At 63.8% G+C, this 57028-nt stretch carries 50 protein-coding genes and 1 pseudogene (1 of these 51 cut by a window edge); 28 read left to right on the forward strand and 23 right to left on the reverse strand.

All coding sequences use genetic code 11. The features are described from left to right. Window positions 1–637 precede the first annotated feature (637 nt). The 5 genes from ACP7DD_RS03530 (at window position 638) to ACP7DD_RS03550 (ending at window position 6227) form a co-directional block, all read left to right on the forward strand. A complete protein-coding gene (locus ACP7DD_RS03530) occupies window positions 638–1633 on the forward strand; it encodes a BMP family lipoprotein (RefSeq protein ID WP_426173328.1) in 996 nt (331 codons plus the stop codon). A gap of 88 nt (window positions 1634–1721) precedes the next feature. Then, complete coding sequence (locus ACP7DD_RS03535) at window positions 1722–3251, forward strand: ABC transporter ATP-binding protein (protein WP_426173329.1); 1530 nt, start codon at window positions 1722–1724, stop codon at window positions 3249–3251. Then, entirely contained in the window at window positions 3248–4348 is a 1101-nt protein-coding gene (locus ACP7DD_RS03540) for an ABC transporter permease (protein WP_426173330.1), read from the forward strand. The genes ACP7DD_RS03535 and ACP7DD_RS03540 overlap by 4 nt, the downstream gene beginning before the upstream one ends. Window positions 4349–4351: 3 nt before the next feature. After that, complete coding sequence (locus ACP7DD_RS03545) at window positions 4352–5317, forward strand: ABC transporter permease (RefSeq protein ID WP_426173331.1); 966 nt, start codon at window positions 4352–4354, stop codon at window positions 5315–5317. A 46-nt stretch (window positions 5318–5363) separates the two neighbouring features. Beyond that, entirely contained in the window at window positions 5364–6227 is an 864-nt protein-coding gene (locus tag ACP7DD_RS03550) for a metallophosphoesterase (RefSeq protein WP_426173332.1), read from the forward strand. Between the two features lie 89 nt (window positions 6228–6316). Here ACP7DD_RS03550 and ACP7DD_RS03555 read toward each other — a convergent pair whose 3' ends face one another. From ACP7DD_RS03555 to ACP7DD_RS03575, 5 genes are all read right to left on the reverse strand, one after another. Then, window positions 6317–7147 carry a MipA/OmpV family protein gene (locus ACP7DD_RS03555; RefSeq protein WP_426173333.1) on the reverse strand — a complete coding sequence of 277 codons (831 nt, stop codon included), beginning with the start codon at window positions 7145–7147 and terminating at the stop codon, window positions 6317–6319. Next, window positions 7144–8193: a S1/P1 nuclease gene (locus ACP7DD_RS03560; protein WP_426173334.1), complete on the reverse strand. Its 1050-nt coding sequence runs from the start codon at window positions 8191–8193 to the stop codon at window positions 7144–7146. The genes ACP7DD_RS03555 and ACP7DD_RS03560 overlap by 4 nt, the downstream gene beginning before the upstream one ends. A gap of 54 nt (window positions 8194–8247) precedes the next feature. Then, the gene (locus ACP7DD_RS03565) at window positions 8248–9945 is read right to left on the reverse strand and encodes a bifunctional metallophosphatase/5'-nucleotidase (RefSeq protein WP_426173335.1); all 1698 of its coding nucleotides are present in this window, start codon (window positions 9943–9945) and stop codon (window positions 8248–8250) included. 126 nt (window positions 9946–10071) lie between these two features. Continuing rightward, complete coding sequence (locus ACP7DD_RS03570; protein ID WP_426173336.1) at window positions 10072–12465, reverse strand: TonB-dependent receptor; 2394 nt, start codon at window positions 12463–12465, stop codon at window positions 10072–10074. Between the two features lie 493 nt (window positions 12466–12958). Next, window positions 12959–14464, reverse strand: a complete 1506-nt coding sequence (locus ACP7DD_RS03575; protein ID WP_426173337.1) for an adenosine deaminase — start codon at window positions 14462–14464, stop codon at window positions 12959–12961. A 319-nt stretch (window positions 14465–14783) separates the two neighbouring features. On the opposite strand from ACP7DD_RS03575, the gene ACP7DD_RS03580 reads away from it, so the two are divergent. Both ACP7DD_RS03580 and ACP7DD_RS03585 read left to right on the forward strand, forming a co-directional pair. Next, window positions 14784–15107: a hypothetical protein gene (locus tag ACP7DD_RS03580; RefSeq protein WP_426173338.1), complete on the forward strand. Its 324-nt coding sequence runs from the start codon at window positions 14784–14786 to the stop codon at window positions 15105–15107. Window positions 15108–15115: 8 nt separating this feature from the next. Continuing rightward, window positions 15116–15481, forward strand: coding sequence for a response regulator (locus ACP7DD_RS03585; protein ID WP_426173339.1), 366 nt, complete (start codon window positions 15116–15118; stop codon window positions 15479–15481). Between the two features lie 146 nt (window positions 15482–15627). Here the strand turns inward: ACP7DD_RS03585 and guaD are convergent, their stop codons facing one another. The 5 genes from guaD to puuE form a co-directional block, all read right to left on the reverse strand. Beyond that, window positions 15628–16959, reverse strand: a complete 1332-nt coding sequence (gene guaD / locus ACP7DD_RS03590; protein ID WP_426173340.1) for a guanine deaminase — start codon at window positions 16957–16959, stop codon at window positions 15628–15630. A gap of 28 nt (window positions 16960–16987) precedes the next feature. Further along, entirely contained in the window at window positions 16988–17986 is a 999-nt protein-coding gene (gene xdhC, locus ACP7DD_RS03595) for a xanthine dehydrogenase accessory protein XdhC (protein WP_426173581.1), read from the reverse strand. Next, the gene (xdhB, locus tag ACP7DD_RS03600) at window positions 17986–20325 is read right to left on the reverse strand and encodes a xanthine dehydrogenase molybdopterin binding subunit (RefSeq protein WP_426173341.1); all 2340 of its coding nucleotides are present in this window, start codon (window positions 20323–20325) and stop codon (window positions 17986–17988) included. The genes xdhC and xdhB overlap by 1 nt, the downstream gene beginning before the upstream one ends. After that, window positions 20322–21815, reverse strand: a complete 1494-nt coding sequence (gene xdhA / locus ACP7DD_RS03605) for a xanthine dehydrogenase small subunit (protein ID WP_426173342.1) — start codon at window positions 21813–21815, stop codon at window positions 20322–20324. Before xdhA ends, xdhB begins: the two co-directional genes overlap by 4 nt. 76 nt (window positions 21816–21891) lie before the next feature. Continuing rightward, complete coding sequence (gene puuE / locus ACP7DD_RS03610) at window positions 21892–22842, reverse strand: allantoinase PuuE (protein ID WP_426173343.1); 951 nt, start codon at window positions 22840–22842, stop codon at window positions 21892–21894. 106 nt (window positions 22843–22948) lie between these two features. Here puuE and uraH point away from each other — a divergent pair, with 106 nt between their 5' ends. The 11 genes from uraH (at window position 22949) to ACP7DD_RS03665 (ending at window position 34239) form a co-directional block, all read left to right on the forward strand. Then, complete coding sequence (gene uraH / locus ACP7DD_RS03615; RefSeq protein ID WP_426173344.1) at window positions 22949–23302, forward strand: hydroxyisourate hydrolase; 354 nt, start codon at window positions 22949–22951, stop codon at window positions 23300–23302. A gap of 71 nt (window positions 23303–23373) precedes the next feature. Further along, a complete protein-coding gene (locus ACP7DD_RS03620; RefSeq protein ID WP_426173345.1) occupies window positions 23374–23934 on the forward strand; it encodes an ATP-dependent Clp protease proteolytic subunit in 561 nt (186 codons plus the stop codon). Window positions 23935–24157: 223 nt separating this feature from the next. After that, entirely contained in the window at window positions 24158–25411 is a 1254-nt protein-coding gene (locus ACP7DD_RS03625; RefSeq protein ID WP_426173346.1) for a hypothetical protein, read from the forward strand. A 20-nt stretch (window positions 25412–25431) separates the two neighbouring features. Further along, window positions 25432–25830: a hypothetical protein gene (locus tag ACP7DD_RS03630; protein ID WP_426173582.1), complete on the forward strand. Its 399-nt coding sequence runs from the start codon at window positions 25432–25434 to the stop codon at window positions 25828–25830. A gap of 88 nt (window positions 25831–25918) precedes the next feature. Continuing rightward, window positions 25919–27469, forward strand: coding sequence for a methyl-accepting chemotaxis protein (locus tag ACP7DD_RS03635; RefSeq protein ID WP_426173347.1), 1551 nt, complete (start codon window positions 25919–25921; stop codon window positions 27467–27469). 382 nt (window positions 27470–27851) lie between these two features. Continuing rightward, window positions 27852–29141: an HlyC/CorC family transporter gene (locus tag ACP7DD_RS03640; protein ID WP_426173348.1), complete on the forward strand. Its 1290-nt coding sequence runs from the start codon at window positions 27852–27854 to the stop codon at window positions 29139–29141. Window positions 29142–29362: 221 nt separating this feature from the next. After that, window positions 29363–31048 carry a type IV-A pilus assembly ATPase PilB gene (pilB, locus tag ACP7DD_RS03645; RefSeq protein WP_426173349.1) on the forward strand — a complete coding sequence of 562 codons (1686 nt, stop codon included), beginning with the start codon at window positions 29363–29365 and terminating at the stop codon, window positions 31046–31048. Window positions 31049–31059: 11 nt separating this feature from the next. After that, the gene (locus ACP7DD_RS03650) at window positions 31060–32289 is read left to right on the forward strand and encodes a type II secretion system F family protein (protein WP_426173350.1); all 1230 of its coding nucleotides are present in this window, start codon (window positions 31060–31062) and stop codon (window positions 32287–32289) included. Window positions 32290–32494: 205 nt separating this feature from the next. Then, window positions 32495–32893, forward strand: coding sequence for a VOC family protein (locus ACP7DD_RS03655; RefSeq protein ID WP_426173351.1), 399 nt, complete (start codon window positions 32495–32497; stop codon window positions 32891–32893). A 733-nt stretch (window positions 32894–33626) separates the two neighbouring features. After that, window positions 33627–33920 (forward strand): type II toxin-antitoxin system RelE/ParE family toxin, encoded by a 294-nt coding sequence (locus ACP7DD_RS03660; RefSeq protein ID WP_426173352.1) that lies wholly within the window; start codon window positions 33627–33629, stop codon window positions 33918–33920. A 4-nt stretch (window positions 33921–33924) separates the two neighbouring features. Then, complete coding sequence (locus ACP7DD_RS03665; RefSeq protein WP_426173353.1) at window positions 33925–34239, forward strand: addiction module antidote protein; 315 nt, start codon at window positions 33925–33927, stop codon at window positions 34237–34239. Window positions 34240–34265: 26 nt separating this feature from the next. On the opposite strand, the gene ACP7DD_RS03670 is transcribed toward ACP7DD_RS03665, so the two are convergent. Next, window positions 34266–34721, reverse strand: a complete 456-nt coding sequence (locus tag ACP7DD_RS03670) for a universal stress protein (protein WP_426173354.1) — start codon at window positions 34719–34721, stop codon at window positions 34266–34268. 11 nt (window positions 34722–34732) lie between these two features. Next, on the reverse strand, window positions 34733–35560 hold the full coding sequence (locus tag ACP7DD_RS03675) for a universal stress protein (RefSeq protein ID WP_426173355.1): 828 nt from the start codon (window positions 35558–35560) through the stop codon (window positions 34733–34735). A 240-nt stretch (window positions 35561–35800) separates the two neighbouring features. Here ACP7DD_RS03675 and ACP7DD_RS03680 point away from each other — a divergent pair, with 240 nt between their 5' ends. From ACP7DD_RS03680 to ACP7DD_RS03695, 4 genes are all read left to right on the forward strand, one after another. After that, window positions 35801–36670, forward strand: coding sequence for a prepilin peptidase (locus tag ACP7DD_RS03680; protein ID WP_426173356.1), 870 nt, complete (start codon window positions 35801–35803; stop codon window positions 36668–36670). A gap of 25 nt (window positions 36671–36695) precedes the next feature. Continuing rightward, window positions 36696–37343 (forward strand): dephospho-CoA kinase, encoded by a 648-nt coding sequence (gene coaE, locus ACP7DD_RS03685; RefSeq protein ID WP_426173357.1) that lies wholly within the window; start codon window positions 36696–36698, stop codon window positions 37341–37343. A 62-nt stretch (window positions 37344–37405) separates the two neighbouring features. Continuing rightward, window positions 37406–38161, forward strand: a complete 756-nt coding sequence (gene zapD / locus ACP7DD_RS03690; protein WP_426173358.1) for a cell division protein ZapD — start codon at window positions 37406–37408, stop codon at window positions 38159–38161. A 17-nt stretch (window positions 38162–38178) separates the two neighbouring features. Further along, a complete protein-coding gene (locus ACP7DD_RS03695) occupies window positions 38179–38361 on the forward strand; it encodes a DNA gyrase inhibitor YacG (protein ID WP_426173359.1) in 183 nt (60 codons plus the stop codon). Between the two features lie 15 nt (window positions 38362–38376). On the opposite strand, the gene ACP7DD_RS03700 is transcribed toward ACP7DD_RS03695, so the two are convergent. The 4 genes and pseudogenes from ACP7DD_RS03700 to argJ all read right to left on the reverse strand — a co-directional run bounded on the left by ACP7DD_RS03700 (window position 38377) and on the right by argJ (window position 42288). Continuing rightward, on the reverse strand, window positions 38377–39672 hold the full coding sequence (locus tag ACP7DD_RS03700) for a D-amino acid dehydrogenase (RefSeq protein ID WP_426173360.1): 1296 nt from the start codon (window positions 39670–39672) through the stop codon (window positions 38377–38379). Between the two features lie 106 nt (window positions 39673–39778). After that, window positions 39779–40180, reverse strand: a pseudogene (locus ACP7DD_RS03705) (NUDIX domain-containing protein); the annotation flags it as partial. Beyond that, window positions 40173–41045, reverse strand: a complete 873-nt coding sequence (locus ACP7DD_RS03710; RefSeq protein WP_426173361.1) for an ATP-binding protein — start codon at window positions 41043–41045, stop codon at window positions 40173–40175. The gene ACP7DD_RS03710 and the pseudogene ACP7DD_RS03705, both read right to left, overlap by 8 nt. 4 nt (window positions 41046–41049) lie before the next feature. Further along, a complete protein-coding gene (gene argJ, locus ACP7DD_RS03715) occupies window positions 41050–42288 on the reverse strand; it encodes a bifunctional glutamate N-acetyltransferase/amino-acid acetyltransferase ArgJ (RefSeq protein ID WP_426173362.1) in 1239 nt (412 codons plus the stop codon). 423 nt (window positions 42289–42711) lie between these two features. Here argJ and ACP7DD_RS03720 point away from each other — a divergent pair, with 423 nt between their 5' ends. Next, window positions 42712–43722: an acyltransferase gene (locus ACP7DD_RS03720; RefSeq protein ID WP_426173363.1), complete on the forward strand. Its 1011-nt coding sequence runs from the start codon at window positions 42712–42714 to the stop codon at window positions 43720–43722. Here ACP7DD_RS03720 and ACP7DD_RS03725 read toward each other — a convergent pair. Then, window positions 43649–44716, reverse strand: coding sequence for a hypothetical protein (locus tag ACP7DD_RS03725; RefSeq protein ID WP_426173364.1), 1068 nt, complete (start codon window positions 44714–44716; stop codon window positions 43649–43651). The genes ACP7DD_RS03720 and ACP7DD_RS03725 overlap by 74 nt on opposite strands. Window positions 44717–44847: 131 nt before the next feature. Next, entirely contained in the window at window positions 44848–47616 is a 2769-nt protein-coding gene (secA, locus tag ACP7DD_RS03730) for a preprotein translocase subunit SecA (RefSeq protein ID WP_426173365.1), read from the reverse strand. Between the two features lie 227 nt (window positions 47617–47843). Here secA and ACP7DD_RS03735 point away from each other — a divergent pair, with 227 nt between their 5' ends. Further along, window positions 47844–48338, forward strand: a complete 495-nt coding sequence (locus tag ACP7DD_RS03735) for a DciA family protein (RefSeq protein ID WP_426173366.1) — start codon at window positions 47844–47846, stop codon at window positions 48336–48338. A gap of 91 nt (window positions 48339–48429) precedes the next feature. On the opposite strand, the gene lpxC is transcribed toward ACP7DD_RS03735, so the two are convergent. From lpxC to ACP7DD_RS03755, 4 genes are all read right to left on the reverse strand, one after another. Next, a complete protein-coding gene (gene lpxC / locus ACP7DD_RS03740; RefSeq protein ID WP_426173367.1) occupies window positions 48430–49365 on the reverse strand; it encodes a UDP-3-O-acyl-N-acetylglucosamine deacetylase in 936 nt (311 codons plus the stop codon). Window positions 49366–49404: 39 nt separating this feature from the next. After that, a complete protein-coding gene (locus ACP7DD_RS03745) occupies window positions 49405–50298 on the reverse strand; it encodes a DMT family transporter (protein WP_426173368.1) in 894 nt (297 codons plus the stop codon). Between the two features lie 76 nt (window positions 50299–50374). After that, a complete protein-coding gene (locus ACP7DD_RS03750; protein WP_426173369.1) occupies window positions 50375–50878 on the reverse strand; it encodes a peroxiredoxin in 504 nt (167 codons plus the stop codon). 123 nt (window positions 50879–51001) lie between these two features. After that, entirely contained in the window at window positions 51002–51748 is a 747-nt protein-coding gene (locus ACP7DD_RS03755) for a GntR family transcriptional regulator (protein WP_426173370.1), read from the reverse strand. 231 nt (window positions 51749–51979) lie between these two features. On the opposite strand from ACP7DD_RS03755, the gene ACP7DD_RS03760 reads away from it, so the two are divergent. The 4 genes from ACP7DD_RS03760 to ACP7DD_RS03775 are packed head-to-tail and all read left to right on the forward strand — an operon-like array spanning window position 51980 to window position 55506. Continuing rightward, on the forward strand, window positions 51980–52261 hold the full coding sequence (locus ACP7DD_RS03760) for a flagellar biosynthesis protein FlgA (RefSeq protein WP_426173371.1): 282 nt from the start codon (window positions 51980–51982) through the stop codon (window positions 52259–52261). 48 nt (window positions 52262–52309) lie between these two features. Continuing rightward, window positions 52310–53479 (forward strand): UxaA family hydrolase, encoded by a 1170-nt coding sequence (locus tag ACP7DD_RS03765; protein WP_426173372.1) that lies wholly within the window; start codon window positions 52310–52312, stop codon window positions 53477–53479. A gap of 26 nt (window positions 53480–53505) precedes the next feature. After that, entirely contained in the window at window positions 53506–54441 is a 936-nt protein-coding gene (locus ACP7DD_RS03770; protein WP_426173373.1) for a hydroxyacid dehydrogenase, read from the forward strand. Window positions 54442–54501: 60 nt separating this feature from the next. Beyond that, window positions 54502–55506, forward strand: a complete 1005-nt coding sequence (locus ACP7DD_RS03775) for an Ldh family oxidoreductase (protein WP_426173374.1) — start codon at window positions 54502–54504, stop codon at window positions 55504–55506. Window positions 55507–55560: 54 nt separating this feature from the next. On the opposite strand, the gene glpD is transcribed toward ACP7DD_RS03775, so the two are convergent. Next, window positions 55561–57028, reverse strand: the 3' portion of a protein-coding gene (gene glpD, locus ACP7DD_RS03780; protein ID WP_426173375.1) for a glycerol-3-phosphate dehydrogenase. Its footprint extends 62 nt past the window's final position; the window shows 1468 of its 1530 coding nt (coding positions 63–1530); the start codon falls outside the window, past its right edge; it ends in the stop codon at window positions 55561–55563.

Genomic DNA, 57028 nt, shown 5'->3' on the forward strand with positions numbered 1-57028 from the left:
AAAATGGCCGAAATCGCCGGTCTGAATGCGTGAAAATGAAAATTTAGGTACCCAAATAACGCGGCCCTGTTAAGCGCATCGTTTGCACAGAAATCATCAATTGTTCAGCGCTTCCCTAGGTCTGGCCCCGATTTGCTTAGCAGAGTCACTTTTGGGGTCAGACCTATGTCTGGCCCGATTTGCTTACGATAGCAGAGTAAGGAAATGCCGATAGCACTTTTGGCACTTTTGGGGTCAGACCTAGGTCTGGCCCCGATTTGCTTGGTCTGGCCCCGATTTGCTTATATATACGGAAAATATATAAATCGGGAAGTTAAAACGTATTTGCTAGCACTTTTGGGGTCAGACCTAGGTCTGGCCCCGATTTGCTTATATATACGGGAAATATATAAATCGGGAAGTTAAAACGTATTTGCCATACATATTGTCGTTGATGCATAGTTCTGCAGCGGCAGCCTTGCTCCCCGAGAATCGATCTCGATACAATCGGTAACCACATGTTGTGACCAGACCTGACACTATGCGGCTGGGCATGCACGGAATTGCTGGCTTTGCCTGTTTAGTTACTATTAAGCTACACAGTCGTTCCCATCGCGGACGTTGCGCCGGGTACAATATCGATATTCCAGGAGCCTTCATGAAATTTAAGCAACTCAGCATCTCGATCGCGGCGCTGCTCGTCGCTGCCGGCGCATCGGCGGCCGACCCGAAACTGGGTATCGTGTACGACGCCGGCGGCAAGTTCGACAAGTCCTTCAACCAGTCCGCGTTCGAAGGCGCCAACCGCTTCAAGGCCGAGACCAAGATCGGCTACATCGAGGCGCAAGCGAGCAGCGATACCCAGGCCGAGCAAGTGCTGCGTGGCCTGGCGCGCAAGAAGCTCGACCTGATCGCGGCGATCGGCTTCTCGCAGACGCAGGCTGTGCAGAAGGTTGCGGCGGAATTCCCGAACGTGAAGTTCGTGCTGATCGATAGTGTCGCCAAGGGTAACAACGTCAACTCGATCCTGTTCAAGGAAGAAGAAGGCTCGTACCTGGTCGGCGTGGCCGCGTCGATGGCGTCGAAAACGAAGAAGCTCGGTTTTGTCGGCGGCATGGACATCCCGCTGATCCGCGCTTTCGCGTGCGGCTACAGCCAGGGCGCCAAAGCGAACAACGCCAAAGTCGAAGTGCTGCAGAATATGGTCGGCACCACCAGCGCGGCCTGGAACGATCCGGCCAAGGGCGGCGAACTGGCGCGCGCGCAGTTTGACCGCGGCGCCGACGTGGTGTTCGCCGTCGCCGGCGGCAGCGGCATGGGCACACTGCAAACGGCCAAGGAAAAAGGCAAGCTCGCGATTGGCGTCGACTCGAACCAGAACTACCTGCACCCGGGTACCATGCTTACCTCGATGGTCAAGCGGGTCGACGGCGCCGTGTACGACTCCTTCATGGCAGTCAAGAACGGCACCTGGAAATCGGGCGTGACCTATCGCGGCCTGAAAGAAGGCGGCGTCGATTGGGCGCTCGACAAGGACAACCGCAAGATCGTCTCGCCGGAGATGGAAAAGAAGGTCAATGAAGCGAAGGCCGGCATCATCAGCGGCAAAATCAAAGTCATCGACTACCGTGCCGGCAGCAGCTGCCCGGTCTGATTTTCACAGCACCACCTGAGAGCGCGCCGCACCGGTTTTTCCGGTCCGGCGCGCTTTTGAATGCATCCACCCTAACTACTGAATCGCTATGCAGCCAGCCGTAGAATTTCGCAATATATGCAAGGCCTTCGGCCCGGTGCAGGCGAACGCCGACGTCAGCTTCGCGATCGCCAAGGGCTCGATCCACGGCGTGATCGGCGAAAACGGCGCCGGCAAGTCGACCCTGATGAGCATCCTGTACGGCTACTACAAGGCCGACAGCGGCCAGCTGCTGCTCGACGGCCAGGCGCATGCGATCCGCACCAGCCACGAAGCGATCGCGCTCGGCATCGGCATGGTGCACCAGCACTTCATGCTGGTCGAGAACATGACGGTGCTCGACAACGTCATGCTCGGCACCGAAGGCGGCTTTCGCCTGGCCGCCAAGCGCGCGGACACGGAAGCGACGCTGCGCGAAATCTGCAAGCGCTACCGGCTCGATGTCGATCCGCTGGCGGTCGTCTCCACCCTGTCGGTCGGCGCCCAGCAGCGCGTCGAGATCCTCAAGCAGATCTACCGCAGTGCCAACATCCTCATTCTCGACGAGCCGACCGCGGTGCTGACGGCGCAGGAAACGGCGTCGCTGTTCGAAATCCTGCGCCTGTTCAAGGAGCAGGGAAAAACCATCATCCTGATCACCCACAAGCTGGGCGAGATCATGGAGATCACCGACCAGGTGACAGTGATGCGCGCCGGCCGCGTGGTCGGCGCGGTGGCCACCGCCGGCACGTCGAAAGAAGAACTGGCCAACATGATGGTCGGCCGCCCGATCCAGAGCGAGCTGCCGCGCGCACCGTTCAACCCGGGCGCACCGGTGCTGAAGGTCGAGCAGCTGCAGCTGAGCGACGCGGCCGGCGTGCGCCTGCTGGCCGACATCGGCTTCACATTGCGCGCCGGCGAGATCGTCGCGATCGCGGGAGTGTCGGGCAACGGCCAGAGCGAACTGCTGGAGATTTTGTCGGGCATGCGCCTGCCAAGCGCCGGCAAGGTCGAGATGATGGGCAAGGCGCTGCCGTTCGCCGGCCGCTCGGACGCCGACGGCCTGCCGGCCACGTTCCGCCAGCTGGGCATCGGCCACATCCCGGAAGACCGCCTGCGCGACGGCGTGATCAAGGATTTCTCGGTCATGCAGAACACCGTGTTCGGTTACCAGGACCGGGTCAAGAATCGCTGGGGCCTGTTCGACTTCGCGGCCATCGCCAAGCGCTGCGCACACCTGCTCACCGCATTCGACGTGCGCCCGTCCGACCCGGACATCCGCATTGGCCTGCTCTCGGGCGGCAACCAGCAGAAGGTGGTGATCGCGCGCGAAGTGTCGGCGGCGCCGAAGCTGATGCTGGTCGGGCAACCGACCCGCGGCGTCGACATCGGCACCATCGAAAGCATCCATACGCAGCTTCTGAAAATGCGCGACGAAGGCGTCGCGATCCTGCTGGTGTCGGTCGAACTGGAGGAAGTGCGGGCGCTGGCCGACCGTATCATCGTCATGTCGGGTGGACGCATCACCGGCGAATTGAACATCGAAGAATTTGACACCACCCGCATTGGCCTGCTGATGGGCGGGATGCACACATCATGAAAAAGACAGAACTGCCCCGCTGGGCCACCGCCGTGGTGCTGCCCCTCCTGAACCTGGTATCGGCGCTGCTGGCGGCCGCGCTGGTGATCCACCTGCTCGGCGAAAGCCCGGCCGAATCGATGGCGATCCTGATCAACAGCGCCATCATCAATCCGGAAGGCCTGTCGTACACGCTGTTCTACGCGTCGACGTTCATCTTCACCGGCCTGTCGGTGTCGATCGCAATGAAGGCGGGCCTGTTCAACATCGGCAGCGAAGGCCAGATGTACCTCGGCGGCCTGGGCCTGACGATGGCGATGCTGGCGTTCGATGCGACGCTGCCGGCGTGGCTCATGATCCCGGCGGCGATGATCGGCGCGGCGCTGTTCGGCGCGCTGTGGGCATTCATCCCCGGCTACCTGCAGGCCAAGCGCGGCAGCCACGTGGTGGTCACCACCATCATGTTCAACTTCATCGCCGCCAGCCTGATGAACTTCATCATCGTCAAATACCTGATCCCGGAAGGCCAGCAAAATCCGGCCAGCCGCGTGTTCGCGGCGGCCGGCGAAATGCCGCGCCTGAACCAGTGGTTCCCGATCCTCGGCGACACCCCGCTCAACGTCAGCTTCCTGGTGGCGATCGTGGCGCTGGCGATCTACGGCATCATGGTATGGCGCTCGTCGTGGGGCTACCAGCTGCGCGCAACTGGCCTGAACCAGCACGCGGCGCACTACGCCGGCGTATCGATCAGCCGCATGATCATCGTCGCGATGCTGATCTCCGGCGCGCTGGCTGGCCTGGCCGCGGTCAACTCGGTGATGGGCTCGACCCACTACCTGTCGCTCAACTTCCCTGCCGGCGCGGGCTTCGTCGGCATCGCGATCGCCTTGATGGGACGCCAGCACTCGGTCGGCATTTTCCTGTCGGCGGTGCTGTTCGGCGCGCTGATCCAGGGCGGCTTCGACCTGTCGCTGGAAAAACCGAACATCCCGCAAGAGACCTTCATCTTCATCCAGGGCCTGATCATCCTGTTCTGCGGCGCGATGGAAAATTTCTACGCTCCCGCGGTCCTCAAGTTGATCAACCTGCGCGCCACGCCAGTACCGGCAAAAGGATAAGCCATGGAAGAATTTAACTTGGCCAGCATCCTGGTGTCGACCATTCGCAATGCGCCCGTCCTGATGTTCGCCGCGATGGCCGGCCTGTTCGCCGAACGCAGCGGCGTCATCGACCTCGCACTGGAGGGCAAGATCCTGGCCAGCGCGTTCGCTTCGGCGGCGGTGGCGTACACCACGCAGAACCCGTGGTACGGCGTCTCGGCCGGTATCGCCGTGTCGGCCGCGCTGGCCCTGCTGCAGGGTTACGTCAGCATCACCCAGAAGGGCAACCAGCTGGTCGGCGGCATTGCTATCAACATCGCCATGAGCGGCCTGACGTTCGTGCTGGCGCAGTTTTTCTACCAGCAGGGCGGACGCACGCCGGACCTTGGCCAGGCGCGCCTGTTCGACATCGTCTTGCCAGGCACCGCGGCGCTGGAAGGCATCCCCTTCCTCGGCTGGTTCTACGGCCACGTGATCGGCGGCCATTCGGTATTGGTGTACCTGGCGTTCGCGCTGGTGCCGGTGGTGCACTGGGTGGTGTACCACAGCCGCTTCGGGCTGCGCCTGCGCGCCTGCGGCGAGAACCCGCATGCGGCCGATGCGGCCGGCGTCAACGTCGAGGCGACGCGCTACATGGCGATGCTGATCGCCGGCGTGCTGTGCTCCTTCTCGGGCGCCTACCTGGCGATCGTGCAGAGCGGCTTCTTCTTGCGTGACATGTCGGCCGGCGCCGGGTACCTGGCGCTGACCGCGCTGGTGTTCGGTAACTGGCGGCCGCTGTACACGGCGCTCGGCTGCATCATGTTCGGCTTCTTCTCGGCGGTGCAAATTCAGATGGAAGGCGTCGACCTGCCGCTGGTCGGGCGCATTCCTGGCTCGCTGATCCAGATGATTCCGTACGTCGTCACGGTGATCGTGCTGGCCGGCCTGATGGCCAAGTCGGTGGCGCCGAAGGCGATCGGCAAACCGTTTGTCAAGTCGCGCTAGGGTCTGACCCTATGGGGTCGGACCCAGGTGTTCCTCGGAGGACCCGATGACGCAGCACCGCGGCACTCACAACTATCGCTGGCGCCGCTTCAGCGAAGTGCTGCTCGCCACGCTGATGCGCGGCGGGCATCTGGCGCGCTTGAGCTACCGCTGCGGCCTGCACGGGCGCCTTGGGGTCACGCGCCATGACGTCACCCTGCCGGCATGCCGCGCGCTAGCGCGGCCGCTGCGCATCGCCTTCGCCTCCGATTTTCATGCCGGGCCGACTACCGACCCCGCCCTCTTCGCCCTGCTGTTCGACCAGATCGCGCACGAGCAGCCTGACGTGCTACTGCTGGGCGGCGACTTCGTCTCAGGACACGCGCGCAATGCCGAGGTGCTGGCCGACGGACTGGCACGCTGCAATCCGCCGCTGGGCAAGTTCGCGGTGATGGGCAACCACGACCTGTGGACCGACGACGGCCTGATACGCGAGGTGCTCACCGCGGCCGGGGTCGAGGTGCTGGTCAACCGCAACGTGGTGCTCGGCGCGCCATTCGAATCGATCTCGCTGTGCGGGATGGACGAGCCGTGGACCGGTCGGCCGGATGCGGCGCTGACCTTTGCCGGCGCTGGCGAAACGCGCATCCTGATGATCCATTCGCCGGACGGGCTGCTGCTCACCGGCGCCCATCGCTTCGACCTGGCGCTGGCCGGCCACACGCACGGCGGCCAAGTCGCGCTGCCGGGCGGACGGCCGATCATCGTGCCGAACGGGCCGCTGTGCCGGCAGTACTGGCACGGACGCTTCGATGTGAAAGACAACGCCGTGATGCTGGTCAGCCGAGGCATCGGCTGCAGCACGATCCCGGTGCGGCTCAACGCCAATCCCGAACTGGTCATCTGCACTGTGCTCTCTCACGTTGCATGATCATCGCCGCCCGCCGCTGACGGGTTGTCGCCGACGGTGAAGTCGCCTTGCACCGGGCCGGCCTCGTCGTCGCAGCGGCGCCCTGCTTCTTACTGCGCGCTGCGCGCGGCAGTCCTGGAGCGACCCAGCGTCCAGGAGAATCCGACGCCGGCCGATGCGTCGTTATCCTTCTTCATCAGCGGACTGTCGCGGTTGGCCGCGCCCGCGTAGCTCTCCAGGCGCACGAACCCGAACAGTCGCACGTCGTCGTTGAACTTGTACGACGTCGACAGGCCGAGTCGCACGAGCATCAGGCCGGCGTCGGCCTGGTATGCAGGCCGGGTCGCGGTCGCATACTGCGGCGCCACTTCATAGAAGTAGCGGTTGATGCGGCTGTCGCCGACAACGAGGCCGAGGTTGGCGTCGTAGCTCCATGGGCTGCCGGGCTGGCGCGTTTCGACCACCAGGCGCGGCTCGAAGGTGGTGCCCTGGCGGCGCACGCCATCGCGGAACTCCATCACGGCGCGCAGCGGCAGGTCCAGGCGCAGCCGGCTGGTCGGGGTCGGGTTGGTCAGGAAGACCTTCACGCGCGGACCGAACTCGCCAAGGAAGCCGAGGTTCGGCATGCCGGCACGGGCAGCGCCGGAGTCGGAACGGGCCGGCAGCGAAGCGGCAAAGCCGACGTCGAATTCGATGCGGTCGGTGCGCACGAGGCGCGCGCCGATGCCGGAACCATCGGCGCGCAGCACTTCGCCGCGGTAGATGAAGAACGGTACTGCCAGCACGCGACCGGAGCGGCTGTCGGCGCCGGGATAGGCAGGCGTCGAAGCGGCGACACCGCCGACGCCGGCTTCCCACAACGGCAGCGTGGTTTGCTGCGCGGCGGCCGGCAGCATGAACGCCAGCGCCAGCGCGCCGGGTATCACCTTGCGCGCACTCATGGGAAGATCGCCTGCAGCAGCGACGCCAGGTTGTAGCCTCCCTTGATCAGCTGGGTCTTGGCGATAGCGGAACTGGGCACCGGATAATTGGCCGGCACTTCGAGGTTCCAGTTGTAGTAGATCTCGCCCTTCTTGCTGGTCTGCTGGATGCCGGGGCCGAACGTGACGTCGGCGTAGGCCAGCTTGGCGGCCACCAGCGAATCATCGGCCCACTGGTACGGCCAGGTGACAGGGTCGCCGACGTTCTTGGCCAGGACCGGCTTGGTGTCGATGACGGCCTGGGCGAATTGTTCCGGGGTGCGGGTGCTGATGCGGCGCATCGCGTAGTCGACCGTGGTGCTGTCCCAGTACGAGTGGAACGGCTTGGTCAGCGCCTTCGGCACGCCTTCGCGTTCCGGCTTGTTCTGGCCCGGAATCTGGCTGGCACCCATGGCGGCGACCTTGTCGTCGTTCATCAGCAGGTTATTGCCGCCGCGCGAATCGAAGATGCTGACGGTGTCGATATCCGAGTGCTTGTTCGGCACGACGAATTTGCCATCCTTGCCGATGAAGGCGGCGCCGACGTGCAGCGGCTGGTGGATGTCGCCGGTCATGTGGGTGATCAGCAGCAGCGCCTGGCGCCTGGAAAAGCCGTGCGGATTCAGCGCCGGATCGGTCTTGCCCTGCAAGACAGCGATGGCCTGCTTGAGGGTCTGGACGATATCGACGGGCGCGGTGCCGACGTCGTCGTCGTGGTAGTGGTCCTTCTGGAACGGCACGTCGGTGTAGTGGTACTCGCCGGCCTTCGGATTGGCGCTGACGTAGGTGACCATCTCCGGCTTCTGCGGCCCGCACCAGTTGCCCTTGACGCAGTCAGCCCACACCGAGATCGATTCGAGGCTCTCGCCAGGCAGCAGCAGCGCGGCGACCTGCTTTTCGGCGTTGCTGCCCTTGAGCAGTTTGTCGGCGATGGCGCCGACCGCGCGGTGGCCGTCGTTGCCCCACGCGAGTGCTTCAGTCGACAGGAAGGCACCCGTCAACGCAAGTACGCAAGCTAGTTTTTTCATGTTTGGTTTTCCTTGGTGTGAACGTTATATGACGCCCTCAGGCGGCCGGGGATATCAGTCGATTCGGTCGATGCGCGGTGTTGGCGCGGCCGGCGCGGCCAGTGCGGCGCTGCCAGGCTGGTTGCGCGCGAGGTAGCCGACGAAGGCGTCGAGGTCGAGGATCTGGGTGTCGACCTTGTTGGCCGCCTGCTTGAATACCGGATAGCCGTCGCCGCCTTCGGCGAGGAAGTTGTTCGCCACCACCCGGTACGTTTTGGCGTCGTCGAGCGGGGCGCCGTCGATGCGGATACTGTTCGGCACCACGCGCTGGCCGTCCGGTTTGGCGTTGTCCCACTTGTAGTAGAACGAGCGCGATACCTGCAGCATCGAGCGCTCTCCCGAGGCGCGCATCCACTGGTTTTCGAGCAGCGCGCGCAGCTGGGCGCCGGTCATGTCCATCACCACCAGGGTGTTCGAGAACGGCAGCACGGCCTGGGCCTGGCCGAAGGTGGCGGTGAGGTTGTCGGCGACGTCGAAGTCGCTGCGCAAGCCGCCCATGTTCATGAAGCCGACCTGCACGCCCTGCGCGCGGGTCGCTTCGACGACGGCATCGGCGACCAGGCCGCCGAGCGCCGATTCGCCGGCCTCGTTCATCTTGCGCGCGGAACTGCGCTGAGCCACGCGGGCGATCGGACGGGCCAGCGCGGCCGCGCTTTGTTCCTTGACCCGGGCCAGGTAGCCGGCCACCTTCGGGTCGGCCGGGTATTCGCCCGGCTTGACGGCGACGTTGCGCACCACGACGTCGACGACGCCGCCGGTGGCCGGGTCGATCGACAGCTTGATGCGCGAGAGGACATGGCCGCCCATCTGCGCTTGGGTGATGGTGCGCCCGCCGGCCTTGCACTGAAAGCCGGTGTGCGAGTGGCCGCTGATGACGAGGCGGATGGCCGGGTCGAGCCGCTCGGCGATGCCGACCACGGGGCCTTTCAGGCTGGTGCAATCGGGCTGGTCGAACGGCTCGGTGGTGTTGCCGCCTTCGTGGATCAGCACGACGAAGGCGGTCGCACCTTGCGCGCGCGCCTGCGGCAGCGCCTTGTTGATGGCGTCGGCTTCGTCGGTGAAGGCGAGGCCGGCGATGCCGGATGCGAGCACCACCGACGGCGTGTTCTTCAGCACGGCGCCGATGAAGGCGACCTTGACGCCCTTGACCTGTTCGATGGCAAACGCCGGCAGCAGCGGCTGGCCGGTGACCTTGTCGACGACGTTGGCGGCCAGGTAGCTGAAGGCGGCGCCGCTAAAGTCGGGCGCGAATTTGCAGGCCTTGGTGCTCAAGGTCGGCTGGCAGCCGCCGCGCTGCTTGCGCAGCAGTTCGGCGCGGCCCTGGTCGAACTCGTGGTTGCCGACGGAGCTGAATTTCATGCCGAGCATGCTCAGCGCGACAATGCTGGGCTCGTCGCCCCACATCGACGACAGCGCCGGCGTGCCGCCGACCAGGTCGCCGGCGCCGACGAGCAGCAGGTCCTTGTCCTCGATGCGGTAGGCCTGCAGCGCGGCGGCGAGGTTGTCGATGCCGCCGGCCATCATGGTGTTTTCCTTGCCTTCGCGCGCGCTGGTGTAGACGAACTTGGTCGCTTCGAGGTGCCCGTGGAAGTCGTTCAGCGCGACCAGGTTGATGTCGATCAGCGCGGCGGGCGCCGGCGCGCGCGCGGCGCAGCCGGCCAGTGCCAGGGTCAGGCTCAGGACGGTCGGGACTAGAACGGGAGCAAATTTCATCGGTATCAGTATTCGGTGTAAGTACTACAGTGAGCGGACGTAAAAACAGGCCCGAGGGCCTGTTCGATTATGCACCTTTTCCGCTCCGCTGCAGGGTGTACTCTGCAACGGACCGGGTGGAACTATTTAGATGTCCATCGACAGCGTCAGCGAGACGAAGCGTGGTGCACCCAGGTAGTAGCGCAGCGTGCTCGTGGTCGTGACTGCACCAGGAATGGCGTTGCTGTTCGGGATCCCCGAACCTGGATTACGGTATTGCTTATTGGTCAGGTTGCTGGCGTTCAGGGTCAGCTTAGGACGCTTGAGCAGACCGTAGTTAGGGAACGTGTAGCCGGCGTCGAAACCAAACAGGGTGTAGCCTGGGCTTGGGATTTCTTCGTTAGCAAAGGTGCCCTGCTGGTCGCTGGTTGCCTTGACTTTCACGCGGGCCCAGAAGGCTTTTTGCGAGTACTCGAGCGACAGGCCAGCCTTCAGGCGCGGCGAACCTGGCAGTTCCTTGCCAGCCGTCGGCAGCACGCCGGTCAGCGTAGCGGTGGCCGGGCGAACGCGGATGTCGCTCTGGATTTCCGTCTTCAGGTAACCGAACGAACCGTACAGCGACCAGCCGTTGATCGGCATGTTGTTCATTTCGATCTCGAAGCCTTTCGACTTCACGTCGCCGACGTTGGTGTAGTAGTTGGCGCTGGCGACCGGGTCGAAGTAGCTGACCTGGCGGTTCTTGAAGTTGACGCCGAACGCGGTCACGGTGGCGATGAAACGGCTGTCCTGGTGACGGTAGCCGATATCGGTGTTCCACGACGTTTCAGCGACAACATCGTTGGCCAGGCTAGCCACACCGTTGACAATGCTGACGTTGGTGCCGATGTTCGAGAACACGAAGTTAGGCGGCGCCTTCATGTTCTTGGCCACGCTCATGAACACCTGGTCGTCGTTGGTGATCTTGTAGCGGGCGCCGAACTGCGGCAGCACTGCCGAGTAAGTACGGGCAATGTTGTACGTCGCGTTCTGGTTGCCTTCGCTGGACGTGTTGGTCAGGTCACGCTTGATGTGCGGCGTACGCAGACCGATGTTGACCAGTGCCTTGCTGTCGAGCAGGCTGATGGTGTCCTGCAAGAAGAACTGGTGGGCCGTCGAGATCGTGCGGTTGTCGCGGCTTTCGAATGGCTTGCCGTCCGGACGTACAATCTTGTCTTCCTGCAGCCAGACGTCGTAGCTACCGTCGGCATTGACCTTGACCATCGGGCCGGTCTGCTGGTGGGTTGCCTTCTCGTACCAGAAACCGCCGAGGATTTCGTGGTTGCCCAGGGTGTGGGTGACCGACGTGGTGACGCCAGGACGCTGGGTACGGGTGACCGAGGCGTTGGCGACGATGACGGTGTCGAGGGTGTCGCCGTCGCCGTTCAGGTCGACTGCCGCGGTGTTCTTGTTAGTGACGCTGTTCAGGAATGCGGTCTCCGACTGAGCGCGCTGCTGGATGCCGCCGTTACCGAAACCGTACCAGTAGTAAGGCACAATCTTGATGTCGGTGTTTTCGCCCAGACGGAACTTCGCGGTAGCCGAGAAGATGCCGTTCTTGAACGGGTTGTTGTACAGACCGTAGTACGGCGGGATGTTAACAGCTTCGGCCTGGCGTACGCCCTTGACTGCCGGCAGGTGGCCGACGAACGTCGGCGAAGTGTCGTAGTAGTAGCCGTTGTTGCGCAGTTCGGTCAGGGTGACGTTGTTGATGCTGTTGTTCTTCGCGTCATTCCACAGCAAGGTGGCGGCGATGTAGTTGAAGCGGTCCCACTCGTAGTTGAAGCCAGCGTCGATGTGCTCGCGATGCGCCTGGCCACGGCCTTTCCACTTGTTCGCTTCGGCGTTCGAGTACGAGATGAAGCCACGCGAACGGTTATCCGAGAGCAGACCGGTGTCGTAGCGCACGAACGTCTTGTGCGCCGACAGCTGGCCGATCGTCTGCATGATGCGCACGCGCTGCTTCTTTTCCGGTGCGCACGTGACGATACCGAAGTTACCGCCCGAGGCGCCTACTTGTGGCGAGTCGACGTCGGTCGAACCCTGGGTGACGAACTGCGAGCAGGTGTTTTCCTGGTCGACGTATTCTTGTGGGTAGACAGCGAAGTTACCCGAGTCGTTGACCGGCACGCCGTTGATGGTGGCGCCGATCTGGTCGCTGTTAAAGCCGCGCAGCGACAAGCCGCCGCCGAACAGGCCGGTAGCGTCGTAGTTGTAGCTGTTAACCGACGGCAGCATTTCGAGAGCTTCATATGCATTGCCCGTTGGGCGCTGCTTTTCCAATTCCTCAGCGGTGATGGTCGAACGCGCTTTTGGCGCATCTTCAGTGACCATCAGGCCCATACCGATTTTCTTGCCGGTAATGACAACTTCAGCTCGTGGCGCCGATGCAGCCACTTCCTGCGTCGTCTGCGCATTTGCCGACACGCTCAGGCACGCGAGCTGGCAGGCCAGAGCGATCAAGCTCAGGCGCAGCTTAGGTTGTTGATTAAAAGCGGATTGCATTGAGAACTCCCTAGATTGTTATTGTAAAAACGACATCTGCAGTTGACACACCTGCGGCAAAAAAGTTTGTCGAAACGTGAACCGGTCCGCACCGCGGCAGCTTAAAACATCCGCGTGACATTGACATGACATCAACCTGGTGTTGGAAAAAGTTGCCGGCAATACATAATAGGCAAGTTCTTGGTCAACTATGCATTAACGCTACATGGCTGACAAATACCATTTCGTTTCGGCATTTATACGATAAATATATATATGCGCGAAAGAAAACATGTGGAAGTCTTGTGCCATTCACCAAACGATGCTGCGTATCAAGGCGCGATTATAAAGGAGGCGTTGGAGGCAACATTCCTTTCGCGGGGAATTTTGATAAAGCCGAGTCGGATGGGGAAATTGTGTAGCGAGATGACCACAAAGATGATGAAAACGTCATTACGTTTGCCTGGTGCGGGCAATCTGGCGGCGTTGCGCCGCCAGGCATTGTTGCCTTGGTTTAAGGTGTTCGAACGGCCGGCTTGTGGGTGCCGAGCGCCGCGATGGCCGCCTCGAAACGGGCGAAGCGCTGGTCCAGCTGGCGCGTCAGCCGTTGTTTTTGCGCATCGGGCAAGAAAGCGTAGCGCACGCTGTTGTACGACACTTTTTTCACTTCGGCATAGTCGGGCTTGTAACGGCTGGCAAACAGGACGTACTCCTGGGCCAGGTTATGGCGGGTGACGCCGGCGTCGTCGGTCGAGATGACAAACGGCACGCCATGCTTGCGGTACAACGTGATCGGATGGTTCTCGCCGCGCACGCCGTTGATGAAATCGTTGCTGGTCAGGTTGATCTCGACCGGCACGTCGGCCTCGCGCATCTTTTTCATGATGGCGAAGACGTTGCTTTCGTGGGCCAGGTCGATGCCGTGACCGATGCGGTTGGCGCCGGCCACGTTGACCGCGTGGTCGATGTGGAACTTCAGCCCTTCCGGGGCAACGTCGCCGAGCGCCAGTTCGCCGGCGTGCAGCGCGACCTTGACGTTCGGATACTGCGTTTTCAGGAACTGGAACATCTTCATGTGCAGGGCGTAGTCGCGCATCGACACGGCCTGGCTCTCCTGGCCGACGATGTTGACGCCGACGATCAGGTCGCTCTGGCTGGCGGCCTTGAAGCCGGCCACCATCGACGAGAACACCTGCGACGGCGCCAGCAGCCGCAGCACGTAGGCCTGGTAGCGCATGGTGAAGTTGTCGTCGTCGATATTGGCGGCGGCGGCGTGGATCTTGGCGACGTAATCGGCGATGTTGCGGCCGAACGCGGCGTCCTGCTCCAGATTGGCCAACTGCCCGCGCATCAATTCGGTGAAGGCGGCGTCGTCCAGGCCGACCTGCGCTGCCCTTGTGTCGAAGCCGGCGTGCAGCGTAAATGGCGCCAGTTTGAACATCGTCTCTATATAGCTGACGTTTTCGGCGATGGCGCGCTGCTTGAGCGTTTGCAGGCCTTCGGCAAAGTTGGCGTTCGACACCGGCCCGAAATAGCCGAAGGTCTGGAAGAACTGGCGGTCCGGCGGCGGCTGGTTGGCGCCATGGTTGTGGAAATCCTTGCTCGACCAGCGCTGCAGCAGTTCGCGCCAGGTGAAGTCGTCGGCGAACAGCTCGCTGCCCGACAGGCAGGTGCGCTGGGCCGGCGGCAGCGCGCGCTCGGCGTCGATGACGGCCTTGTTCGTTTCGATGCGGTAAGTCAGCTTATTGGCGCAATAGCCCTGCTTGTCGAGGAACTCGACGTATTGCTCGGCGTACAGCGCGCCCGAATAGTGGTGGTGCAGATCGCCGCCCTTGGGCATTTGCGTGAAGAACATCGTCAGTTCGGCCAGGCGCGCATCGTGTCCACCAACCAGGCTGGCCAGATAGCGCGCGGTCGCCGCTTCGTTGCCTTTTGGCAGTGGCTCCTTGGCGCCGGCGCCGGCCGTGACGCCAGCGACGGCCACGGCCACGGCGATCATCAGGCTGATAGTCTTCTGCATGCGTGTTTCTCTCTTGTCGATTGTTGGGCGGCACGCGAGCATCCGCGGCGCCTTTTCCTGCGCGCTACTTTATAGGCTTCATGCCTCCTTTGCAATAACGTGGCGAAAGCGTCAAGCAGCCGCCTTTCGACTATTGCTTTTCGGCACTTTCATTACGCAGGCGGTTATAATGGTCGCTGATCCTGTCAAGAATGGGCGGTCGGAAATCGTCCAATCCTTGACCCCAACGGATTGACTATGGGCAACACATCATATTTACTGTGGAGTGCGCAGCACAGCGGCGCACTTTCTTTTTCGTCATTTGATCGGGGCTTTATTCATGCCGAAGGCCAAGTTCCTCAGTGCGGAGCTGTTCAACGCAGTCAAGCGCGATGTGTCCAAGCACATCAAGAAAAAGCTGCGCGGCATGGAAATCGACGTCACCGACATGGAGCTGCACAACTCGTCGCAAACGAAGACGTTGCGCGTGTATGTCACGCTCAGCCGCACGACCAATTTGAAGGCGCTGTACCTGGCCGAGTCGATGATCTGCAAGGAACTGCAGGACGAGTTCGACATGCAGCCGCACGCGTTTTACTGGCGCTACCTGCCCGAAGAAAAAGCGGCGGAAGAAGCCGCGCCGCTCCCGACACCTGACTGCTGAAATCCGCCATGCCTAGCCAAAAAATACTTGTAGTCGACGATTCGCTGTCGCAGCGGCTGGTTCTGAACGCCCTGCTGACCAAGGAAGGCCACACCGTCATCATGGCCAACGATGGCGAGGAAGCGGTCGCCAAGGCCAACAGTGAGCTGCCCGACCTGATCATCATGGACATCGTCATGCCCGGCCTGAACGGTTTCCAGGCCACCCGCGCGATCACGAACGACGAGACCACCTGGCACATCCCGGTAATCCTGCTTACCAGCAAGGACATGGATTCGGACCGCATCTGGGCGCTGCGCCAGGGCGCCACCGCCTTCCTCAACAAGCCGCTCGACCACGTCGCGCTCATTTCGCTGATCGAGACACTGGCCTGAGAATGCCGGGTTCAGGTCTGACATTTTCGGACATTTTGCTGGGGGTCAGGTCTGACAGAGGGGGATTGTCAGACCTGACCCCAGCGTTTCCCGGTTTGATTTACAGTCGAGCTCGTGTCCGAATGTCGGCACTGACCCCGCTGGGATTACGATTGGTTTCGCAGGTCAGTGCGCGCGTGTACCAGGCGACCGGCTGAGTAAGTAGCGCGGATGGCGCGGTCGTCGCCCAGCAGCGCCAGCGCAAACAACAACTCTTCCAGGCTGTTGCAGGCGCCGGTGCGGCGCGCCAGCAGCGGCGTCGCCTGCGGATCGAGCACGACGAAGTCGGCTTCTGCGCCGGGCACGAAACTGCCGATTGTCCTTTCCAGGCGCATGCTGCGCGCCGCCCCCAGCGTGGCCAGGTAGAACATGCGCAGCGCCGGCAGGTAGCTGCCCTTCATGCGCGCGACCTTGTACGCTTCGTTCATCGTGCCGAGCATGCAAAAGTCGGTGCCGGCGCCGACGTCGGACGCCAGCGACAGCGCCACGCCGGCGGCGTCGGCGCGCTCGAAGTCGAACAGCCCGCTGCCGAGGAACAGGTTGGAGGTCGGGCACACCGCGACCGCGGCGCCGCTTTCCGCCATGCGCGCGAAATCGCGATTGTCGCACCAGATGCAGTGGCCGAAGACGGCACGCGGGCGCACCAGGCCATGGCGGTCATACACGTCGAGGTAGCTGCGCGCGCCAGGAAACAGCGACTTGACCCACGCGCACTCTTCCGCGTTCTCGGACAAATGGGTCTGGATGAAGGTGTCGGGATGCGCGGCCGCCAGTTCGCCGGCCAGCTGCAGCTGCGCCTCGCTCGACGTCGGCGCAAAGCGCGGCGTGATGGCGTACAGGGCGCGGCCGCGCTTGTGCCAGCGGCCGATCAGCTCCTCGCTGTCGCGGGTGCCGCTTTCGGCGGTGTCGGCCAGGAAGTCCGGGCAGTTGCGGTCCATCAGCACTTTGCCGGCCACCATGCGCAGGCCGCGCGCTTCGCTTGCTTCAAAAAACGCGTCGACCGATTGCTTGTGCACGCTGCAGTAGACCATCGCGGTGGTGGTGCCGGCGCGCAGCAGCTCGCCGAGGAAGAAGTCGGCCACCTCGCGCGCGTGCGCGGGGTCGGCGAATTTGCTTTCGGTCGGGAAGGTGTAGCTGTCGAGCCACGGCAGCAGGCCGGGCGCCGGCGAGGCGATCATGTCGGTCTGCGGGAAATGGACGTGGGTGTCGATGAAGCCGGGCACGATCAGCTTGCCGCGGTAGTCGATGACGTCGACGCCGGCCGGCAGCGCGGGCGCCAGCTGCGCGTAGTCGCCGGCGGCGTGGATGCGCTCGCCGTCGACCAGCAGCAGGCCGTCCTCATGCCAGTAATAGGCATGGTCGGCAAACGCCGGATCGGCGTGGAAATGCAGCAAGCTGGCACGGTAGGCCCGCAGGTGTTCAGGTGTTGCTATGGACATCAGTTTCTTTCTGTCTTACTTGTTGCGCTCAGCAGGAGCCTACCAGCCTAATCGGGGGCGCGCCAGCGTCGGCGCGGGATGCCGCTTCCCACAGCGTCAACAGTTGCGCCGATACCGAGGCGGCAATCACCGCCGGCTCCTTGCCAGTGATTCCAGGCAAGCCGATCGGACATGCCATCGCGTCGATGCGGGCGGCGTCGAAGCCGCGCGCGCGCAGCCGGTGCTCGAACTGCTTGCGCTTGGTGTGGGAGCCGATCAGGCCAAACCAGCCGACCGCCGGCCGCGCCAGGATCGCGCAAGCGAGGCGCTGGTCGAGCGCATGGCTATGGGTCATGACGAGGTAGCTGGCGCCGTCGGGCGCACCGGCCACCAGGTCTTCGGGCGCGTCGGTCGCTTCGACGCGCACGTTGTCGGGCAGCGCCGGCGGGAACATGTCTTCGCGTTCGTCGACCCACGTCAGCGTGCATGGCAGGTGCGCCATCGCCCGCACAACCGCGGCGCCGACGTGGCCGGCGCCGAACAGCATCACGTGGGCGCGCGGCGCGGCCACCTGAGCGACGAGCCAGCGGCGCCCGTCCTGCTCCTGCATGACGTGGGTGCCGCGGCCGCGCGCGAATACCGGCGCGGGCGCGCCGTGCAGCTGGCTGCCGGCGGCGTCGAACAGCGCGCTGTCGGCGGCGCCGTCAAGCGCGGCCAGGCGCCAGCTGTCGGCGCCGCGACGCTCGGACAGCAGCGCAGCCTGCGCCGGCTCGACCAGCTCGAAAGCGAGGTGCACCACACCACCGCAGCATTGACCGAGGCTGGGCCCAAGCGCGAAGCGTTCGAAGTGGCGCGGCGCGGCATTGCGCAACATCGCGCGCGCCGTCTCGATGGCGCGCAGCTCGAGGTGGCCGCCGCCGATGGTGGCGACCACCTGCGCGGCCGTGACCAGCATGCGCGCGCCAGGCTCGCGCGGGACCGAGCCCTCGGCGATGGCGACCGTGACCAGCACCGCCGGCTCGCGCGAGGCGATGATCCATTCGTTCATCATGCGCCCTGCGCCACCGCCGCTTCGACGGCGGCGATGGCGTTGAGGATTTCTTCGCTGGTGGCCGGCGCGTTCAGCGGCGGGTTGACCTTGTGCTCGCCGACCGACGAGACGGCGTCGCGGATCGCGAAAAACACCGAAAACGGCAGCAGCAGCGGCGGCTCGCCGACAGCCTTGGAGCGGTGGATGCTGTCGGTGGCGTTGCTGTTGTTGTACAGCGCGACGCGGAAATCGTCCGGGCAGTCGGACACGCCGGGTATCTTGTAGGTCGACGGTGCATGCGTCATCAGCTTGCCTCCTTCGTTCCACCACAGTTCCTCGGTGGTCAGCCAGCCCATGCCCTGGATGAAGGCGCCTTCGACCTGGCCGATGTCGATGGCCGGGTTGAGCGAGCGGCCGGCGTCGTAAAGCACGTCGGCGCGCAGCAGCTTGAATTCGCCGGTGAGCGTATCGACCACCACTTCGGACACCGCCGCGCCATAGGCAAAGTACGAGAACGGATTGCCGCTCATGGTTTTGGGATCCCAGTGCAGGCCCGGGGTAGCGTAGTAACCGTCGGACCACAGCTGCACGCGGGCCAGGTAGGCTTTTTGCACCAGCTCCGGAAAGCGCACCTCGTGGCCATTGACGAACACCATGTCGGCAGCGAAGCGCACTGCCTCCACGTCGCCTCCATACAGTTCGACCGCATAGGCGGCCAGGCGTTCACGGATCTGGCGGGCGGCGTCCTGCGCGGCCTTGCCGTTCAGGTCCGCGCCGGTCGACGCGGCGGTGGCGGAGGTATTGGCGACCTTGCTGGTGTCGGTGGCGGTGGCGCGCACGTGCGCCATGTCGACGCCCAGTTCATGCGCGACGACCTGCATCACCTTGGTGTTGATGCCCTGCCCCATCTCGGTGCCGCCGTGGTTGACCAGGATCGAGCCGTCGACATATACGTGTACCAGCGCGCCCGCCTGATTCAGGTGGGTGACGTTGAAGGCGATGCCGAACTTGACCGGCGTGAGCGCCAGGCCTTTTTTGAGTACCGGGCTGGCGCGGTTGAAGGCGGCTACGCCTTCGCGGCGGGCGCGGTAGTCGCTGCTCGCTTCCAGTTCGGCCACCAGGTCGCCGATGACGTTGTCGATGACGACCTGGCCGTAGGGCGTGACGTTGCGGCCTTCGCCGCCATAGAAATTGAGGCGCCGGATGTCGAGCGGATCGCGGCCGAGGTTGCGGGCGATTTCGTCGATGACGTATTCGATGGCGATGGCGCCCTGCGGCCCGCCGAAGCCGCGAAACGCGGTGTTCGACTGCGTGTTGGTCTTGCCGCAGGCGGCCAGGATCTCGACGTCGGACAGGTAATAGGTATTGTCGAAGTGGCAGACGGCGCGCGTGGCGACGGGACCGGACAGGTCGGCCGAATAGCCGGCGCGGGTGACCATGTCGACGCGGGCGGCGGCGATCCTGCCGTCGCCGTCGTAGCCGACTTCGTAGTCGTAATGGAAGCAGTGGCGCTTGCCGGTGACGAGCATGTCGTCGTCGCGGTCGGCGCGCAGCTTGACCGGGCGCTTGAGATTGAAGGCGGCGATGGCCGCGGCCGCGCACCATAGCGCCGACTGCGATTCCTTGCCGCCGAAGCCGCCGCCCATGCGCCGGCATTCGACGACGATGTGGTGCGAGTGCAGTCCCAGCGCGTGGGCGACGACGTGCTGCATTTCGCTCGGGTGCTGGGTCGAGCACAGCACGAGCATGCCCTTGTCTTCCTTCGGCACCGCGTAGGCGATCTGGCCTTCGAGGTAGAACTGCTCCTGGCCGCCGACATACAGCTCGCCCCTGACCTTGTGCGGCGCCTGCTCGAACGCCTGCCTGAATTCGCCACGCGCCAAACGCATCGGCGGCAGCACGTACGACTGCGCGGCCTTGGCCGCCTGCGGGGTCAGGATGGCGGGCAGCTCTTCATACACGATGTCGGCCAGGCGCGCGGCGCGGCGGGCCTGGCCGTGCGTTTCGGCGACGACGATGAAGATCGGCTGGCCGACGTACATGACGACGCCGTCGGCGAAGACCGGGTCGTCGTGGATGATCGGGCCGCAGTCGTTCAGGCCGGGGATGTCGCCGACGGCGTACACCGCCAGCACGCCGGCGGCGGCGCGCACGCGGGCAAAATCGGTCGAGACAATGCGCGCATGCGCCTTGCTCGACAAGCCGAGCGCGCCATGCACGGTGCCCTGCACTTCCGGGATATCGTCGGTGTAGGTGGCCTGGCCGAGCACGTGCAGCGTGGCCGATTCATGCGCGCGCGGCACGCCGACGGCGCGCCATGCGGCTTCTTTCAGGACGGGGACGCCGGCGTCGTTCATGCTGATGCTCCTTCGATGCGCCTGGCAAAGGCGTTGACGTCGGCGGGCGCCAGTGGATTCTCGCCGCGCGTCTCGAACCAGAAGCGGCGCAGCAGGTTTTGCGCGGCCTTCATGCGGTAGCCGCTGGAGGCGCGCATGTCCGACAGCGGCGCATAGTCGACGGCCAGCATCGCCATCGCTTCACGCAGCGTCGCTTCGCTCCACTGGCGTCCTTGCAGCAGTGCTTCGGTGCGGGCGGCGCGCTGCGGGGTGGCGGCCATGCCGCCGAAGGCGATGCGGGCGTGGGCGACAACGCCGCCGTCGATGCGCAACGCAAAGGCGGCGCACACCGCCGAGATGTCCTGGTCGAAGCGCTTGGCCAGCTTGTAGGTGCGGAACTGGACGCCGGCCCGCGGCATCGGCACGCGCACCGCCTGGACGAATTCGCCGGCCCGCAGGTCCTTCTTCTGATAGCCGAGATAGAACGCTTCGAGCGGCATGGCGCGCACGCCGGCCGGGCCGCGCAGCACCAGTTCGGCGCCGAGCGCGATCAGCCACGGCATCGAGTCGCCGATCGGCGAGCCGTTGGCGACGTTGCCGCCCAAGGTGCCGGCATTGCGGATCGGCAGCGAGGCGAAGCGCTGCCACATTTCGGACAGCTGGTCGGGATAGTGCTTGCAGATGGCGCGGTAGGCGTCTTCCAGCGTGGCGCCGGCGCCGATGTCGATGAAGCCGCCGGCCTCGGTGACGGCCTTGAGCGCATCGACGTGGCCGAGGTAGATGATGTCGCCGATGTCGCGCAGCTGCTTGGTGACCCACAGGCCGATGTCGGTGGAGCCGGCCAGCAGCAGCGCGGCAGGGTGGGCGGCGCGCACCTCGGCCAGTTCGTCGAGCGTGCGCGGGGCGAAGAAGCTGGTGCCGCCGGCGCTGTAGGTGGCCAGCTGCTCGCGGCGCAGTTCGAGCAGCTGGGCGGCGAGCGCGGCGCGGTCGAAGGCGACCGGGGGCAGTTCGCCCATGCGGCGGGCCGCGTCGATGATCGGGCGGTAGCCGGTGCAGCGGCACAGGTTGCCCGAGAGCGCGTCGTCGACCTGGCAGCGGCTTGGCTGCGTGTTTTCCCGCATCAGATCCTGTTTCAGGTACATGCCCCACAGCGACATGACGAAGCCCGGCGTGCAGAAGCCGCACTGGGAGCCGTGGCATTCGACGATCGCCTGCTGGACCGGGTGGAGCGCGCCGTCGGGCTGCTGCAGGTCTTCGACCGAGAACAGCGCCTTGCCGTCGAGCGTGGCGGCGAACTGGATGCAGGAATTGACGGCCTTCAGCTCGAGCGCGCCGTTTTCCAGCGAGCCGATAACGACCGTGCAGGCGCCGCAGTCGCCTTCGGCGCAGCCTTCCTTGGTGCCGGTGCAATGCAGATCCTCGCGCAAATGCTGCAGCACGGTGCGGGTCGGCGCCACGCCGTCGAGCTGGCGGACCTTGCCTTGAAAATAGAAACGAATTGGATCTGACATGCTTGCCTCGGTTTTCTGCCAGCTTGCTAGGTTAACACCGCGCGCACCTCCAACTATATGCAAATACTGATGTCGCTTATATCGCCTCAGCAATACTGAACGGATGGGTGGCGCGCCAGTGCTCGGCAATGTCGATGCGGCGCGCGATCCATACCTTGTCGTGCTGCTGGACGTAATCGAGGAAGCGCGCCAGCGCCGCGGCGCGACCTGGACGGCCGACGATGCGGCAATGCAGGCCGATCGACAGCATCTTCGGCTGGTTCAGGCCGGCAGGGTCGGCTTCGGCGTACAGCGTGTCGAACGAGTCTTTCAGGTAGTCGAAGAACTGGGTGCCGGAATTGAAGCCCTGCATGGCGGCAAAGCGCATGTCGTTGCTGTCTAGCGTGTACGGCACGATCAGCTGCGGCTTGACGCCGGCGGCGGTGTCCACTTGCTGCCAGAACGGCAGGTCGTCGCCGTAATGGTCGGCATCGTAGGCGAAGCCGCCGTGCTCGACGACCAGCCTGCGCGTATTGGGCGAATCGCGCCCGGTGTACCAGCCGAGCGGCGCGGCGCCGGTCAGGTCGCGGATGATCTGCACCGCTTCGGCCATGTGCGCCCGTTCGGTCGCCTCGTCGATGTTCTGGTACGAAATCCACTTCAGGCCGTGGCAGGCGATCTCGTGGCCGAGCTCGGTGAAGGCGGCCACCGCTTCCGGATGGCGCTTGAGCGCCATCGCGACGCCGAACACGGTGAGCGGCATGCGGCGCTGCTCGAACAGGCGCAGCACGCGCCACAGGCCGGCGCGCGAACCGTATTCGTACAGCGACTCCATGCTCATGTGGCGCATCGGAAACGCTGCCGCGCCGATGATTTCGGACAGGAAGGTTTCGGATGCGGCGTCGCCGTGCAGCACATTGTTTTCGCCGCCCTCCTCGTAATTGAGGACGAATTGCAGCGCGATGCGCGCCTGCCCCGGCCAGGCCGGATGAGGCGGGTTGCGGCCGTAGCCGGCCAAGTCGCGCGGATAGTTGTCGTAGGTGCTCATTGGTGGCTTCGGCAAGGTCAGTATATTTGTCATCATATATTGATCGCAACAGTTGGGGTTATGATCTGCGCGACAAGCCAGATTAACTGACCGCATAGGAACCATGATGGGAAAACTTAGTACGCACGTGCTCGACACCACCCAGGGCAAGCCCGGCGCTGGCGTGCGCATCGCGCTGTACGCTGTCGGCGCGCACGGACGCACCTTGCTCAAGTCGGACGTCACCAACGCGGACGGGCGCTGCGGCGCGCCGCTGCTGGAGGGCGAGTCGATGCGCACGGGCCGCTACGAACTGGTGTTTGCCGCCGGCGACTATTTCGCCGCCCACGGCGTGGTGCTGGCGGAGCCGCGCTTCATCGACGAGGTGACGATTGCGTTCGGCATCGCCGACGCCGAGCAGAACTACCATGTGCCACTGGTGGTTACGCCGTGGTCGTATTCGACCTATCGCGGCAGCTAGCAGATTCGGAGAAACGCCGGCCGGGACGCAATGTTTGGTATTCTTGCTGTAACGAAGCGTCAGGAAAGCATATGGCCTTGCATATCGTTCACTTCATCGGCCCGATCAACCACAATGCGGTGTGTACTATCCGCAACTTGTGCCTGCAAGCGCTGCAAAACGGCGCCACCGAAATCGAGCTGCACATGTCGACCGAAGGCGGCAACATGACGGCCGGCTTCGCGCTGTACTTCTTCCTCAAGTCGCTGCCGATTCCCTTGTCGACCCACAACATCGGCAGCGTCGAATCGATCGGCGTCGTCATCTTCCTTGCCGGCGCCAAACGCTACGCCTGTCCGGGCACCCGCTTTCTGGTGCACCCGCTGCACTGGGGCTTTGGCAACCTGGTCGCGGCAGACCATTCGCGCGTCAGCGAATGGCGAGAATGCCTCGACTTCGATGCCGAGCGCTACGCGTCCATCTACGAGGAAGCCACCGCCGGCGCCGGCGAGCCGGACGACATCCGCACCCACCTGTTCGGCAACGCCCGCATCTTTGACGCCAACCAGGCGCGGGCGGCCGGCATCACGCACGAAACGCAGCAGACGCGCCTGCCGACGTCGGGCGAAACGTCGCACTGGTGGAACGGCTAGGCGCATTTCGAGGGATGCGCAACAGGCGCACGAACGTTCCAATTTCGCCACAAAAACTTAACTGAGGACAAGAATTTCCAAACGGCACAATAAATTGCTTGCGGTAACTTCGCGCAATTGAGTAAAATCAATCTTCAACTTCGCGCAACGGCCCAACAACTGCCGCCGCGCTTCTACCCCACCCCAGACATTCCCCTATGTTGCAGAAGCTACAGGCGCTCCTATGAACAAACGTTTTATCGCTACCCTTTTGGCCCTTCCACTGGCAGTGTCCAGCGCCTTTGCGCAGGATGCCGGCGCCTCCCCGACGGTCAAGATCAGCGGCTTCGGCACCGGTGCGCTGACCTGGACCAATTCCGATGACGCTGAATTTGCCCGGCCGAACCAGGCCAGCGGCGTGCGCAAGGATCCGCGCAGCGGCGTCGATTCGAACCTGGGCCTGCAGGCATCGGTCGAGATCAACAACTGGCTGTCCGGCACCGTGCAGGGCCTGGTGCGCAAGGATGCCGAAGAAGGCTACGGCGCCGACCTGTCGTGGGCGTTTGCCAAAATGAAGGTGTCGGACCGCTTCAGCGTGCGCGTCGGCCGCATGGGCCTGCCGGTGTTCATGATCTCGGACTACCGCAACGTCGGCTACGCCAACACGATGGTGCGTCCGCCGGCGGAAGTGTATTCGCAGGTGCCGTTCGACACCATCGACGGCATCGACGGCACGTTCCAGCACAGCATCGGCGACACTACCATCACGACCCAGCTGGCACTGGGCAAGACCAGGCCTGCGCTCGGTCCGGCATTGCATCTCGAAACCGACCTGCTGACGGCGCTGAACCTTGTGGCCGAGCACGGTCCGTTGACGGTACGCCTAGGCCACGCGCGCGCCAAGGTGTCGATCGACGACTCGGTCTCGCTGAACACGCTGCTGAGCAGCCTGCGCAGCGCCGGCGCCGGCTACCGTATCGCCCAGCTGGCGCCGCTGGCCGATGCGCTGTCGGTGAACAAGAAGCAAACTTCGTTCAGCTCGGCAGGCGCGATCCTCGACTGGAACAACGTGCTGGTGCAGACCGAGTACGCCAAGCGCAAGACCGACAGTTACATCAACGACACCAGCTCGTGGTACCTGATGGCCGGCTACCGCATCGGCAAATTCCTGCCGTACGCCAGCCACGCCAGCCTGAAACGCGATGGCATCGTCGCCAATACCGTGCCGGCTGCCTGCCCGGCCGGCTACCCGGCCGCGTGCACGCCAACGTTGCAGGCGCTGTCGGCCGGCGTGACGCGCCTGTCGACCACGGGCGCGCAGGGCCAGCAGCAGACCGACACCATCGGCGTGCGCTGGGACTTCCACCGCTCGGCCGCACTAAAAGTACAGATCGATCGCGTCAAGCCTCAGCATGGTCAGGGCCTGTTTCTCGTCCCTGCCGCCAGCTTTACCGGCCCGGTCACCGTCGGCGCCGTTGCCGTCGACTTCGTTTTCTAAGGATTTTTTCAATGCATTCCATGTTTAAAACCGCACTGGCCGCCGCACTCATTTCGGCTGCCGCTCCCTCGTTCGCCGAAGTGGTCGTCGTGGTTGGCGCCAAGAGCCCGGCCGCCACCATGACGAACGAGCAGGTCGCCCAGTTCTTCCTCGGCAAATCGTCGGCGATGACACCGATCGACCAGCCGGAAAGCTCGGCGATTCGCAACGAGTTCTACAAGAAAGTGGCCGACAAGGAAGCATCGCAGGCGAAGGCGCTGTGGTCGAAGCTGGTGTTTACCGGCAAGGCGACCTTGCCGAAGGAAGTTGCCGGCAGCGCCGACGTCAAGAAAGCCGCTGCCGCCGATCCGAAAGCGATCGGGTACATCGAAAAAAGCGCGGTTGACGCCACCGTCAAGGTTGTGCTGACGGCACCGTAATTTGGTTCAAGCCAGTTCCAGCTAGCAGTACCGGGCCTATCCCGCCGCGTTCGCGGCGCGACAGGCCTGTTCCAACTCAGGAAGCAAGATGAATATCAAGCGCAGGATTTGGGCATTACCGGTCATCTCGACCATCATTTTCGGCCTCGGCGTAGCCGCCAGCGCGACCATCGCGACGGGCGCGCTCGGGTCGATCCGCATGACAGAACAAGTCGATTATCCGGTGCTCGACGCTGCCAAGACTATCACGCTCGATGTCGGCGCCGTGGCCGATGCGCTGCGCGACGCCGTCACCGAAGGCGACAAGGCGCGGATCGCCCAGGTCGGCGAGCAGGCCGGCAAGCTGCGCGCCAAGATTGCCGCGTTCGGCAAGATCGACGGCCAGGCCGGCAACGGCGAACGGCTCACCAAGGAATTCGACGCCTATTACGCGCCGGCGCTGTCGGCCGCGAAGATCATGCTGGAAATGGAAGAAGGCGATCCGCAGGCGACCGTCGCGCGCATGCAGAGCACGCTGGCGACCCTGAACGCGGACCTGGCCAAGACCAACGCGGCGGCGCAGCAGCAATTCAAGGCCGGCATCGCCAACAGCGAAGCGAGCGTGCGCAAGGTTGTCAGCGCGATGGTGCTGACCGCGCTGGTGGTGGTGGCGAGCCTGGCGCTGGTGTCGTTTTTCGTCGTGCGCGCCATCTGGCAGCAGCTCGGCGGCGAGCCCGAATATGCGCGCCAGATCGCGCGCGCGGTGGCCGACGGCGACCTGTCGATGGAGATTGTGACCGATGCTGGCGACCGCAGCAGCCTGCTGGCGGCGCTGAAAGAAATGCGCACGCGGCTCGGCACGATGGTGGCCGAGATCAAGCTGTCGGCCGAGACGATCCAGACCGCCAGTGCGGAAATTGCCAGTGGCAACGCCGACCTGGCCAGCCGCACCGAATCGCAAGCGGGAAGCCTGGACCAGACGTCGCGGGCCATCGAAGCGCTGACCGGCACCGTGCGCCAGAATGCCGGCAACGCCAGCCAGGCCAACCAGCTGGTGATCGACGCTTCGAGCATCGCCACCCGCGGCGGCCAGGTCGTCAGCGGCGTGGTCACGACGATGGGCGACATCAATACATCGGCGAAAAAGATTGTCGACATCATTTCGGTGATCGACGGTATCGCGTTCCAGACCAACATCCTGGCGCTCAATGCCGCAGTCGAAGCGGCGCGGGCCGGCGAGCAGGGACGCGGCTTTGCGGTGGTGGCGGCGGAAGTGCGCAACCTGGCCCAGCGCAGTGCAGGCGCCGCCAAGGAAATCAAGGAGCTGATCGGCGACTCGGTCGCCAAGGTCAATGCCGGCAGCGCGCTGGTCGACGAGGCCGGCCTGACGATGGGGCAAATCGTGGAATCGGTGCGCAAGGTTGCCGACATCATGGTCGAGATCAGCGCGGCGAGCCAGGCACAAAGTGCCGGCATTGACGAGATTGGTCGCGCGGTTGTCAGCATGGACGAGATGACGCAGCAGAACTCTGCGCTGGTGGAGGAAGCGTCGGCCGCCGCCGAATCGCTGACGGACCAGACCAACCAGCTCAGCGTCGCGCTGAACGTATTCAAGCTGACCGGCGCCTCGGCGACAGTGCCGGCGCTGACGTACGGCTAATCTCACCCCGCGGCAACCTGGGGTCAGGTCTGACAATCGGACAAATCCACGGGGTCACTTGTGACAACGGACAAATCCGGCTGGTCCTGCTTCCGGCGTAGCATGTACATGCTACAAAACGGGCATTTTACGGACTGGAAGATCGCCCCGAAGCAAGCACCTTTATTACTGCTGGTTCTAGGAAGCTCCACTCTTATGGTGTTTGCTTAAGAGACCTGACCCCAGCGTCGGGGTGCGCGCTCGGACACTGGTCAAACTTGCAAGAGGCGCGCGAGTGCCTTAGAATCAAACGCTCTGCGGCCGCCACCTGGCGCCGGACTTTCTGGGCCTGGCCCGCTGCGATGTCCCCTGCGTTTTCATGCTGTTTTCCTGTCGGTGAGCCTTGAGTACCGTGCCCATCTGGGCGCTGGTCATCGCGCTCATCATCCTCATCCTGTGCTCGGGTTTTTTCGCCATGGCGGAAACGGCGTTGATGGCGGCCAACAAGTATCGGCTGCGCCACCTGGCCAAGCGCGGTCACCGCGGCGCCATCACGACCCTGTGGCTGCTGGAACGCACCGACAAGCTGTTGTCGGTGGTACTCATCGCCAATACCCTGATCAACGCCATGGCCACCGCGCTGGTGATCGCCATCGCCATCCTGCACTTCGGCCCCGGGGAAACCGTGCTCGTCATCGCTACCGCGGTGCTGGCCTTCCTGCTGATCGTGTTCGCCGAAGTGTCGCCGAAAGTGATCGGCGCCACCTATCCCGAGAAAATCGCGCTGGCCAGCAGCGTCGTGCTCAAGCCGCTGATGACGGCATTGCAGCCGGTGCTGTGGTTCGTCAACCTGTTCGTCACCATGGTTCTGAAGTTGTTGCGCATCAAGTCGGGCGGCAATGCCGACGAGCACCGCGTCTCGCCCGACGAGCTGCGCTCGATCGTGATGGAAGGCGGTAACTTCATTCCGCAGAAGCATAAAAGCATCCTGCTCAACCTGTTCGACCTGGAAACCATCTCGGTCGAGGACATCATGACCCCGCGCTCGCAGATCGAGGCACTGAACCTGGCGGTGCCGGTCGACGAGATCAAGCACCAGCTGACGACCTGCTATCACAACATGCTGCTGGTATACGAAGGCGAAATCAACCAGATCGTCGGCGTGCTGCACGTGCGCAAGGCGGTGGCGCTGCTGAACGAGGAGGACGAACTGACGGTCGAGCATTTCCGCGAACTGCTCAGCGCGCCCTATTACATCCCGCAAGACACCGGCGTGTTCACGCAGTTGCAGTATTTCCAGGAGAACAAGGAGCGGCTCGGCATCATCGTCGACGAATACGGCGAAGTGCAGGGCCTGGTCACGCTGGAAGACATCATCGAGGAAATGATCGGCGAGTTCACGACGTCGGTGCCGGGCGCGGCGCGCAGCGAATCGTTCAGCTGGGATGCGAATGGCGAATGCCTGCTGGAAGGATCGACCCCGCTGCGCGACATCAACAAGCGGCTCGACCTGGACTTCCCGGTAGACGGGCCGAAGACCCTCAACGGCCTGCTGCTGGAAGAGTTGCAGGAAATACCTGACGCCGCAATCAGTGTCAAAATCGGCAACTGTGTTATCGAAGTGATACAGGCGCAGAATCAGTCGATCAAGGTCGTCAAGCTGACGCGGCCGCCCGGCAAGCGTCCGGCCTGACCTGGCAACGCCGCGTCATCCGGCAGCATGCCATTTTGTCTACGTGGTATGCATGCCTCTTTCCTGCGACAAACCCTTTACAAAAATGATGCCCGGAGGCATGATCTGATGCAGTTTCGCCGAAACCGTCCGTCGTGGACCGGTGAATTTTTGTCCATCCTCCCTCCCAACCCCGCGCGCATATGGCAGCAGTGATCCCCAACACGGCTTCAGGCACTCCGATGTCGGGATTGGCGCGCGCGCTCACGCAAGCCGGTCGCCTCACCGCGGCGCAGGCCGATGCGCTGCAAAAGAAGGCGCTGGCCGACAAGGTGCTGTTCATCGACACCCTCGTTACCAGCGGCCTGATCGACTCGCGCGGGCTGGCGGCGTTCTGCGGCGAAACGTTCGGCTATCCGATCATGGACCTGGCCAGCTTCAACGTGTCGCTGCTGCCGCCGAAAGTGATCGACGACAAGCTGATGCAGGCGCAGCGGGTCATCGCGCTGGCCAAGCGCGGCAACAAGATGTCGGTGGCGATCTCGGACCCGACCAACCGCCAGGCACTCGACCAGATCAAGTTCCAGAGCGAAGCGTCGGTCGAACCGGTGATCGTGCCGCACGACGCTCTGCTGGCCTTGCTGGCGACGCTGGGCAAGAGCGCCGAGCAGAGCCTGCAGGACCTGGCCGGCGACGAGCAGGACATCGAGTTTGCCGACGACACCCCCGCCGCGGCTGTGCCCGAAGCGGGCAACGACATCGAAGACGCGCCGATCGTCAAGTTCCTCAACAAGATCCTGATGGACGCGATCAACCTGGGCGCGTCCGACATCCACTTCGAGCCGTTCGAAAAGTTCTACCGGATCCGCCTGCGCGTCGACGGCGTGCTGCGCGAACACGCCCAGCCGCCGATCACCATCCGCGACAAGCTGGTGTCGCGCATCAAGGTGCTCGCCAAGCTCGACATCTCCGAGAAGCGCGTGCCGCAGGACGGCCGCATGCGCCTGGTACTGTCGCCGGTGAAGACGATCGACTTCCGGGTCAGCACGCTGCCGACGCTGTTCGGTGAAAAAACCGTCATGCGTATTCTCGACGCCACGCAGGCCCAGATGGGCATCGACGCGCTCGGCTACGACCCGGACCAGAAAGAACTGCTGATGGAGGCGATCCAGCGGCCGTACGGCATGGTGCTGGTGACCGGCCCGACCGGTTCGGGCAAGACGGTGTCGCTGTACACCTGCCTGAACGTCATCAACAAGCCCGGCATCAACATCTCCACCGCGGAAGATCCGGCCGAGATCAACCTGCCGGGCGTGAACCAGGTCAACGTCAACGACCGCGCCGGCCTCACTTTCCCGGTCGCGCTCAAGTCGTTCCTGCGCCAGGATCCGGACATCATCATGGTCGGCGAGATCCGCGACCTCGAGACGGCCGACATCGCCATCAAGGCGGCGCAGACCGGCCACATGGTGTTTTCCACGCTGCACACCAACGACGCGCCGTCGACGTTGACGCGCCTGATGAACATGGGCGTGGCGCCGTTCAACATTGCCTCGTCCGTCATCATGATCACCGCGCAGCGCCTGACGCGCCGCCTGTGCACCTGCAAGCAGCCGGTCGAGACGAGCCGCGAGATCCTGCTGGCAGCGGGCTTTCGGCCGGAGGAACTCGAAGGCGGCTGGAAAGCGTATGGCCCGGTCGGCTGTGACCGCTGCCTCGGCGGTGGCTACAAGGGCCGCGTCGGCATCTACCAGATCATGCCGATCACGCCGGCCATCGAGCAAATTATTCTCGCCAATGGCAATTCGATGCAAATCGCGGCCCAGTCGGAACTGGAGGGCGTGAAGTCGCTGCGCCGTTCCGGCCTGATGAAAGTCAAGCAGGGGCTCACGAGCCTGGAAGAAGTGCTTGGCTGCACAAACGAATAGGAAAAATCATCATGGCAATCTCGACATCGAAAGCCGGCTCGGCACACATCAAGGAATCGGTCTACTCCTGGGAAGGCAAAGACAAGTCCGGCAAGACCGTGCGCGGCGAACTGCGCGCCGGCGGCGAGGCCATTGTCAACGTCACCTTGCGCCGCCAGGGCGTGATGGTCACCAAGATCAAGAAGAAGGTCTACCGCAGCGGCAAGAAAATCAGCGGCAAGGACATCGCGCTGTTCACCCGCCAGCTGGCAACGATGATGAAGGCCGGCGTTCCTCTGCTGCAATCGTTCGACATCGTCGGCAAGGGCCACGCCAATCCGTCGATGTCGAAGCTGATCATGGACCTGCGCTCGGACATCGAGACCGGCACCAGCCTGAACAACGCATTTCGCAAGTATCCGCTGTATTTCGACCCGCTGTTTTGCAACCTGGTCGGCGCCGGCGAGCAAGCCGGTATCCTGGAAGACCTGCTGACGCGCCTGGCCATCTACAAAGAGAAGACGCTGGCCATCAAGGCGAAGATCAAGTCGGCGCTGATGTATCCGGTGTCGATCCTGGCGATCGCGTTCGTGGTGACTGCCGTCATCATGATCTGGGTGGTGCCGGCGTTTAAATCGGTGTTTGCCAGCTTTGGCGCCAACCTGCCGGCGCCAACGCTGGTTGTGATGGGCATTTCCGAATTCTTCGTGCAATGGTGGTGGGCCATTTTCGGCATCATCGGCGGCACCATCTATTTCTTCTTCCAGGCCTGGCAGCGCTCGCTGAAGGTGCAGCGCTTCATGGACATCGCGCTGCTGAAGGCGCCGATTTTCGGCACCGTGATCCGCAAGGCGGCGATCGCGCGCTGGACGCGCACGCTGGCAACCATGTTTGCCGCCGGCGTGCCGCTGGTCGAAGCGCTCGACTCGGTCGGCGGCGCCGCCGGCAACGCGGTCTACCTCGACGCCACGCGCAAGATTCAAAATGAAGTTTCCACCGGCACCAGCCTGACGGTAGCGATGCAAAATGCCAACGTGTTCCCGAACCTGGTGACGCAGATGGTGGCGATCGGCGAAGAGTCGGGCGCGCTCGATTCCATGCTGAGCAAGGTCGCCGACTTCTTCGAGGAGGAAGTCGACGAAGCCGTCGCCGCGCTGTCGTCGCTGATGGAGCCGTTGATCATGGTCATTCTCGGCGTGCTGATCGGCGGCCTGGTGATTGCCATGTACCTGCCTATCTTCAAGCTCGGCTCGGTGGTTTAAAGCTTGTAAATCGCGTCGAACAAGCAAAAAACGCACCGCTATGGTGCGTTTTTCTTTTGCTGCGTGATCTTTCGCACCTTGCATATGCTCGTCACCACGACAATCAGTCTTGAGCAGACAGCCGCTGTCAGATGAGATAAAGTCGTGACGGGCCTTAGTCAGCCAGCAGCGGACATCTCAATTTGAAAGAATCCAAGGGGACGCCATGAACAAACAGATCATCCTCAACCTGCCCGTGAAGGACCTGGAAAAATCGAAGGCCTTCTTTTCCGCTCTCGGCTTTACCTTCGTTGCCCGATTTAGCGGAGAGAACGCAGCTTTCATGAACATCGTCGACGGCACCATCCAGGCCATGCTGACGTCCGAACCCTTCTTCCAGTCCCTGATCGACAAGCCCGTCGCGAATGCAAGAGAAGCGAATGAAGTCGTCATCTGCCTGAGTTGCGAAAGCCGGGAAGAGGTGGACAGCCTGATCGCCAAGGCCGTTGCCGCGGGTGGCCGCACCCCGCATCCTCCCGAAGACCACGGCTTTATGTATGACCAGGGCTTCGAGGATATCGATGGCCACCTGTGGAACCTGGTCTGGACGGCGTCAGAAGCTTGATACAACTTACGCACATGAGAAATCGGATTAATGTGCATGACCTGCCCGAGTTTGACCCGGCCCTTCATTTGGACAGTGCCGAATCGGCTTTGTCCCGAATAACGGCGGCAACCTTCAATCCACCGGCAACGCCGACCGGAACACTACCACCGGCACTTTTATGTATGCCAGCACCCTCTTGGTCGCCGCCCCCGCCGTGTTGAAGATGCTTGCGGTGCCCTCTAGCCTGTTTATCCTTCCATGCGTGGTCGCAAGGCGGTCGCACCAAAAAAATGTTCTTTAGAGGATAACCAGAGTCCGTACGTTTAGGCGGCAAAGTGAGGAACCCGATGAGGAAGATAAATGCTTGCCGAAAGCAATACGCCGCCTTCCTGCGGGTTGTCATGCTTCTCTCGATCACATCGTGCGCCGATCAGAGTTTGCGATTCAGTTTCAGCGAAGGATGATTGGTATCGAAACTTACGCCGGATGAACTGTCAAAAACAATAGCTGAGCTGGAAAATGTTGATGAGAAAAATCTCCCACCTGGCATGTCCGGAGGAGTGATGATACAGGGGCAATTGGCCGCCCGTTTGCCCAATGATAGGTTCGGGCAAACTGTTTGGCCGCGCACTACAGAATATTTACTGCCCAGCTTGATGGCCGCTTTTATATATGGAACGGGATGGTCATCAGCCTGCAACGCGCGTCAGTACACGATTGACTCCCTGTAATCGGTCGATTACACTACCTCATGCCTTCGGTCCGGCTCCTACCAGAGTTTTCAAACTGGCTCGACAACATTCAAGACACGCGCGTCCGAGATGCGGTGGTTGCCCGAATCAAACGACTGCAGCATGGTTTGTTGGGCGATATAGAACCTATTGGTGAGTCTGTATCGGAGATTCGCATCCACCTTGGGGCGGGCTGGCGTATTTATATTACTCAGCGGAGCGGGGAGGTTGTGGTATTGCTTGCGGGCGGCTCGAAGCGCACGCAGAAACGCGACATCATCCGCGCTAAAAAACTCGCTGCACTTCTGGAGTAAGGCTATGAGCAAAGCAGATCGACACATTAACGTAGCGGACCTTCCTGAGTTCGATGCCGCCTTGTACCTGGACAGCCCCGAGTCAATCGCCGCCTATCTGACGGACATCCTGGCGGCTGGAGACGCTTCCCTGCTGGCGTCTGCCTTGGGCGATATCACTCGCGCGCGTGGCATGACGGAGGTAGCGAAATCTGCCGGCATCACGCGCGAGGCGCTTTACAAGGCGTTGCGTCCTGAGAGCGCGCCTCGTTTCGACACAATCAATCGGGTGTGTACCGCGCTCGGAGTGCGCCTGGTCGCCGAGCCGCTTCCCAACTAACCGACCAGGCAGCGGCGGCCAGCGCCTCAATCCACCGGCAGCGCCGGGCGGAATACCACTACCGGCACCTTCGCATACGCCAGCACCTTCTGCGTCTGGCTGCCGGCGATCAGCTTGCTCAGCCCGCGCCGCCCGTGCGATGCCATGAAGATCGCGTCGCAGCCGTACTCCGCGGCGGCGCGGATAATTTCCTCGTACGGCAGGAACGACAGCGAGGTGTGCGTCTCGCACTTGACGCCGCCCGCCCGCGCAACACTGGCGACCGCATCGACCGTCTCCTGTGCCACCCGCTGCATCTCGGCGCTGTCGATCGCCGGATCGATCAGCATCGCGCCATCGACCGCCGGCAGCAGCGGATACGGCTGCGCCACCGAGAACGCCACCAGGGTCGCGCCGGCCACGCGGGCATAGTCGACTGCTTCGGCGATCGCCTTGCCGGCCAACTCCGAGCCGTCGGTCGGTACCAGGATTTTCTTCCACATGATTGTTGCTCCTAATGGGACATCAAGACCGGGATGGTCATCGCCGCCAGCACGGTCTGCGTCGCACCGCCCAGCAACACTTCGCGAAAACGGGTGTGGCCGTAGCCGCCCATCACCATCAGGTCGGCGCCAAGGTCGGCCGCCAGCGATAGCAGCGCGTTGCCGACATCGATGTCGGTCTCTCCGGCGCGTACCTCGACATTGACGCCGTGGCGCGCAAGATACAGCGCGATGTCGGCGCCGGCCAGGCGCGGCTCGTCGCCGGCGTTGAACACGGCCAGCGTCGTTGTGCAGGCACGCCGCAGCAACGGCAGGCTGTTCGCTACCGCACGGCTGGCCGGCAGGCTCTCGTCCCACGCCACCAGCGCATGCTCGCCGAAGGTCGCAGCGGCGTTGGCGTAGGGCACCACCAGCAGCGGGCAGGCGCTGTTGAGCATCACGTATGCGGGCAATCCGGAGTCGAGGCGAGCGACCGGATCGTCGCGATCGAACTGGCTTACCACTACCAGGTCGGCATAGCGCGCCTGCTGCACCAGCGCGCCGGCGGCGGCGTCGTCGACCAGACGCTGCTCGAACGACAGGCCGGCGCAGGTCCCGGCAATGGCGTCGAAGCGCGCCAGCGCGTCGTTGGCCTTGTCGACCAGCACGTCGACCTGGGCGGCGAGCACGGTGCGTGCCAGATCAACCGTGGCGCCATGATAAATAGAGCGCGAGATGCCGGTCATGGCCGCGCCGATCAGGTGAGCGTTGTTGTCGGCTGCAATCTTTGCGGCGAGGGCAATGCGGGCCGGGGCATGCACTGACTGGTCGACATGGACGAGGATAGTTTTGTACGACATGCGACTCCCTGTTGTTGGACGGGCAACCAGGTCCATTGCCAATACTTGCAGTTTGTCAGTTCGTCACCAAGATATCCTTGATGCACGTCAAGCCAATGCGGGCATTTTCGTAGGTGACTCAAAGCAAGAAGGTCCAAATTTCAGCGCTTTGATTTGCCAGACGACGGGGATCGCGTCTATGATAAGTTATTCCTGCGATGCAACATGCATCGCAGCGCTATGCCCCTATGTTGGAGTGTTATGCTTCCGGAAACTCTTTTGTTCGCAGCGCCCGGTTCGCTCGGAGCAGCCCTGGCCGCCGGCCTGTTCGGATTGCTCATCGGCAGCTTCCTGAATGTCGTCATCTACAGGATCCCGAAGATGATGCAGCGTGAATCGGACAACTACGTGGCGCACGAAAGCGGCAAGGAGTTGCCGTACCAGGACAAGTTCAACTTGATGGTGCCGCGCTCGGCCTGCCCGCATTGCGGCCACCAGATTACGGCACTTGAAAACATCCCGGTGATCAGCTACCTGGCGCTCGGCGGCAAGTGCAGTGCCTGCAAGGCGCCGATTTCGATGCGCTACCCGGCCATCGAACTGGTCGCCGGCCTGCTTTCTGCTTTGCTGGTATGGCAATTCGGCAGCGGCTGGACCGGCCTGGCCACGCTCGGCTTCGGTTACGCATTGCTGGCAATGACCGCGATCGACTTCGACACCCAGCTGCTGCCCGACGACCTGACCTTCCCGCTGCTGTGGGCCGGCCTGCTGATCAACCTGAACGGCACGTTTGCGCCGCTGCAAGACGCGGTCATCGGCGCCGCCGCCGGCTACCTGGTGCTGTGGGCAATCTACTGGCTGTTCAAACTGGCGACCGGCAAGGAAGGAATGGGCTATGGTGATTTCAAGCTGCTGGCCGCGCTCGGCGCGTGGCTCGGCTGGACCATGCTGCCGACCATCATCTTGATTTCGTCGGCGGTCGGCGCGGTGGTCGGCATCTGCCTGATCGTATTTACCAGGCATGGCCGCGAGAAGCCGATCCCGTTCGGGCCTTACCTGGCCGCGGCCGGCCTGATCGCGCTGCTGTACGGCACCCCGATCGCCGCCTACACCAACCGCCTCATCGGCTAAGGCGATGCCGGCCGGCGAGGAACACATGGACACACGGCACGCTCCCTTGTTGCACATCGGCCTGACCGGCGGCATCGGCTGCGGCAAGACCACCGTCGCCAACATGTTCGCCGCGCTCGGCGCCAGCATCGTCGACACCGACCTGATCGCCCATTCGATGACGGTGCCTGGCGGGCCGGCGATGGCCGCAATCGGCGCCGCATTTGGCGAGCGATACATCACGCCCGACGGCGCGCTCGACCGCGCTGCGATGCGCGCGCTGGTGTTCTCCGACCCTGCCGCCAAGGTGCGTTTGGAGGGCATCCTGCACCCGCTGATCCGCGCCGCCGCCGAGGCTGAAGCGGCCGCGGCGCGAGGCAGTTATGTGATCTTCGTCGTGCCGCTGTTAATCGAATCGGGCAGCTGGCAAGGCCGCGTGGCGCGCGTGCTGGCGATCGACTGCTCGGAGGCGACGCAAATATCGCGCGTGATGGCCCGCAATGGCTTGCAAGAAGCGCAAGTGAAGGCCATCATGGCGGCACAGTTCACGCGGCAGCAACGCCTGGCGGCCGCCGCCGACGTCATCGTCAACGACGACGGCATCGCCGCCCTCGCCCCCCAGGTAGAGGCCTTGCACCAGGTTTATATGGCAATTTCGGCCAGAATGGCCGGAATACCAATGCAGCGTTTGTAATTTTGCGCCGCTTGGGTCAGAATCACGTGATTCTTCGCCAGCCTAAATAAAGGGATGTCATTTTGATCGTCTACGAATACCCTTTCAACGAGCGCATACGCACGTTGTTGCGGCTGGAAGACTTGTACGAAAAATTTAAGTTCTTTGTTCATCAAGAACATGCGATGCAACACCACGTCGCCCTGTCCACCATTTTCGACATGCTCGAAGTGGCCGGCCGCGCCGACCTCAAATCCGACCTGCTGCAAGAACTGGAACGGCAGAAGCAAAGCCTGCTGAGCTACCGCTCGAATCCGAACGTGGCCGCCGAGATGCTCGACGCCGTGCTCGCCGAACTGGAGGGCGTCAGCGCCAGCCTGGTGTCGGCGCAGGGCAAGACCGGCCAGAACGTGCGCGACAACGAGTGGCTGATGAGCATTCGCGGCCGCACCATAATCCCTGGCGGCGCCTGCGAATTCGATTTACCCTCGTATTACGCCTGGCAGAAGCGGCCGGCCGAGCAGCGCTACAACGACATCGTCACGTGGTTCGCGCCGCTGGCGCCGCTGTTCGACGCGCTGGCGCTGGTGCTGCGCCTGCTGCGCGACTCCGGCGGCCCGGTCAAGATGATCGCCAGCGCCGGCAGCTACCAGCAAATGCTGCAGGGAAAGGTGTACCAGATGCTGCGCCTGACGCTCGATGAAAGCCTCGGCGCCATCCCCGAAATATCGGCCAATAAATACATGTTGTGGGTTCGCTTTACGACCCAGGGCGGCGACCTCAAGCCGAAGCCGCTGGAAGACGACGTACCGTTCGAACTCACGCTGTGCAACTTTTAAGATGTGAGTGAATTGCCATGACCGTAGTAGCCTGCCCCACCTGTGCCAGAAGAGTCGAATGGACTGAGGCCAACAAGTACCGCCCGTTTTGTTCCGAGCGCTGCAAGCAGATCGACCTGGGCGCCTGGGCCGAAGAGAAGTTCGTGATTCCCGGCGGCGCACCCACCGATCCGCTGGACGATCCACTGGCGGACCACTGACCCCGACCGGACGACTTACGCGGTCACGCCCTGCGGCACGAAGATCGGCTTGTTCGAGCGGCCGTAGCGGTCCATGAACAGCCCTTCCAGTCCGATCTCCGGCTGCTTGCCCGACACCAGGTCGGCCAGCACGCGCGCGGAGCCGCACGCCATCGTCCAGCCGAGCGTGCCGTGGCCGGTATTGAGGAACAGGTTGCCAAACGGCGTTGGCCCCATCACCGGCGTGCCGTCCGGCGTCATCGGCCGCAGGCCGCACCAGAACTCCGCCTTCGATGTGTCGCCGCCCTTCGGAAACAGGTCGCTCACCGAGTGCTCCAACGTGTCGCGCCGCGCCTGGTGCAGGCTCAGATCGTAGCCGGCGATTTCAGCGGTGCCGCCAACCCGGATGCGGTCGCCCAGGCGCGTGATCGCCACCTTGAACGTCTCGTCCATCACCGTCGACTCCGGCGCGCCGGCAGCGTCGACGATCGGGATCGTGATCGAATAGCCCTTGACCGGATAGACCGGAATGCGGATGCCCACCTGGCGCAGCAGCAGCGGCGAATAGCTGCCCAGCGCCAGCACGAACGAATCAGCTTTCAGCTGGCCCTTGTCGGTCACCACGCCGGTGATGCGCTCGCCCTCGACGACCAGGCGCTGGATGTCGACGCCGTGACGGAACTTGACGCCCAAGCCTTCGGCCATCTGCGCCAGGCGCTGGGTGAACTTGAAGCAGTCGCCGGTCTCGTCGCCGGGCAGCTGCAGGCCGCCGACAAACTTGCCGCGCACGTTCGACAGCGCCGGTTCGACCTGCTCGCAGCCCTGCGGGTCGAGCAGCGAATACGGCACGCCGTAGCGCTTGAGCACCGCGATGTCGGCAGCCGATCCGTCGAGCTGCTTCTGGGTGCGAAACAGCTGCAAGGTGCCCTGCGAGCGCTCATCGTAGGCGATGCCGGTATCGGCGCGCAGCTCGACGAGGCAATCGCGCGAGTACTCGGCCAGGCGCACCATGCGGCCCTTGTTGATCTCGTAGCTCTTCTGGTTGCAGTTGGCCAGCATCTGGAACATCCAGCGCCACATCTCGGGGTCGAACGCCGGGCGCACCACCAGCGGGCTATGCTGCATCAGCAGCCATTTGACGGCCTTCATCGGCACGCCGGGACCGGCCCACGGCGCCGAATAGCCGGGCGAGACTTCGCCGGCGTTGGCGAAACTGGTTTCCATACCGGCGGCCGGCTGGCGGTCGATGACGGTCACTTCATGGCCAGCCCTGGCCAGGTAATAGGCCGACGTGGTGCCGATGACGCCACTACCCAAGACGATTATTTTCACTGCAAGTCCTTGTGCAAATTTAGAGAGCGGACGAGGCCGAAGCCGGCAGGATCGCCGCCGGGGTATCGCATCCATCGTCCGACGCGCCGACCGACGGATAAGTCGGATAGCGCACCTGGTCCAGCCATTCCAGCAGGGGGATCGTTGCCGGCAGCAGCGGCGCCACGCCGACCGCGCCCTGCCACGCAAAGGCCTGCCCCTCCAGGCTTTGCGGTTCGCCGCGCCATGCGCGGCTGATGAAAAAATGCAGTCGTACGTGGGCGTGTTCGTACACGTGTTCGATGCCGCACCACTCGTCGGCGCTGATAACGTCGAGTCCCAGCTCCTCGACAAATTCGCGCTGCAGCGCGGCGAACAGCTCCTCGCCCGCTTCGACTTTCCCGCCCGGGAATTCCCAGTAGCCGGCGTACGGTTTGCCGGCCGGGCGCTGGCCGAGCAGGACGTCGCCGTTCGGCTGCATCAGGATGCCGACGACGACATCGATCGGGCCGGCCTTCGCCTCATGCATCGGGCAGCTTCCCGGCGTGATCCTTGGCGAACTGCCAGGCGACCCGGCCTGAACGCGAGCCGCGCTGCAGCGCCCAGCGCAGCGCATCGGCGCGCGCCGCCTCGATCTGCGCGGCGTCGCAGCCGAACGTGCCGAGCCAATGGGCGACGATGTCGAGGTAGTCGTCCTGCTTGAACGGGTAGAACGACAGCCACAGGCCGAAGCGCTCCGACAGCGAGATTTTTTCCTCCACCGTTTCGCCCGGATGCAGGTCGCCGTTGTCGTCCGACTTGTAGCTGGCGTTGTCCGACATCCGCTCCGGCATCAGGTGGCGCCGGTTCGACGTCGCGTAAATGAGCACGTTGTCCGACTGCGCAGAGATCGAGCCGTCCAGCGCCACCTTGAGCGCCTTGTAGCCGCTCTCGCCCTCTTCGAACGACAAGTCGTCGCAAAAGATGATGAAGCGCTCGGGCCGGCCGGCAACCAGGTCGACGATGTCGGTCAGCTCGGCCAGGTCGGCCTTGTCGACTTCGATCAGGCGCAGGCCGTCGCCCGCAAACTGGTTCAGGCACGCCTTGATCAGCGACGACTTGCCGGTGCCGCGCGCGCCGGTCAGCAGCACGTTGTTGGCCGGGCGCTTTTGCACGAACTGGCGCGTATTCTGCTCGATCTGCAGTTTCTGGTTGCCGATGTTATGCAGGTCCGACAGCGTGATGGTCGAGGCATGCATGACCGGCTGAAGGAAGCCGCTGCCGCCGCGCTTTTTCCAGCGGAACGCGAAGCTGCGCTTCCAGTCCGGCTCGCGCGGGATGGCCGGCGGCAGCACGCCTTCGACGCGCAGCAGCAGTGCTTCGGCGCGCAGCAGGAATTGTTCGAGCGGCGTCATGGCGTTACGAGCGGTAGTCGGCGTTAATCGTCACGTATTCGTGCGACAGGTCGCAGGTCCACACCGTAGCGGCGGCATCGCCGCGGCCGAGCGTGACGCGCACCGTGATTTCGCTTTGCTTCATGACGCGCTGGCCGTCCGCTTCCTGGTAGTCCGGATTGCGGCCGCCGTTCTTGGCCACCCAGACGTCGTCGAGGTACATATCGAGCTTGGACACATCGAGGTCGTCGACGCCGGCGTAGCCGATCGCCGCCAGGATGCGGCCAAGGTTCGGGTCGGAGGCGAAGAACGCGGTCTTGACCAGCGGCGAGTGGGCGATCGAGTAGGCGATCTTGCGGCACTCGTCGACGCTGCTTCCCTCTTCCACCGTGATGGTGATGAACTTGGTCGCGCCCTCGCCGTCGCGGATGATCTGCTGCGCCAGGTTGCGGGCGATATCGGTGACGGCATCCCGCAGCGCGGCGTAGTGCGGCGAGGCGACGTCGTCGACTTCGAGGTTGCCGGCGCCGGTGGCGATCAGCATGAACGAGTCGTTGGTCGAGGTGTCGCCGTCGATGGTGATGCAGTTGAACGACTGGTCGGCGGCGTGGCGCACCAGCTGCTCGAGCACCGGCTGCGCCACCTTGGCGTCGAACGCCAGATAGCCCAGCATGGTGGCCATGTTCGGCTTGATCATGCCGGCGCCCTTGCTGATGCCGGTCATGGTGACGGTGTGGCCGCCGATGGTGATGGTGCGCGACGCAGCTTTTGGCTGGGTATCGGTGGTCATGATCGCTTCGGCCGCGTTGAACCAGTTGTCCTGCTTCAGGTTCGCGATAGCGGCCGGCAGACCGGCGACGATTTTCTCGACCGGCAGCGGTTCGAGAATCACGCCGGTCGAAAACGGCAGCACCTGCTGCGGCTCGCAGCCGAGCAGCCTGGCCAGCGCGGCGCACGTCTCGTGCGCTTTCGCCAGGCCCGATTCGCCGGTGCCGGCGTTGGCGTTGCCGGTGTTGACCACCAGCGCGCGGATCGGCGCGCCGCCGGCCGTCACTGCCGCCAGGTTCGCCTTGCTGACCTGGACCGGCGCGGCGCAGAAGCGGTTCTTGGTGAACACGCCGGCGACCGTGGCGGTGGCGGCCAGCGTCATCACCAGCACGTCCTTGCGGTTCGGCTTCTTGATGCCGGCTTGGGCGAAGCCGATGTCGATGCCGGCGACCGGTTTCAGGTCGGCGGCGACGGGCAGGGGGGAATTGACGGCCATGGCGGGTATCCAACGGTTAAATTCGAAGCCGCTATTGTACCGCCTGCATTCGCAAAGGCCAGCGACGCTTGTTCTTCTGTCCATCACTTTCGCGCGGTGCGGATTAACCCTAACGAATCGATGCTGCCGCCACAGAAAAGCTGGGGTCAGGTCTGACATTCGGACATTCCTGCCTAGTTTTGCCGTACCCCATGCACGTGCGGCCCAACCGCCGGGTTAAAACTTGCCATCCGGCCATTCCTTTCGCTCGAAAGGCGAGACTGATGGCAACGAAATGTCCGAATGCCAGACCTGACCCCAGACAGATGTCCGAATGTCAGACCTGACCCCAGCATTGGATGGATGGATTGCTTGTCAAAAAGCAAAGCCGGTCTGGGTTGTCGTAGCAAAATTGGCAGCGGGATGCTACCGAGGACGCCGATCATGACCTGGCTGGATAATTCGAGAATACTGGCGATCTTCGCGGTCGTGTTCCTGCACGTGGCGGCGATCGTCGTCACCGGCACCGAGATCGGCTCGCTGTACTGGTGGGCCGGCAACCTGTACGACTCGGCCCTGCGCTGGTGCGTGCCGGTGTTTGTCATGATCAGCGGCGCCCTGCTGCTCAATCCGGCCAAGGCGGAGGACATCAAAACCTTCTACGCCAAGCGCGCCTCGCGCATCGTCGCACCGCTGGTTTTCTGGTCGCTGGTGTACCTGGCGTGGAACGCGCTCAAGACCAGCATGGCCGGCAACCAGTTCGCGCCAATCTCGCTTCTGCGCGGGCTGGCGTCGGGCAAGCCGCACTACCACATGTGGTTCCTCTACATGATCGTGGTGCTGTACCTGTTCACGCCGTTCTTCAGGATGATCACGCGCTCGGCCACCCGCGCCGAAATCGGCACCATCACGTTCCTCTCGTTCGCCATCGCCGCCCTCAATTCGGTCGTCACCGCGTTGTACCCATCGGGACCGAGCCTGTTCGCGAACTGGTTCCTCGCGTATATCCCCTACTTTTTCCTCGGCTACCTGATCACCATCACCGACGTGCGTGCCCCGCGCGCGATGCTGTGGACCACGCTGGTGCTGACGATCGCCGCCACTGCGGCCGGCTGCCGGCTGCTGGCGCACTACCGGTCGCTCGACGCCGGGCTGTATTTTTATAACTACCTGAGCATTACCGTCATCCCGATGTCGATCAGCGTGATGGTTCTGCTTAAAGAATGGAACAAGCCGTTCATCAGCAGCGAAGCGGCGCGCACGCTGTCGCGCTTGACCCTCGGCGTGTACCTGATCCACCCGATCATTTTCGAAACACTGAGCGATTTTGTCGTCAAGCCCTGCGACTACCAGCCGGCGCTCGCGGTACCTCTGCTGACCATCACGGTGTATGCGAGCTCGCTGGCGGTAGCATGGGCGATCGCGAAAACGCCGTGGATGAATCGGACGATATGAGCCTCGCCTGGGCGACGCGCACCGCCGCCTCAACCATCTGCGCACGCGGGAAATCGTTGCGGTTGACACCCAGCAGCCGCGCCGTGGGCAGCGCCAGCGCGATCGCGAAATGGTCGGCGTTGGCGTAGGCGAGCAGTGCGCCGCGCGGCAGGACGGCGTCGGAGTAGATCATCTGGCCATCGTTGCGGCGGTCGATCGGCGCCAGGCGGCGCTGGAAAACCGAAAACACCGACGACATGCGCGCCGGCGTCGGCAGCCCGACAATCGAAAAATACAGCGGCTTGGCGGGCAGCCGGTGCGTCGCCAGCCAGTTGGCGCGGTACTCGCGCGTCAGGGTACGCACGGCGCCGCCATCGCTTTGTGCGCACCGGCCCACCGGCAGGCGCGCGGCGGTGGCGTCGTACAGCCGCACCATGCGATCGGCTGCATGCGAACCCTTGACCACGCCGGCCACGCTGATGAAGGCGCCGACGTTGTCCGCCATGTCCGGATAGGCCGCCAGCGCGGTCATCGTGTCGGCCACGCCCTTCGAGTAGGCGACGATCACCAGCTGCAAGTCCGGCATCGCCGCGCGCTCGCCGGCGACGTGCGCGCGGATGATGGCGGCGTTGGCCTCGGCGCTGGCGCGCCCCAACACCGGCGCATGGCTGACGCGGTAACCGACGGCGCGCAGGCGCGTCGCGGCGTCGCCGAAGGTCGGCACGGAGGGCAGGCATTCGCCGAACAGGCCGCCGACCATCACGACATTCACCGCCGGCGCGCTGCCGATTGGCGGCGTGTCGACCACGGCCGCGGCCTCGTCGGGAAAGCGGCGCAGCCTGTCGCTGCAATCGGCGCCAGGATCGTCGCGCTGCATCACGGCGCAGAACACGGCGCGGTATTCGGCACGGGCATCGGCGACAGGGGCAACCGGCGGCGCAGCCGCACAAGCGACATGCGCGGCCCACCACAGCACCATCGCCGCTGCCGTGAGAATCGTTCGTGATACGGCCATGCCTTTCCTCTCTAAACACTTCGCCAAGTTCAGCATGGATCCCTGCTTGCGCCAGGATGACGTGCTCGCGGGCGAACGAAAAAAAAGCGGCGGGGTTTTCACCCTGCCGCTCTTTTCAAGTGCGCGCCGCCTTAAGCGAGCTTGCCATGGCACGCCTTGAACTTCTTGCCGCTGCCGCAAGGACATGGGTCGTTGCGGCCGACCTTGACGCCCATATAGCCTTCTTCGGCCGGCGCAGCGCTTGGCGCCGCTGTCGGCGCCAGCAGTTCCTCGGGCGCCGCGTTCGGGTTGAAGTCGGCGTGCTGGAAGTTGAGGTTCTCGACGTGCGCCTGCTGCGCCGCGATGGCCGCTTCGGCCGCGTCGATCTCGTCGCGCGACTGGATCCGCACCGTCATCACCATCCGCACTACTTCGTTCTTGATCTGGTCGAGCATGCTGCCGAACAGTTCGAACGCTTCGCGCTTGTATTCCTGCTTCGGGTTCTTCTGCGCGTAACCGCGCAGGTGGATACCCTGGCGCAGGTGGTCGAGCGCGGCGAGGTGCTCGCGCCAATGGCTGTCGACGCTTTGCAGCATGACGTTGCGCTCGAAACCGCCGAACGATTCCTTGCCGACGACAGCGATCTTGGCATTGTACGAGTCGTCCGCGGCCGCCAGCACCTTCTCGAGGATGTCGTCGTCGGTGACGTTCTGGTCGTTGGCGAGCATCTGCTGCAGCGGCACGTCGAGGTTCCACTCGCCGGCCAGCGTTTTTTCCAGCGCCGGGATGTCCCACTGCTCTTCGACCGATTCGGCCGGCACGTGGGCGCGCACGACGTCCTGGAAGACGCCCACGCGCAGCGAGCCAATCAGCTCGGAAATGTCGGTCGTCTCCAGCAGTTCGTTACGCTGGGTGTAGATCACCTTGCGCTGGTCGTTGGCGACGTCGTCGTACTCGAGCAGCTGCTTGCGGATGTCGAAGTTGCGCGCCTCGACCTTGCGCTGCGCCGATTCGATCGAGCGCGAGACGATGCCCGCTTCAATCGGTTCGCCTTCCGGCATCTTCAGGCGGTCCATCACGGCGCGCACGCGGTCGCCCGCGAAGATGCGCAGCAGCGCGTCGTCGAGCGACAGGTAGAAGCGCGACGATCCCGGATCGCCCTGGCGCGCCGAACGGCCGCGCAACTGGTTGTCGACGCGGCGCGATTCGTGGCGCTCGGTGCCGATGATGTGCAGGCCGCCGGCATTGACGACGTGGTCATGCAGCGACTGCCATTCGTCGCGCAGCTTGTGCGACTGCGCTTCTTTTTCCGATTCCGGCAGGGCGATGTTCTCTTCGATCAGCTGGATCTGCTTTTCGACGTTACCGCCCAAAACGATGTCGGTACCGCGGCCGGCCATGTTGGTGGCGATGGTGATCATCTTCGGACGACCCGCCTGCGCGATGATTTCCGCTTCGCGTGCATGCTGCTTGGCGTTGAGGACATTGTGTTCGAGATTGGCGCCGGTCAGGATACCGGACAGCAGTTCGGAGTTCTCGATCGACGTGGTGCCGACCAATACCGGCTGGCCGCGCTCGTAGCAGTCGCGGATATCGACCAGCATGGCGCCGTACTTTTCTTGCGCCGACTTGTAGACCTGGTCCTGGCGATCGACGCGCTTGGACGGACGGTTCGGCGGAATCACCACCGTCTCGAGGCCGTAGATCTCCTGGAACTCGTACGCTTCGGTGTCGGCGGTACCGGTCATGCCGGACAGCTTGGCGTACATGCGGAAGTAGTTCTGGAACGTGATCGAGGCCAGCGTCTGGTTCTCGTTCTGGATCTTCACGCCCTCTTTGGCTTCGACCGCCTGGTGCAGGCCGTCGGACCAGCGGCGGCCGGTCATCAGGCGGCCGGTGAATTCGTCGACGATCACCACTTCATCGTTCTGCACCACGTAATGGGTGTCCTTGTGGTACAGCGCGTGGGCGCGCAGCGCCGCGTACAGGTGGTGGATCAGGGTGATGTTGGCGGCGTCGTACAGCGAAGCGCCTTCCGGCAGCAGACCCATTTTGGTCAGGATCGCTTCGGCGTTCTCGTGGCCCGCTTCGGTCAGCAGCACCGAATGCGCCTTCTCGTCCTTGGTGTAGTCGCCCGGGACTTCGACGACGCCTTTGCCGTCAGGCGTTTCTTCGCCGATCTGCATCGTCAGCATGCCCGGCACTTCGTTGATCTTGTGGTACAGGTCCGTGTGGTTCTCGGCCTGGCCGGAGATGATCAGCGGGGTGCGCGCTTCGTCGATCAGGATCGAGTCGACTTCATCGACGACGGCGAAGTTGAGCGAACGCTGCACGCGCTCGCGCGCTTCGTAGACCATGTTGTCGCGCAGGTAGTCGAAGCCGAATTCGTTGTTGGTGCCGTAGGTGATGTCGGCGGCGTAGGCGGACTGCTTGGTGTCGTGGTCCATCTGCGACAGGTTCACGCCGGTCGTCAGGCCCAGCCAGCTGTACAGGCGGCCCATCCACTCGGCATCGCGCTGCGCCAGGTAGTCGTTGACGGTGATGACGTGCACGCCCTTGCCCGACAGCGCGTTCAGGTACGTCGGCAGGGTCGCCATCAGCGTTTTGCCTTCGCCCGTGCCCATCTCGGCGATCTTGCCGTAATGGAGGACCATGCCGCCGATCATCTGGACGTCGAAGTGGCGCATCTTGAGCACGCGCCGGGCCGCCTCGCGGCATACCGCGAACGCTTCGGGCAACAGGTCGTCGAGCGATTCGCCCTTCGCGATGCGGTCCTTGAATTCAGGTGTCTTGGCCTGGAGCTCAGCGTCGGACAGCTTTTCGATCTGAGGCTCGAGCGCGGAAATCTCGCGCACCGTCTTTTGATATTGCTTGAGCAGCCGCTGGTTGCGGCTACCGAAAATCTGGGTCAGTAATGACATGCTTGAATTCTTGAAAAATGCGCCGCGAAAAAGAGCCTGAATGTTATCAAATAGATACGCATCCAAAGCCGACTATGGCAAAAAGACAGTGATTTTATCATGCGATGTCGCCACACTTGGGGTTATCGGCCCGGATAACAAGTGCGTGCGGTAAAACAATGTTATCAAATTGTACCGCCCCGGCGCCAATCGCCCGTCGGCGGCCCAGCTGTGATATGTTGCGCCTCATGCGGTTCAATTCCCACAATCAAGGCATCGGCCATATCTACGGCACCAAGTCGCGGCAGACGTCCGTTGGCGCCACCAGCTTCCTGAGCGGCAACGCCAGGATGGCCAGCCTGCTGCCGGCGGCGATGCGCATGGCCAGCCTGCAAAAGGACTGCGCCGCCGCCCTGGCGCCGATGTTTGGCACCTGCGACGTGCTGTCGTTCGAGGACGCCCAGCTGGTGCTGGCGACGCCGACTTCGGCCGTCGCTGCCAAACTCAAGCAGCAGGTGCCAAAGCTGCAGGCGGCGCTGCAAAAGCGCGGCTGGCAAATCAATCATATACGCCTGAAGGTGCAGGTCACGCGCAGCATCCCTCCGGTGGTGCACACGCGCCAGCTGGACTTCCCGCCAACGGCGGTGGCGGCATTCGAGGAGCTCGGCAACACGCTGCCGGAAAACGCCCAGAATGCGTCGCTGATCGCGGCGATCAAGGCGATGGCGGCCAGGCGGCGCTAGGTCTTCCTTGTCGGGCCGGCGCTAGACCGGGGTCTGACCCCATCGGACTCGGCGTCCCCGTCAAACCCCGGAAGCAAAACTCAACCCGCGCTTACGTCAGCGCCCACTCGCGCGCCATCTGGCGCACGTACGACGCCGGCGCCGTGCCGGGCGCGTCGAACGAGACGATTTCATAGGCATCCGGCCGCGCCAGCAATTCGAGCAGCAGCAGGTTGTTCAGCGCGTGGCCCGACTTGTGGGCGTGGTAGCTGGCCAGCAGCGGATGGCCGACCAGGTACAGGTCGCCGATGGCGTCGAGGATCTTGTGGCGCACGAATTCGTCCTCGTAGCGCAGCCCGTCCGTATTGAGGATGCGGTACTCGTCCATCACGATGGCGTTTTCCAGCGAGCCGCCGCGCGCCAGGCCCATACCGCGCAGGCTCTCGACGTCCTGCATGAAGCCGAAGGTGCGCGCGCGCGCGACATCGTGCACGTACGAGACGTCGCCGAAATCGACCAGCGCGCGCTGGGTCGTGCCGTCCACTGCGGGATGGTTGAATTCGATGTAGAAGTCGAGCTTGAAGCCGTCGTGCGGCGACAGGCGCGCCCACTTTTCGTTGTCGCCGCTGCCCTGGCGTACTTCGACGTCTTTCAGCACGCGGATGAATTTTTTCGCCGCGCCCTGCTCCTGCACGCCGGCCTGCTGCAGCAGAAAGACGAACGACGACGCCGAGCCGTCCATGATCGGGATCTCTTCGGCCGAGACGTCGACGTACAGGTTGTCGATGCCAAGGCCGGCGCAGGCGGACATCAGGTGCTCGACGGTGGAGACGCGCGCCTTGTCCTTGATGAGCACCGAGGCCATGCGGGTGTCGCCGACCACGCCGGCGCTGGCGGGAAACTCGACCACCGGGTCGAGGTCGACGCGGCGAAACACGATGCCGGTGTCGACCGCCGCCGGACGCAAGGTCAACTCGACCTTGGTACCGGAGTGCAATCCGACGCCGATCGTGCGCACCAGCTGCTTGATGGTTCGTTGTTTTAACATGCAGCGATTATATCCAAGTTGGATGACCGACGCTCAGCCTTACGGGTGTTCCGCTTCGGCGTGGACCCGCTCGTGGCGGATCAGGTAGATGCCGCTGCCGATGATGATCGCCGCGCCGATTAATGTGTAGTAATCGGGCAGCACGCGCCACAGCAGCCAGTCGAGGCCCACGCCCCATGCCAGCGCCGAATACTCGAACGGCGCCACTTTCGACGTCTCGCCCGAGCTGAATGCCGCGGTGATGGCCAGCTGGCCGATGAAACCGGTGACGGCCAGGCCGCACAGCAGCAAGGTGTGCTCGGCGCGCAGCGGCACCCAGTTCGGCGCGGCCAGCGCCGACGCGCCGATTGCCATCATCACCATCAGCCACACCACCATGTGTTCGCCGCGGTCGGTGCGCGCCAGGATGCGCACCGAGATGGCCGAGACGGCGTAGAAGGCGGCCGCGCACAGCACCGCTAGGCCGCCCATCGTGAGAAAACCGGCGCCGCTCGGGCGCAGCACCACCAGCACGCCGCCCATGCCGACCGCAATGGCGATCCACTGCGCGCCGCTGACGTGCTCTTTGAGGAACACCACCGACAGCGCCGTGATCAAGGCCGGCGCGATGAAGAAGATGGTGTAGGCTTCGGCCAGCGACAGCGTCTGCAGGCCATACGCGAACAGCGCCAGCATGGCGATGCCGAGCACCGCGCGCAGCAGGTGCATGCCCCAGCGGATCTGCAGCATCGAGCGGTGCGCGCCGCGCCAGACGACGTAGGCGCCGACCAGCGGCAGCGCCACCAGCGCGCGCAAGGCCGCCACCTGCATCGCCGGGTAATGCGCCGACAGCAGCTTCATGACCATGTCCATCAGCGAGAACACGGCTGCCGCGATCAGCATCATGGTGATGTTGCGACGGTTTGCGCCGCGGCTGGCGATTGCCTGTTGCATCAGGGGGCCGTATCAAGTCAGGTAGAGAACAAAAAACGGCGCCGCAGCGCCGTTTTGCGAGAATAGCAGGATGCCGTCAGCCGAGCTGCTCGAGCATCGTTTCGGCGTTCGATACCTTGAAGCCGTTTTCTTCGACGTTGAGCTGCTTGACGACGCCGTCTTCGACGACCATCGAGTAGCGCTGCGAGCGCGTGCCCATGCCGTGCTTGGAGTAGTCGACCGACAGGCCCAGTGCCTTGCTGAAATCACCGTTGCCGTCAGCCATCATGCGGACGATGCCGATCGACTTCTGGTCGCGGCCCCATGCGCCCATGACGAAGGCGTCGTTGACCGAGATGCACCAGATTTCATCGACGCCTTTGGCCTTCAGGGCGTCGGCGTTCGCGACGTAGCCTGGCACGTGCTGGGCCGAGCAGGTCGGGGTGAACGCGCCTGGCAAACCGAAGACGGCGATCTTCTTGCCTTTGGTCAGTTCCGAGACCTGGAACGTGTTCGGGCCGAGCGAGCAGCCTTCGGTTTCGGTCTCGATGAATTCCGCGAGTGTGCCTTCTGGCAATTTATCGCCGACTTTGATGGTCATTGAAGACTCCTTATCTGGTAAAAATATTGTGGGATCGATCACGGTGCGAAACGGCAGTATGCCTGATCTGACAAGAACGTGCAGGCGACCGACCGCACTCGGCTGGCTGGCCGCTACCGGCCGCTACTGGCTGCCGGCGGCGAAGTATTCGTAGTTGGACGTGTTGACCGACGACAGCCGGTACTCGATCGGCTGCTGATTGAACGAGAACGCCACCCGGTGCATTTCCAGCAGCGGCGCGCCCGGCGCGCACCCGAGCAGCGCCGCGTGGGGCACGCTGGCGAGGCTGCCGCGCAGGCGTTCGTCGATGCGGATCACGTTCATGCCGAAGCCAGTCTGGTACAGGTTGTAAAGGGTATTCGGGCGCTCGCGCAGCATCTGCTCGGTCAGGCCGGCGAACATCGCGGCGGGAAGATAAATCTCGTCAACGATCACCGGTTCGCCGTTCAGGGTCAGCACGTTGGTGTAGTGGACCACCTTGGCATTGCGAGAGATGGCCAGTTTGTCGGCCACGCGCTTGTCGGCCTTGGCGTGGCCGAAGCCGACCAGTTCCACTGTCGGGTAGGTCCGCACGCCGTCCTGGCGCACGATATTAAAAAACCGGAACAGCTGCTGCTCGCGGTTGTGCGTGGCGACGTAGGTGCCGCGCCCCTGGTGGCGAATCAGGATGTTCTCGGCCACCAGCTCGTCGATCGCCTTGCGCAGCGTACCGATCGACACCGCGAAGCGTTCGCTGAGCTTCTTTTCGGCCGGGATCGCTTCACCCGGCTTCCACTCACCGGCCGACAGCGCCGCGAGCATGCGGCGCGCCACTTCCTTGTAAAGCGTCGCGCCCAGGCTGGTTGACGGATCGAGGTCGTTCATGGTCATGGCGGCAGAAAAGCTGATCGAGCCACCATTTTAATAGCAATGAGGCGCAGCAAGGCGATTTCCCGTCCTATTTATCCAGATGATCCAGTTCACATCCCAGGCCGTCCGCTCATCAGCCAAAAATTAAATCTGTATGATCTATGTCATCTAGTTGACTCGATGAATCTTTGCGCCTACTATGGACCCGTTTGCAGCAGTGCATCCCACCCAACCCAAATCCAGGAGACAAACATGATCCATGTTGTATTGCATGACGCGGCCGACACAGTCGCGGTGGCGGTCGTCGAAGGCATCAAGGCAGGCGCCGATCTGACCGCGTGGATCATGGACGACGACCGCACGGTGATGCTCACCGCGCTCGACGACATCCCGATGGGGCACAAGATCGCGATGGCCGACCTGGCCGTGGGCGACACGGTGATCAAGTACGGCGTCGACATCGGCAAGGTGGTGGCCAACGCCCGGCGCGGCCAGCACGCGCACGTCCACAACATCAAGACCAAGCGCTGGTAAGCGCGGCGTATTTCATTTCCTGCCCTCCAACCACGAACAGGCTATCCAATGATCTCGAAAGACACCACCTTCCTCGGCTACCGCCGCGAAAACGGCCGCGTCGGCGTGCGCAACCACGTCATCATCCTGCCGCTCGACGACCTGTCCAACGCCGCCTGCGAAGCGGTTGCCCACAACATCAAGGGCGCGATGGCGATCCCGCACCCATACGGCCGCCTGCAGTTCGGCGCCGACCTCGACCTGCACTTCCGCACCCTGATCGGCACCGGTTCGAACCCGAACGTGGCCGCCGTGGTGGTGATCGGCATCGAGGATGGCTGGACCCAGAAGGTGGTCGAAGGGATCGCCGCCACCGGCAAGCCGGTCGTCGGTTTCGGCATCGAAGGCCATGGCGACCACGAGACGATCCTGAAAGCGTCGCGCAAGGCGCGCGAATTCGTCCAGAAGGCGTCCGAGCTGCAGCGCGTGGAGTGCCCGATCAGCGAACTGTGGGTATCGACCAAGTGCGGCGAGAGCGACACCACCTCCGGCTGCGGCGCCAACCCGACCGTCGGCAACGCATTCGACAAGCTCCATGCGCTGGGCAGCACACTGGTATTTGGCGAAACGTCCGAGATCACTGGCGGCGAGAGCATCGTGGCGGCGCGCTGCGCCAACGACGATGTGCGCGAGCGCTTCATGTTCATGTTCAATCGCTACCAGGACATGATCAACCGCCACAAGACGTCCGACCTGTCCGATTCGCAGCCGACCAAGGGCAATATCGCCGGCGGCTTGACCACGATTGAAGAAAAAGCGATGGGCAATATCCAGAAGATCGGCAAGAAGTGCAGCGTCGACGGCGTCATCGACAAGGCTGAAATGCCGACCCACCCGGGCCTGTGGTTCATGGATTCGTCGTCCGCCGCAGCCGAGATGGTGACGCTGTGCGCAGCGTCGGGCTACGTGGTCCACTTCTTCCCAACCGGCCAGGGCAACGTGATCGGCAACCCGATCCTGCCGGTCATCAAGATCTGCGCCAATCCGCGCACGGTGCGCTTGATGAGCGAGCATATCGACGTCGATTGTTCCGGCCTGCTGCAGCGCGAAAAGTCGCTCGACCAGACTGGCGACCAGCTGCTCGAGATGATGGTGGCCACCGCCAACGGCCGCCTGACCGACGCCGAAGTGCTCGGCCACCGCGAGTTCGTGCTGACGCGATTGTACGAAAGCGCGTAATTCCCATCCCTGCCAATGGAGCGACGATGACTGTACTGATCAGTGAATTCATGGACGAAGGCGCGGTGGCCGCGCTGGCCGCGCAATTCGCCACCGACTACGATCCAGACCTGGTCGACGACCGCGCCGCGCTGCTGGCGCGCGTGGCCGGCGCCACCGCGCTGATCGTACGCAACCGAACCCAGGTCGACGGCGCCGTGCTCGACGCCGCACCGCTGTTACGGGTGGTGGGACGCTTGGGTGTTGGCCTCGACAACATCGACGTGGCCGCCTGCGCGGCACGCGGCGTGGCCGTCATACCCGCCACCGGCGCGAACGCGCTGGCGGTGGCCGAATACGTTATCGGCACAGCGATGGCGCTGCTGCGCCAGGCCTACACGCGCAGCGGCGAAACGGCCGCCGGCGCCTGGCCGCGCGGCGCCTTGTCGAACGGCCGTGAAATCGGCGGCAAGACGCTCGGGCTGATCGGCTTCGGCGGCATCGGCCAGCTGTGCGCCAACCTGGCGCGCGGCCTCGGCATGCAGGTCGTCGCGCATGACCCGTTGCTGCCGGCCGACTCGCCGCTGTGGGCGCAAACCGGCGTCGGCCGACGCTCGCTGGAGGCACTGCTGGCCGAGTCGGACGTGGTGTCGCTGCACGTGCCGCTTACGCCCGCCACGCGCAACCTGATCGACGCCGCCGCGCTAGCACGCATGCGCGCCGGCGCCATTCTGGTCAACACCTCGCGCGGCGGCATCGTCGACGAAACGGCGCTAGCTGCGGCGCTGCGCTGCGGGCGCGTGGGCGGCGCGGCGATCGACGTGTTCGAGCAGGAGCCGCTTGGCGCCGGCAGCGCGCTGGCCGACGCGCCCAACGCGATCCTGACGCCGCATATCGCCGGCGTGACGTCCGAGTCCAACCTGCGCGTCAGCGGCCTGATCGCCGAACGGGTGGCCGCCTTGTTGCGCACGGCGCCACAATAAACAACAACGCAGGGCCCGGCCTGCACCCCGCCCTGCTCACCTTTCTCCTCAGGACCGACCATGCCGCAGCATTCCATCGAACACCTCACCGAACTTGCCGTCCGCGCACTGGCAGCGGCCGGCGCCAGTGCGCCCGCGGCCCGCGCCAGCGCGCGCGCGCTGGTTGCGGCCGACGCCCAGGGACTGGCTTCGCACGGCCTGTCGCGCATTCCGCAGTACACCACCTTCCTGCGCAACGGCCGCAGTGTTGGCGGCGCCGAACCGTCCATCCGTAACGCCAGGGGAGCTGCCGCGCTGGTCGATGCCCATTGCGGCATGGCCTACGCGGCGTGCGACCTGGCGGTCGAACGCTGCATCGCCAACGCACGCGAATTCGGCATCGGCTGCGTCGGTGTCACCAACAGCAACCACTTCGGCGCCGCCGCCCTGCACCTTGAAGCAATCGGCGCGGCTGGCATGGTGGGCCTGGCGTTTTCCAATTCACCGGCGGCGATGCCGGCCTGGGGCGGGCGCACGCCGCTGTTCGGCACCAATCCGATCGCCGCCATTTTCCCGCGCCGCCGCGCACAGCCGCTGGTCATCGACCTGGCGCTGAGCGAAACGGCGCGCGGCAAGATCATGCTGGCCGCAAAAGAAGGCAAGCCGATTCCGGCCGGCTGGGCGGTCGACCGCGACGGCAAACCTACTACCGATGCGCGCGAAGCACTGGCCGGCAGCATGCTGCCGGCGGGCGGCGTCAAGGGCGCGATGCTGGCGCTGACGGTGGAACTGCTGGCGGTGGCGCTGACGGGCGCCGCGTTCGGCTTCGAGGCCGACTCGTTCTTTACCGATGAAGGCAATCAGCCGCGCCTTGGCCAGCTGTTCCTGGCAATCGACCCGGGCGCGCTGGCCGGCGCCGACACCTATTTTTCGCGCACCGAGGTGCTGGTGGCGGCAATGCTGGAAGACGACGTCGTGCGTCTGCCCGGCGAGCGCCGGCGCCAGCTCGCCGCCATCGCGGCGCGCGAGGGCATCGCCATCCCCGATGCCCTGTACCGGCAGATCACCGCGCTGGCGGCAGGCTGATTCCGAAAACCTGAACATCGTCCGGGCCGGTGTTGGGCCAGGACGATCTCCTTGTCACGGGCGCCGATACTGCGCCAGCCACCGTCGCACGTTCTCCACGTCAGCGCCATTGCAGGACAGGCCAAGCTTGGTGCGGCGCCACAGCACATCGTCCGCATCGCCTGCCCATTCCACATCGGCCAGGTAGCGCAGTTCGCATTCAAACAGGCCCGGCGCCACCTCGGCCCCCAGTTGCGCGAGCGACGACGCAGCGCCCAGCATCCGCACCGCCCGGCTGCCGTAGCCGCGCGCGTAGCGCAAGGCGAGCGGCTCCGGCAGCCACGGATGGGCCGCACGGAACCGCGCCAGGAACGGGGCAAAGGAATCGCCGTTCGCCAGTTCGCCGGCGCCTTCCAGGTCGCCCCCCGGCAGCGGCTCCTGCGCGGTCCAGTCGGCGCCGGTGCAGGCCAGGCGCGGCGCCAGCAAGCCAAGCGCCTCCTCGGCCAATTTGCGGTAAGTGGTGATCTTGCCGCCCCATACGTGCAGCAGCGGCGGACCGTCTGCCGGCATGTCGAGCAGATAGTCGCGCGTGACGGCCGACGCCTCGCCGGCGCTGTCATCCAACAGCGGACGCACCCCGGAGTAGGTCCACACCACGTCGGCCTTGCTGATCTGCTTGTGAAAGTAGGCGTTGGTCAGCCGGCACAGGTAGTCCACTTCATCCTCGCCGATCGCCACGCTGGCAGGGTCGCCCTGGTATTCGAGGTCGGTCGTTCCGATCAGCGTGTAGTGCTCCTGATACGGAATCGCGAACACGATGCGGCGGTCTGAATTTTGAATGATGTAGGCGTAAGGGTGCGTAAACAAGCGCGGCACCACGATGTGGCTGCCTTTTACCAGCCGCAGCGCGCGCGGCCTGGCCTGGCCGGACGCGAGCTGGGCGACCTGCGCCGCCCAAGGGCCGGCCGCGTTGACCACCGCACGCGCCCTGACCTGGAAATGCTGTGCGCCTTCCAGCGTGGCCAGCCAGCCGTCACCGTCGCCGTCGCGCACCACATGCGTGCAGCTGGTGCGGGTGAGGATGCGCGCGCCGCGCTCGTGCGCATCGAGCGCATTGAGCACGACCAGGCGGGCATCGTCGACCCAGCCATCGGAATACTCGAACCCGCGCCGGCGGCCGCCTTTGAGCGGCATCCCGGCCACATGGTCGTTCAGGCGGATGCCGCGCGAGGCAGGCAGGAAAGCGCGCCGGGCCAGATGGTCGTACAGGAACAGGCCGGCACGGATCATCCACGCCGGCCGCGCGCTGGCTTCGTGCGGCATGACGAAGCGCAGTGGCCAGATGATATGCGGTGCCAGGCGCAGCAGCACCTCCCGCTCGCGCAAGGCCTTGCGAACCAGGCCGAACTCGTAGTATTCGAGGTAGCGCAAGCCGCCATGAACGAGCTTGGTGCTCGCCGACGACGTATGCTGCGCCAGGTCGTCGCGCTCGCACAGCACCACCGACAGGCCGCGTCCGGCGGCGTCGCGCGCGATGCCCGCG

The organism is Massilia sp. TWR1-2-2 (assembly GCF_049897565.1).
Classification (GTDB): Bacteria; Pseudomonadota; Gammaproteobacteria; order Burkholderiales; family Burkholderiaceae_D; genus JAFCUW01.

Coding starts and splice junctions, on each gene's coding strand:
- ACP7DD_RS03530 (WP_426173328.1), top strand. CDS start 638: ATGAAATTTAAGCAACTCAGCATCTCGATCGCGGCGCTGCTCGTCGCT.
- ACP7DD_RS03535 (WP_426173329.1), top strand. CDS start 1,722: ATGCAGCCAGCCGTAGAATTTCGCAATATATGCAAGGCCTTCGGCCCG.
- ACP7DD_RS03540 (WP_426173330.1), top strand. CDS start 3,248: ATGAAAAAGACAGAACTGCCCCGCTGGGCCACCGCCGTGGTGCTGCCC.
- ACP7DD_RS03545 (WP_426173331.1), top strand. CDS start 4,352: ATGGAAGAATTTAACTTGGCCAGCATCCTGGTGTCGACCATTCGCAAT.
- ACP7DD_RS03550 (WP_426173332.1), top strand. CDS start 5,364: ATGACGCAGCACCGCGGCACTCACAACTATCGCTGGCGCCGCTTCAGC.
- ACP7DD_RS03555 (WP_426173333.1), bottom strand. CDS start 7,147: ATGAGTGCGCGCAAGGTGATACCCGGCGCGCTGGCGCTGGCGTTCATG.
- ACP7DD_RS03560 (WP_426173334.1), bottom strand. CDS start 8,193: ATGAAAAAACTAGCTTGCGTACTTGCGTTGACGGGTGCCTTCCTGTCG.
- ACP7DD_RS03565 (WP_426173335.1), bottom strand. CDS start 9,945: ATGAAATTTGCTCCCGTTCTAGTCCCGACCGTCCTGAGCCTGACCCTG.
- ACP7DD_RS03570 (WP_426173336.1), bottom strand. CDS start 12,465: ATGCAATCCGCTTTTAATCAACAACCTAAGCTGCGCCTGAGCTTGATC.
- ACP7DD_RS03575 (WP_426173337.1), bottom strand. CDS start 14,464: ATGCAGAAGACTATCAGCCTGATGATCGCCGTGGCCGTGGCCGTCGCT.
- ACP7DD_RS03580 (WP_426173338.1), top strand. CDS start 14,784: ATGCCGAAGGCCAAGTTCCTCAGTGCGGAGCTGTTCAACGCAGTCAAG.
- ACP7DD_RS03585 (WP_426173339.1), top strand. CDS start 15,116: ATGCCTAGCCAAAAAATACTTGTAGTCGACGATTCGCTGTCGCAGCGG.
- guaD (WP_426173340.1), bottom strand. CDS start 16,959: ATGTCCATAGCAACACCTGAACACCTGCGGGCCTACCGTGCCAGCTTG.
- xdhC (WP_426173581.1), bottom strand. CDS start 17,986: ATGAACGAATGGATCATCGCCTCGCGCGAGCCGGCGGTGCTGGTCACG.
- xdhB (WP_426173341.1), bottom strand. CDS start 20,325: ATGAACGACGCCGGCGTCCCCGTCCTGAAAGAAGCCGCATGGCGCGCC.
- xdhA (WP_426173342.1), bottom strand. CDS start 21,815: ATGTCAGATCCAATTCGTTTCTATTTTCAAGGCAAGGTCCGCCAGCTC.
- puuE (WP_426173343.1), bottom strand. CDS start 22,842: ATGAGCACCTACGACAACTATCCGCGCGACTTGGCCGGCTACGGCCGC.
- uraH (WP_426173344.1), top strand. CDS start 22,949: ATGGGAAAACTTAGTACGCACGTGCTCGACACCACCCAGGGCAAGCCC.
- ACP7DD_RS03620 (WP_426173345.1), top strand. CDS start 23,374: ATGGCCTTGCATATCGTTCACTTCATCGGCCCGATCAACCACAATGCG.
- ACP7DD_RS03625 (WP_426173346.1), top strand. CDS start 24,158: ATGAACAAACGTTTTATCGCTACCCTTTTGGCCCTTCCACTGGCAGTG.
- ACP7DD_RS03630 (WP_426173582.1), top strand. CDS start 25,432: ATGTTTAAAACCGCACTGGCCGCCGCACTCATTTCGGCTGCCGCTCCC.
- ACP7DD_RS03635 (WP_426173347.1), top strand. CDS start 25,919: ATGAATATCAAGCGCAGGATTTGGGCATTACCGGTCATCTCGACCATC.
- pilB (WP_426173349.1), top strand. CDS start 29,363: ATGTCGGGATTGGCGCGCGCGCTCACGCAAGCCGGTCGCCTCACCGCG.
- ACP7DD_RS03650 (WP_426173350.1), top strand. CDS start 31,060: ATGGCAATCTCGACATCGAAAGCCGGCTCGGCACACATCAAGGAATCG.
- ACP7DD_RS03655 (WP_426173351.1), top strand. CDS start 32,495: ATGAACAAACAGATCATCCTCAACCTGCCCGTGAAGGACCTGGAAAAA.
- ACP7DD_RS03660 (WP_426173352.1), top strand. CDS start 33,627: ATGCCTTCGGTCCGGCTCCTACCAGAGTTTTCAAACTGGCTCGACAAC.
- ACP7DD_RS03665 (WP_426173353.1), top strand. CDS start 33,925: ATGAGCAAAGCAGATCGACACATTAACGTAGCGGACCTTCCTGAGTTC.
- ACP7DD_RS03670 (WP_426173354.1), bottom strand. CDS start 34,721: ATGTGGAAGAAAATCCTGGTACCGACCGACGGCTCGGAGTTGGCCGGC.
- ACP7DD_RS03675 (WP_426173355.1), bottom strand. CDS start 35,560: ATGTCGTACAAAACTATCCTCGTCCATGTCGACCAGTCAGTGCATGCC.
- ACP7DD_RS03680 (WP_426173356.1), top strand. CDS start 35,801: ATGCTTCCGGAAACTCTTTTGTTCGCAGCGCCCGGTTCGCTCGGAGCA.
- coaE (WP_426173357.1), top strand. CDS start 36,696: ATGGACACACGGCACGCTCCCTTGTTGCACATCGGCCTGACCGGCGGC.
- ACP7DD_RS03695 (WP_426173359.1), top strand. CDS start 38,179: ATGACCGTAGTAGCCTGCCCCACCTGTGCCAGAAGAGTCGAATGGACT.
- ACP7DD_RS03710 (WP_426173361.1), bottom strand. CDS start 41,045: ATGACGCCGCTCGAACAATTCCTGCTGCGCGCCGAAGCACTGCTGCTG.
- argJ (WP_426173362.1), bottom strand. CDS start 42,288: ATGGCCGTCAATTCCCCCCTGCCCGTCGCCGCCGACCTGAAACCGGTC.
- ACP7DD_RS03720 (WP_426173363.1), top strand. CDS start 42,712: ATGACCTGGCTGGATAATTCGAGAATACTGGCGATCTTCGCGGTCGTG.
- ACP7DD_RS03725 (WP_426173364.1), bottom strand. CDS start 44,716: ATGGCCGTATCACGAACGATTCTCACGGCAGCGGCGATGGTGCTGTGG.
- secA (WP_426173365.1), bottom strand. CDS start 47,616: ATGTCATTACTGACCCAGATTTTCGGTAGCCGCAACCAGCGGCTGCTC.
- ACP7DD_RS03735 (WP_426173366.1), top strand. CDS start 47,844: ATGCGGTTCAATTCCCACAATCAAGGCATCGGCCATATCTACGGCACC.
- lpxC (WP_426173367.1), bottom strand. CDS start 49,365: ATGTTAAAACAACGAACCATCAAGCAGCTGGTGCGCACGATCGGCGTC.
- ACP7DD_RS03745 (WP_426173368.1), bottom strand. CDS start 50,298: ATGCAACAGGCAATCGCCAGCCGCGGCGCAAACCGTCGCAACATCACC.
- ACP7DD_RS03750 (WP_426173369.1), bottom strand. CDS start 50,878: ATGACCATCAAAGTCGGCGATAAATTGCCAGAAGGCACACTCGCGGAA.
- ACP7DD_RS03755 (WP_426173370.1), bottom strand. CDS start 51,748: ATGACCATGAACGACCTCGATCCGTCAACCAGCCTGGGCGCGACGCTT.
- ACP7DD_RS03760 (WP_426173371.1), top strand. CDS start 51,980: ATGATCCATGTTGTATTGCATGACGCGGCCGACACAGTCGCGGTGGCG.
- ACP7DD_RS03765 (WP_426173372.1), top strand. CDS start 52,310: ATGATCTCGAAAGACACCACCTTCCTCGGCTACCGCCGCGAAAACGGC.
- ACP7DD_RS03770 (WP_426173373.1), top strand. CDS start 53,506: ATGACTGTACTGATCAGTGAATTCATGGACGAAGGCGCGGTGGCCGCG.
- ACP7DD_RS03775 (WP_426173374.1), top strand. CDS start 54,502: ATGCCGCAGCATTCCATCGAACACCTCACCGAACTTGCCGTCCGCGCA.